55 protein-coding genes (1 of these 55 running past the window's edge) are annotated in these 55,489 nt (G+C 66.9%); 26 read left to right on the forward strand and 29 right to left on the reverse strand.

The features are described from left to right. Positions 1-17: 17 nt before the first annotated feature. The 7 genes from JHW45_RS04735 to JHW45_RS04765 all read right to left on the reverse strand — a co-directional run bounded on the left by JHW45_RS04735 (position 18) and on the right by JHW45_RS04765 (position 6,020). Positions 18-1,319, reverse strand: coding sequence for a pyruvate dehydrogenase complex dihydrolipoamide acetyltransferase (locus tag JHW45_RS04735; RefSeq protein ID WP_272859793.1), 1,302 nt, complete (start codon positions 1,317-1,319; stop codon positions 18-20). Between the two features lie 12 nt (positions 1,320-1,331). Beyond that, complete coding sequence (locus JHW45_RS04740; RefSeq protein WP_272859794.1) at positions 1,332-2,699, reverse strand: pyruvate dehydrogenase complex E1 component subunit beta; 1,368 nt, start codon at positions 2,697-2,699, stop codon at positions 1,332-1,334. 15 nt (positions 2,700-2,714) lie between these two features. Beyond that, entirely contained in the window at positions 2,715-3,743 is a 1,029-nt protein-coding gene (gene pdhA / locus JHW45_RS04745; protein ID WP_272859795.1) for a pyruvate dehydrogenase (acetyl-transferring) E1 component subunit alpha, read from the reverse strand. Between the two features lie 118 nt (positions 3,744-3,861). Further along, positions 3,862-4,155, reverse strand: a complete 294-nt coding sequence (locus JHW45_RS04750; RefSeq protein WP_272859796.1) for an FtsB family cell division protein — start codon at positions 4,153-4,155, stop codon at positions 3,862-3,864. Between the two features lie 77 nt (positions 4,156-4,232). Beyond that, positions 4,233-5,012 carry a 23S rRNA (adenine(2030)-N(6))-methyltransferase RlmJ gene (locus tag JHW45_RS04755; protein ID WP_272859797.1) on the reverse strand — a complete coding sequence of 260 codons (780 nt, stop codon included), beginning with the start codon at positions 5,010-5,012 and terminating at the stop codon, positions 4,233-4,235. A 48-nt stretch (positions 5,013-5,060) separates the two neighbouring features. Then, a complete protein-coding gene (locus tag JHW45_RS04760; RefSeq protein WP_272859798.1) occupies positions 5,061-5,279 on the reverse strand; it encodes a hypervirulence associated TUDOR domain-containing protein in 219 nt (72 codons plus the stop codon). Between the two features lie 513 nt (positions 5,280-5,792). Further along, positions 5,793-6,020 carry a DUF1127 domain-containing protein gene (locus JHW45_RS04765; protein ID WP_272859799.1) on the reverse strand — a complete coding sequence of 76 codons (228 nt, stop codon included), beginning with the start codon at positions 6,018-6,020 and terminating at the stop codon, positions 5,793-5,795. Between the two features lie 346 nt (positions 6,021-6,366). Between JHW45_RS04765 and JHW45_RS04770 the strand changes: the two genes are divergently transcribed. From JHW45_RS04770 to murD, 9 genes are all read left to right on the forward strand, one after another. Beyond that, positions 6,367-7,461, forward strand: coding sequence for an Mrp/NBP35 family ATP-binding protein (locus JHW45_RS04770; protein ID WP_272859800.1), 1,095 nt, complete (start codon positions 6,367-6,369; stop codon positions 7,459-7,461). 633 nt (positions 7,462-8,094) lie between these two features. Beyond that, on the forward strand, positions 8,095-8,616 hold the full coding sequence (locus JHW45_RS04775; RefSeq protein WP_272859801.1) for a division/cell wall cluster transcriptional repressor MraZ: 522 nt from the start codon (positions 8,095-8,097) through the stop codon (positions 8,614-8,616). A gap of 3 nt (positions 8,617-8,619) precedes the next feature. Then, positions 8,620-9,618 carry a 16S rRNA (cytosine(1402)-N(4))-methyltransferase RsmH gene (rsmH, locus tag JHW45_RS04780; protein ID WP_272859802.1) on the forward strand — a complete coding sequence of 333 codons (999 nt, stop codon included), beginning with the start codon at positions 8,620-8,622 and terminating at the stop codon, positions 9,616-9,618. Continuing rightward, complete coding sequence (ftsL, locus tag JHW45_RS04785) at positions 9,618-9,965, forward strand: cell division protein FtsL (RefSeq protein WP_272859803.1); 348 nt, start codon at positions 9,618-9,620, stop codon at positions 9,963-9,965. The genes rsmH and ftsL overlap by 1 nt, the downstream gene beginning before the upstream one ends. After that, entirely contained in the window at positions 9,962-11,794 is a 1,833-nt protein-coding gene (locus tag JHW45_RS04790; RefSeq protein ID WP_272859804.1) for a peptidoglycan D,D-transpeptidase FtsI family protein, read from the forward strand. Before ftsL ends, JHW45_RS04790 begins: the two co-directional genes overlap by 4 nt. Further along, on the forward strand, positions 11,791-13,290 hold the full coding sequence (locus JHW45_RS04795; RefSeq protein ID WP_419181831.1) for a UDP-N-acetylmuramoyl-L-alanyl-D-glutamate--2,6-diaminopimelate ligase: 1,500 nt from the start codon (positions 11,791-11,793) through the stop codon (positions 13,288-13,290). The genes JHW45_RS04790 and JHW45_RS04795 overlap by 4 nt, the downstream gene beginning before the upstream one ends. After that, positions 13,287-14,672: a UDP-N-acetylmuramoyl-tripeptide--D-alanyl-D-alanine ligase gene (locus JHW45_RS04800; RefSeq protein WP_272859806.1), complete on the forward strand. Its 1,386-nt coding sequence runs from the start codon at positions 13,287-13,289 to the stop codon at positions 14,670-14,672. The genes JHW45_RS04795 and JHW45_RS04800 overlap by 4 nt, the downstream gene beginning before the upstream one ends. Then, entirely contained in the window at positions 14,657-15,739 is a 1,083-nt protein-coding gene (gene mraY, locus JHW45_RS04805; RefSeq protein WP_272859807.1) for a phospho-N-acetylmuramoyl-pentapeptide-transferase, read from the forward strand. The genes JHW45_RS04800 and mraY overlap by 16 nt, the downstream gene beginning before the upstream one ends. Positions 15,740-15,813: 74 nt before the next feature. Further along, entirely contained in the window at positions 15,814-17,217 is a 1,404-nt protein-coding gene (murD, locus tag JHW45_RS04810; RefSeq protein ID WP_272859808.1) for a UDP-N-acetylmuramoyl-L-alanine--D-glutamate ligase, read from the forward strand. A gap of 41 nt (positions 17,218-17,258) precedes the next feature. Here the strand turns inward: murD and JHW45_RS04815 are convergent, their stop codons facing one another. Beyond that, the gene (locus tag JHW45_RS04815; RefSeq protein WP_272859809.1) at positions 17,259-17,951 is read right to left on the reverse strand and encodes a DUF1045 domain-containing protein; all 693 of its coding nucleotides are present in this window, start codon (positions 17,949-17,951) and stop codon (positions 17,259-17,261) included. A 41-nt stretch (positions 17,952-17,992) separates the two neighbouring features. On the opposite strand from JHW45_RS04815, the gene JHW45_RS04820 reads away from it, so the two are divergent. Beyond that, positions 17,993-19,120, forward strand: coding sequence for an alpha-D-ribose 1-methylphosphonate 5-triphosphate diphosphatase (locus tag JHW45_RS04820; protein WP_272859810.1), 1,128 nt, complete (start codon positions 17,993-17,995; stop codon positions 19,118-19,120). 92 nt (positions 19,121-19,212) lie between these two features. Here the strand turns inward: JHW45_RS04820 and JHW45_RS04825 are convergent, their stop codons facing one another. The 10 genes from JHW45_RS04825 to JHW45_RS04870 form a co-directional block, all read right to left on the reverse strand. After that, positions 19,213-19,500 (reverse strand): protealysin inhibitor emfourin, encoded by a 288-nt coding sequence (locus JHW45_RS04825; RefSeq protein ID WP_272859811.1) that lies wholly within the window; start codon positions 19,498-19,500, stop codon positions 19,213-19,215. A 129-nt stretch (positions 19,501-19,629) separates the two neighbouring features. Continuing rightward, the gene (locus JHW45_RS04830) at positions 19,630-20,745 is read right to left on the reverse strand and encodes a M4 family metallopeptidase (protein ID WP_272859812.1); all 1,116 of its coding nucleotides are present in this window, start codon (positions 20,743-20,745) and stop codon (positions 19,630-19,632) included. A gap of 121 nt (positions 20,746-20,866) precedes the next feature. Continuing rightward, positions 20,867-21,877, reverse strand: a complete 1,011-nt coding sequence (locus JHW45_RS04835; protein WP_272859813.1) for a sn-glycerol-3-phosphate import ATP-binding protein UgpC — start codon at positions 21,875-21,877, stop codon at positions 20,867-20,869. A gap of 1 nt (position 21,878) precedes the next feature. Continuing rightward, complete coding sequence (ugpE, locus tag JHW45_RS04840) at positions 21,879-22,727, reverse strand: sn-glycerol-3-phosphate ABC transporter permease UgpE (protein ID WP_272859814.1); 849 nt, start codon at positions 22,725-22,727, stop codon at positions 21,879-21,881. After that, positions 22,727-23,605: a sn-glycerol-3-phosphate ABC transporter permease UgpA gene (gene ugpA, locus JHW45_RS04845; RefSeq protein ID WP_272859815.1), complete on the reverse strand. Its 879-nt coding sequence runs from the start codon at positions 23,603-23,605 to the stop codon at positions 22,727-22,729. The genes ugpE and ugpA overlap by 1 nt, the downstream gene beginning before the upstream one ends. Before the next feature lie 61 nt (positions 23,606-23,666). Further along, complete coding sequence (gene ugpB, locus JHW45_RS04850) at positions 23,667-24,986, reverse strand: sn-glycerol-3-phosphate ABC transporter substrate-binding protein UgpB (RefSeq protein ID WP_272859816.1); 1,320 nt, start codon at positions 24,984-24,986, stop codon at positions 23,667-23,669. Between the two features lie 193 nt (positions 24,987-25,179). Further along, on the reverse strand, positions 25,180-26,160 hold the full coding sequence (locus JHW45_RS04855) for a DUF808 domain-containing protein (protein ID WP_272859817.1): 981 nt from the start codon (positions 26,158-26,160) through the stop codon (positions 25,180-25,182). Between the two features lie 199 nt (positions 26,161-26,359). Further along, positions 26,360-26,911, reverse strand: a complete 552-nt coding sequence (locus JHW45_RS04860; RefSeq protein WP_272860541.1) for a fasciclin domain-containing protein — start codon at positions 26,909-26,911, stop codon at positions 26,360-26,362. A 108-nt stretch (positions 26,912-27,019) separates the two neighbouring features. Continuing rightward, a complete protein-coding gene (locus JHW45_RS04865; protein WP_272859818.1) occupies positions 27,020-27,733 on the reverse strand; it encodes an anti-sigma factor in 714 nt (237 codons plus the stop codon). Next, a complete protein-coding gene (locus tag JHW45_RS04870) occupies positions 27,730-28,284 on the reverse strand; it encodes a sigma-70 family RNA polymerase sigma factor (RefSeq protein ID WP_272859819.1) in 555 nt (184 codons plus the stop codon). The genes JHW45_RS04865 and JHW45_RS04870 overlap by 4 nt, the downstream gene beginning before the upstream one ends. Positions 28,285-28,429: 145 nt before the next feature. Between JHW45_RS04870 and cobS the strand changes: the two genes are divergently transcribed. From cobS to cobT, 3 genes are all read left to right on the forward strand, one after another. Beyond that, complete coding sequence (gene cobS, locus JHW45_RS04875; protein WP_272859820.1) at positions 28,430-29,401, forward strand: cobaltochelatase subunit CobS; 972 nt, start codon at positions 28,430-28,432, stop codon at positions 29,399-29,401. Next, positions 29,379-30,041 (forward strand): hypothetical protein, encoded by a 663-nt coding sequence (locus tag JHW45_RS04880; protein ID WP_272859821.1) that lies wholly within the window; start codon positions 29,379-29,381, stop codon positions 30,039-30,041. The genes cobS and JHW45_RS04880 overlap by 23 nt, the downstream gene beginning before the upstream one ends. 97 nt (positions 30,042-30,138) lie before the next feature. After that, positions 30,139-32,007, forward strand: coding sequence for a cobaltochelatase subunit CobT (gene cobT / locus JHW45_RS04885; protein WP_272860542.1), 1,869 nt, complete (start codon positions 30,139-30,141; stop codon positions 32,005-32,007). Between the two features lie 29 nt (positions 32,008-32,036). On the opposite strand, the gene JHW45_RS04890 is transcribed toward cobT, so the two are convergent. After that, on the reverse strand, positions 32,037-33,818 hold the full coding sequence (locus JHW45_RS04890) for a chloride channel protein (protein ID WP_272859822.1): 1,782 nt from the start codon (positions 33,816-33,818) through the stop codon (positions 32,037-32,039). Between the two features lie 186 nt (positions 33,819-34,004). On the opposite strand from JHW45_RS04890, the gene JHW45_RS04895 reads away from it, so the two are divergent. Further along, positions 34,005-34,541 (forward strand): hypothetical protein, encoded by a 537-nt coding sequence (locus JHW45_RS04895; protein WP_272859823.1) that lies wholly within the window; start codon positions 34,005-34,007, stop codon positions 34,539-34,541. Here JHW45_RS04895 and JHW45_RS04900 read toward each other — a convergent pair. Both JHW45_RS04900 and JHW45_RS04905 read right to left on the reverse strand, forming a co-directional pair. Further along, positions 34,523-35,365 carry an NAD-dependent epimerase/dehydratase family protein gene (locus JHW45_RS04900; protein ID WP_272859824.1) on the reverse strand — a complete coding sequence of 281 codons (843 nt, stop codon included), beginning with the start codon at positions 35,363-35,365 and terminating at the stop codon, positions 34,523-34,525. The two genes, JHW45_RS04895 and JHW45_RS04900, sit on opposite strands and share 19 nt — an antisense overlap. Continuing rightward, complete coding sequence (locus tag JHW45_RS04905) at positions 35,365-36,258, reverse strand: glycosyltransferase (protein ID WP_272859825.1); 894 nt, start codon at positions 36,256-36,258, stop codon at positions 35,365-35,367. Before JHW45_RS04905 ends, JHW45_RS04900 begins: the two co-directional genes overlap by 1 nt. Positions 36,259-36,414: 156 nt before the next feature. Between JHW45_RS04905 and JHW45_RS04910 the strand changes: the two genes are divergently transcribed. The 5 genes from JHW45_RS04910 (at position 36,415) to aspS (ending at position 41,535) form a co-directional block, all read left to right on the forward strand. After that, on the forward strand, positions 36,415-37,794 hold the full coding sequence (locus tag JHW45_RS04910) for an FAD-binding oxidoreductase (protein WP_272859826.1): 1,380 nt from the start codon (positions 36,415-36,417) through the stop codon (positions 37,792-37,794). A gap of 52 nt (positions 37,795-37,846) precedes the next feature. After that, a complete protein-coding gene (locus JHW45_RS04915; RefSeq protein ID WP_272859827.1) occupies positions 37,847-38,131 on the forward strand; it encodes a hypothetical protein in 285 nt (94 codons plus the stop codon). Positions 38,132-38,269: 138 nt separating this feature from the next. Next, the gene (locus JHW45_RS04920; protein WP_419181832.1) at positions 38,270-39,067 is read left to right on the forward strand and encodes a glycoside hydrolase family 25 protein; all 798 of its coding nucleotides are present in this window, start codon (positions 38,270-38,272) and stop codon (positions 39,065-39,067) included. Next, positions 39,040-39,699 (forward strand): CPBP family glutamic-type intramembrane protease, encoded by a 660-nt coding sequence (locus tag JHW45_RS04925; RefSeq protein ID WP_272859828.1) that lies wholly within the window; start codon positions 39,040-39,042, stop codon positions 39,697-39,699. The genes JHW45_RS04920 and JHW45_RS04925 overlap by 28 nt, the downstream gene beginning before the upstream one ends. Positions 39,700-39,759: 60 nt before the next feature. Then, positions 39,760-41,535: an aspartate--tRNA ligase gene (gene aspS / locus JHW45_RS04930; protein WP_272859829.1), complete on the forward strand. Its 1,776-nt coding sequence runs from the start codon at positions 39,760-39,762 to the stop codon at positions 41,533-41,535. Between the two features lie 39 nt (positions 41,536-41,574). Here aspS and JHW45_RS04935 read toward each other — a convergent pair whose 3' ends face one another. Then, complete coding sequence (locus JHW45_RS04935; protein ID WP_419181833.1) at positions 41,575-42,309, reverse strand: response regulator; 735 nt, start codon at positions 42,307-42,309, stop codon at positions 41,575-41,577. Positions 42,310-42,439: 130 nt separating this feature from the next. Here JHW45_RS04935 and mce point away from each other — a divergent pair, with 130 nt between their 5' ends. Both mce and JHW45_RS04945 read left to right on the forward strand, forming a co-directional pair. After that, entirely contained in the window at positions 42,440-42,844 is a 405-nt protein-coding gene (gene mce / locus JHW45_RS04940; RefSeq protein WP_272859830.1) for a methylmalonyl-CoA epimerase, read from the forward strand. Then, positions 42,844-43,113 (forward strand): DUF1467 family protein, encoded by a 270-nt coding sequence (locus JHW45_RS04945; RefSeq protein WP_272859831.1) that lies wholly within the window; start codon positions 42,844-42,846, stop codon positions 43,111-43,113. The genes mce and JHW45_RS04945 overlap by 1 nt, the downstream gene beginning before the upstream one ends. Here the strand turns inward: JHW45_RS04945 and JHW45_RS04950 are convergent. Both JHW45_RS04950 and JHW45_RS04955 read right to left on the reverse strand, forming a co-directional pair. Beyond that, positions 43,070-43,786 carry an EI24 domain-containing protein gene (locus JHW45_RS04950; protein WP_272859832.1) on the reverse strand — a complete coding sequence of 239 codons (717 nt, stop codon included), beginning with the start codon at positions 43,784-43,786 and terminating at the stop codon, positions 43,070-43,072. The two genes, JHW45_RS04945 and JHW45_RS04950, sit on opposite strands and share 44 nt — an antisense overlap. Beyond that, the gene (locus JHW45_RS04955; protein ID WP_272859833.1) at positions 43,783-44,355 is read right to left on the reverse strand and encodes a nitroreductase family protein; all 573 of its coding nucleotides are present in this window, start codon (positions 44,353-44,355) and stop codon (positions 43,783-43,785) included. The genes JHW45_RS04950 and JHW45_RS04955 overlap by 4 nt, the downstream gene beginning before the upstream one ends. Positions 44,356-44,465: 110 nt before the next feature. Here JHW45_RS04955 and JHW45_RS04960 point away from each other — a divergent pair, with 110 nt between their 5' ends. Continuing rightward, positions 44,466-44,717, forward strand: coding sequence for a DUF167 domain-containing protein (locus JHW45_RS04960; RefSeq protein WP_272859834.1), 252 nt, complete (start codon positions 44,466-44,468; stop codon positions 44,715-44,717). Here the strand turns inward: JHW45_RS04960 and JHW45_RS04965 are convergent. Beyond that, positions 44,714-44,962, reverse strand: coding sequence for a hypothetical protein (locus JHW45_RS04965; protein WP_272859835.1), 249 nt, complete (start codon positions 44,960-44,962; stop codon positions 44,714-44,716). The two genes, JHW45_RS04960 and JHW45_RS04965, sit on opposite strands and share 4 nt — an antisense overlap. A 142-nt stretch (positions 44,963-45,104) precedes the next feature. Here JHW45_RS04965 and JHW45_RS04970 point away from each other — a divergent pair, with 142 nt between their 5' ends. The 3 genes from JHW45_RS04970 to JHW45_RS04980 all read left to right on the forward strand — a co-directional run bounded on the left by JHW45_RS04970 (position 45,105) and on the right by JHW45_RS04980 (position 47,699). After that, positions 45,105-45,872 (forward strand): M48 family metalloprotease, encoded by a 768-nt coding sequence (locus tag JHW45_RS04970; protein ID WP_272859836.1) that lies wholly within the window; start codon positions 45,105-45,107, stop codon positions 45,870-45,872. A 4-nt stretch (positions 45,873-45,876) separates the two neighbouring features. Then, entirely contained in the window at positions 45,877-47,169 is a 1,293-nt protein-coding gene (locus JHW45_RS04975) for a DUF2254 domain-containing protein (protein ID WP_272859837.1), read from the forward strand. A gap of 167 nt (positions 47,170-47,336) precedes the next feature. Beyond that, entirely contained in the window at positions 47,337-47,699 is a 363-nt protein-coding gene (locus JHW45_RS04980; RefSeq protein WP_272859838.1) for a hypothetical protein, read from the forward strand. A 9-nt stretch (positions 47,700-47,708) separates the two neighbouring features. Here the strand turns inward: JHW45_RS04980 and ilvN are convergent, their stop codons facing one another. The 3 genes from ilvN to JHW45_RS04995 all read right to left on the reverse strand — a co-directional run bounded on the left by ilvN (position 47,709) and on the right by JHW45_RS04995 (position 51,089). Continuing rightward, positions 47,709-48,269, reverse strand: a complete 561-nt coding sequence (gene ilvN / locus JHW45_RS04985) for an acetolactate synthase small subunit (protein WP_272859839.1) — start codon at positions 48,267-48,269, stop codon at positions 47,709-47,711. A 67-nt stretch (positions 48,270-48,336) separates the two neighbouring features. Further along, positions 48,337-50,091, reverse strand: coding sequence for an acetolactate synthase 3 large subunit (locus tag JHW45_RS04990; protein WP_272859840.1), 1,755 nt, complete (start codon positions 50,089-50,091; stop codon positions 48,337-48,339). 158 nt (positions 50,092-50,249) lie between these two features. Then, positions 50,250-51,089 carry an arginyltransferase gene (locus tag JHW45_RS04995; RefSeq protein WP_272859841.1) on the reverse strand — a complete coding sequence of 280 codons (840 nt, stop codon included), beginning with the start codon at positions 51,087-51,089 and terminating at the stop codon, positions 50,250-50,252. Between the two features lie 213 nt (positions 51,090-51,302). Here JHW45_RS04995 and JHW45_RS05000 point away from each other — a divergent pair, with 213 nt between their 5' ends. Beyond that, positions 51,303-54,107 (forward strand): bifunctional [glutamine synthetase] adenylyltransferase/[glutamine synthetase]-adenylyl-L-tyrosine phosphorylase, encoded by a 2,805-nt coding sequence (locus JHW45_RS05000; protein WP_272859842.1) that lies wholly within the window; start codon positions 51,303-51,305, stop codon positions 54,105-54,107. Positions 54,108-54,125: 18 nt separating this feature from the next. Here JHW45_RS05000 and JHW45_RS05005 read toward each other — a convergent pair whose 3' ends face one another. Continuing rightward, on the reverse strand, positions 54,126-55,489 hold the 3' portion of the coding sequence (locus JHW45_RS05005; RefSeq protein WP_272859843.1) for a glycosyltransferase. 760 nt of this gene lie beyond the right edge of the window; the window shows 1,364 of its 2,124 coding nt (coding positions 761-2,124); its start codon lies off the right edge, out of view — the gene reads right to left on this strand; it ends in the stop codon at positions 54,126-54,128.

Here is a 55,489-nt window from a genome sequence, read left to right on the forward strand (position 1 = left end):
GCGTCAGCCGGTCAGCGTCAGGCCAGCATGCCCATCGGGTTTTCGAGATGGGCGACGATGGCTTCCAGCAGCTGCGCGCCAAGCGCGCCGTCGATCACCCGGTGATCGACCGACAGCGTCATCGACATGACGTTGCGGATCACGACCTCGTCGCCCTCGACCACGGGGGTCTTGATGCCGGCGCCGACGGCCAGGATCGCGCCGTGCGGCGGGTTGATGACGGCGTCGAAATTCTCGATCCCGAACATGCCCAGATTGCTGATCGCGAAGCTGCCGCCCTGATATTCGTGGGGGGCCAGCTTTTTCGTCTTGGCGCGGTTGGCGAGATCCTTCATCTCGGCGGACAGTTTCGACAGCGTCTTGATCTCGGCGTCCTTCAGGACCGGCGTGAACAGCCCGCCTTCGACCGCCACGGCCACGGCCACGTCCGACGGTTTCAGCTTGATGATCCGGTCGCCGGCCCAGACCGCGTTGGCGTCCGGCACCTGTTGCAGCGCCAGCGCGCAGGCCTTGATGATGAAGTCGTTGACCGACAGCTTCACGCCGCGCGCCTCAAGTTGCTTGTTCAGCGTGGCGCGGAACGTCATCAGCTCGTCCAGCTTCGCGGACCGGCGCAGATAGAAATGCGGGATGGTCTGCTTGGCCTCGCCCAGGCGCGCGGCAATGGTGCGGCGCATGCCGTCCAGCGTGACCTCTTCGGTTTCGCGGTCGGCATAGATCTTGGCGATGGTTTCGGCGGACGCGCCTTTCGGGGCCTCGGCCGCGGCGGGCGCGGGCTTGGGCGCGTCGGCCTTTGCCGGGGCGGCGCCGGGCTTGGCGTTCTCGACATCCGCCTTGACGATCCGTCCGCGCGGGCCGGACCCTTCGATCGAGGCCAGATCCAGCCCCTTTTCGGCCGCGATGCGGCGGGCCAGCGGCGAGGCGAAGATCCGGTCGCCCTTGTCCGAGGACGGGGCGGGCGGGGCCTTGGCGGCCTGTGCCTGACCCTCGACCTCCTTCGGGGCTTCGGCGGGCACGTCCTTTTTCGGCGCGTCGGCCGCGGGCTTTGACGTCTCGGCGATATCGTCGGCGCTTTCGCCCTCTTCCAGCAGGACGGCGATGGGGGTGTTGACCTTGACCCCGGACGAGCCTTCCTCGATCAGGATCTTGCCCACCTTGCCTTCATCGACGGCCTCGAACTCCATCGTGGCCTTGTCGGTCTCGATCTCGGCCAGGATATCGCCGGATTTGACCTCGTCGCCCTCTTTCACCAGCCATTTGGCCAGCGTGCCTTCCTCCATCGTCGGAGACAGCGCGGGCATCAGGATTTCTGTCGGCATCTCGCTGCTCCGTTACTTGTAGGTGACTTTCTTCACCGCCTCGACGATCTCGGGGATGGTGATCAGCGCGTGTTTCTCAAGATTGGCGGCATAGGGCATGGGCACGTCCTTGCCGGTGCAGTTGATCACCGGGGCATCCAGCCAGTCGAACGCGTTTTCCATCACATAGGCCGACAGGTGGTTGCCGATGGCGCCGACCGGGAAACCTTCCTCGACGGTGACCATGCGGTTGGTCTTCTTCACCGATTCGATCATCGTGCCATAGTCGATCGGGCGCAGCGTGCGCAGGTCGATCACCTCGGCCTCGATCCCCTCTTCGGCCAGCTTGTCGGCGGCTTCCAGCGAATGGGCCATGCCGATGCCGAAGCTGACGATGGTCACATCCTTGCCCTGGCGCGCGATCCTGGCCTTGCCGAAGGGGATGGTGAAATCGTCCAGATCGGGCACCTCGAAGCTGCGGCCATAGAGGATTTCGTTCTCAAGGAAGATGATCGGGTTGGGATCGCGGATCGCGGTCTTCAGCAGCCCCTTGGCGTCGGCGGCCGAATAGGGCATCACGACCTTGAGGCCGGGAATGGCCGCGAACCATGCCGCGTAATCCTGGCTGTGCTGGGCTGCGACGCGGGCGGCGGCGCCGTTCGGGCCGCGGAACACCATCGGTGCGCCCATCTGGCCGCCCGACATGTACAGCGTCTTGGCGGCCGAGTTGACGATCTGGTCCATCGCCTGCATGGCGAAGTTGAAGGTCATGAACTCGACGATGGGGCGCAGGCCGCCGAACGCCGCGCCGACGCCGATGCCCGCGAAGCCGTGTTCCGAGATCGGGGTATCGACCACGCGCCGGGGGCCGAATTCGTCCAGCAGACCCTGGCTGATCTTGTAGGCGCCCTGGTATTCGCCGACTTCCTCGCCCATCAGGAACACGGTCTCGTCGCGGCGCATTTCCTCGGCCATGGCCTCGCGCAGCGCCTCGCGGACGGTCATGGTCTTCATCGCCGTGCCTTCGGGCCAGTCCGGGCTGCGGTCGGGTTCGGGGGTCTTGACCTCTTCGACGGCGGATTTCGCCGGCGCGTCGTCGGATCTGGCCTGGGCGGGTGCGGCGTCGGATTTCGACACCTCGATATCGTCGGCGCTTTCGCCCTCCTCGATCATCACGGCGATGGGGGTGTTGACCTTGACGCCCTCGGTCCCCTCGTCGATCAGGATCTTGCCGAGGATGCCTTCGTCCACCGCCTCGAATTCCATCGTGGCCTTGTCGGTTTCGATCTCGGCGATGATGTCGCCGGACTTGACCTCGTCGCCTTCCTTTTTCAGCCATTTCGCCAGCGTGCCTTCCTCCATGGTCGGCGACAGGGCGGGCATCAGGATCTCGGTTGCCATGTGCTGGTCCCTCCCTCAGGCGTTTTCTTCGGCGGTGCCTTGCGGCACTTCGTCGGCGTAGATGTCGGTCCACAACTCGTCCAGCGACGGTTCCGGGCTTTCCTTGGCGAATTCGGCCGATTCGTTCACGATGTCCTTGATTTCCTTGTCCACGGCCTTCAACTCGTCCTCGGTGGCGTGATCGCCCTGCAACAGCAGGTCGCGGACATGTTCGATGGCGTCGCGTTCGTCGCGCATCTTCTGCACCTCTTCGCGGGTCCGGTATTTCGCCGGGTCCGACATCGAGTGCCCGCGATAGCGATAGGTCATGATCTCGAGGATATAGGGGCCCTTGCCCGCGCGGCAGTGGGCGACGGCCTTTTCGCCGGCGGCCTTCACGGCCAGCACGTCCATGCCGTCGACCTGTTCGCCGGGGATGCCGAATGCCTCGCCGCGCCCGTAAAGCGTGGTCGACTTGGTCGACCGCTTCATCGAGGTGCCCATCGCATACTGGTTGTTCTCGATCACGAAGACGACCGGCAGATCCCACAACTCGGCCATGTTGTAGGTCTCATAGACCTGGCCCTGGTTGGCCGCGCCGTCGCCGAAATAGGTGAAGGTGACGTTGTCGTTGCCCATGTACTTGTCGGCAAAGGCCAGCCCCGCCCCAAGCGGCACCTGCGCCGCGACGATGCCGTGGCCGCCATAGAAATGCTTTTCGCGGCTGAACATGTGCATGCTGCCGCCCTTGCCCTTGGAATACCCGCCCTCGCGGCCGGTCAGTTCGGCCATGACGCCCTTGGGGTCCATGCCGCAGGCCAGCATGTGGCCGTGGTCGCGATAGCTGGTGATGCGCTTGTCGCCTTCCTTGGCGGCAGCCTCCAGCCCGACGACGACCGCCTCTTGCCCGATATAGAGGTGGCAGAAACCGCCGATCAGACCCATGCCGTAAAGCTGGCCGGCCTTTTCCTCGAATCGCCGGATCAGCAGCATGTCGCGATAATACTGAAGCAGCTCGTCCTTTGAAACGTTCGGCGCCTCCTTGGCGGCGGGTTTCCTGGCCATGCTGGGTGTCCTCCTCGATGCCCGGTCGGAATAGTTCAGCGTTAAACTATCCGTAGCGCATCAAATCAAGGGGTGCAATGCGCGAAACCGAAGGGCGCGGATCGCCCGTCTTGACGGCCTAGCGCAGGATGATTTCGTCCGACCGGACATAGCCCAGCACCTCGCGCGCGCGTTCGTCCAGCAGGTCGATATCCAGATATTCGTCCGACATCCGGCGGGTCAGGTTCTGCATCCGGTCGACATCGGCGCGCAGGCTGTCGCGTTCGACGATCAGGTCCTGAGTCTCGGCCTCGATCTGGATGCGGCGCAGGATGCCCGAAGGCCCCTGCACGGCGGCGAAGGCGAAATAGAGGCCCAGGGCCATGGCCAGCACGAAGAAGATCGTGGCGCTGATCGAAAGACGTTGTGACATGGATGTGGCTTTGCCTGGCTTGCGTTGGCGCGATCATGCCACAGCCGGACTGGCAGGGGAATCCCCCGGCGGCTTCTTCAGGCGCGGTCGCGGAACAGCCGTGTCAGCCGCGCGGCCTCGGCCGCAAGTCCGAAGGGCGGGTTCAGCACCCACATCCCCGACCCGATCATCGCGTGGCCGGGGCGGGCGGGCGCGAACCCGACCTCGCTGCGCAGGGCGTCGGGATGGGCCTGCATCAGCGCGCGCAGCATCGGTTCGTGGCGGTTGTCGGTCAGGATCGGATACCACAGCGCAACGATGCCCACGTTCCACTTGCGCGCCAGCAGCCCGATCTGGCGCGGAACGGTCTGATAGTCCGCCTTGACCTCATAGCTGGGGTCGATCAGCAGCAATCCGCGCCGCGGCGTCGGCGGGCACACGGCCTGCGCCATGGCGAACCCGTCGCTGCGGTGAAGGGTCGCAAACCCGGCCACCTGCGACAGCGCCTGATATTCGGCGGGGTGCAATTCGGCCAGATGGGCGGTGTCGCCCGGGCGCAGGAAATGCGCGGCGATCAGCGGCGATCCGGGATAGGCAAGCGGGCCATGGGCGCGGCGGACGCAGGCAAGCGCGCGGTGCAGCGGATGGTCGTCGGGCAGCCAGCCCTGGGCCGTGGCGCGCAGGATGCCGGCCTGCGCCTCGCCCGTCTTGCGCGCCTCGGCACCGTCCAGCCGATACAGGCCGCGCCCGGCATGGGTTTCCAGATAGCTGAGCGGCTTGTCCTTGCGCGTCAGGTAATCCAGCGCCGTCGCCAGCATCGCGTGCTTGTGCAGGTCGGCCAGGTTTCCGGCGTGATAGGCGTGCTGATAGCTGAGCATGGCCTGCCTTAGCCCGCGCCTGCGCGGCGGGGAAGGGGGCGAAGCGCGTCATTCGGCCTTGCGCAGTTCCGAATGGCTTTTCAGCACGCGGTCGCCGTCCTCCTGTTCGATCAGATAGGCGGGTTCGTCCGCGCTGGCCTTGCGCTTGATCGTCTGGCCCTTGATCTGGCGCTCGACATCGTCGGTAAAGCTTTCGGCGATCTTGCCGGTGCCGTGGCCGGTGCCCCATTTCCACTGCACCTTGGTGCCCTTGCGATATTTTTCCATGACTGGCCCCTTTCGTCGCATTCGAAGATGCAATGCAAGGCAGGCCATCTTGTTCCGCGGGAAAAGATCGCGGCGGCGCCCAGGGAGGAGGAAGGGGCGCCGCCGCTCAACGCTGGCCCAGGGAGGAGGGAGGGCCGCGTTTGGGGTGCGGTGTCAAGGCCAGGGAGGGGCCGACACCGCCTGCGATCGGGCCGGGAGGAGGAAGGCCCATCGCATCCGTCTGCCGCAATCGGGGCGGCTATGGGGTGCGACGCGGCCCCGAGGAGGAGGGGCCGGCGTCGCCGTGCGAAGGACCGGGAGGAATGGTCCGTCGCATCCGGTTGCCGCAATCGGGGCGGCGATGTTTTCGGCAGCGACCCCTTGGGAGGAGGAGCGGGGCCGCCGCCCGCACGACACGCCCGGGAGGAGGAGAGGGCGGTGTCGCGATCTTTGGGCGGCACCCTCCGGGAGGAGGAGAGAGGGTGCCGCCAGTCCCGACCCGGGGAGGAGGAGAGGGTCGGGAAAGCGAATGGTTCAGTCGGACGAGCCCCAGGCGGCCTCGCGCGCCAGATGCGGGATCATCGCGCGGCTGATGCCCAGATCGTCCAGATCGCGGGTGGTCAGCGCGCTGAGTTCGCGCACGGTCTGGCGATAGACGGCCTTGCGGGCGCGGTTTTCCTGCATGCGCTGCATCGCGGCCAGCAGCCGACCACGCAGGCCGGTGGCGGCGGCGCGGTTGTGGGCTTGAGCGATAACGGCCATGACTTCGGTTCCTTTCACGTTTCTTCGTCGATCTGCGCCCGGCCCGGGACGGCCCGGCGCTTTCGTTGTCATCAAGATGGCCCTCTTGCTGCGGATGCACAATAGGCCATCCGGCCAATGCTGCCATGCGGCAATTGCATGACTGAGCGTTTACGTTCTGGTTCCTTCTTCCTGTAATCACACGAAAAGTTAATTTCGCCGTGAGCGTTAGCGATCACGCCGCGACTGCAAAATGGACGGAAAATGAGGTGCTTACGGCCGCCCGCGCTGCGACATGCTGGCGGGTGGTTGTGGTCGCGCGACCCATGCATCATGCTGCGGCGACACATAAAGACAGGCTGCTGACATGACCGTGACCCGTGAAGTTGTCCGTGGGGCAATCGCCGACATCGTGCTGCCGGACGGCCGCAGCCTTGCCCAGGCCGATATCGTCCGCGCGATAACCGTCGATGGCGGCACCGTCCGATTCGTCCTTGAGGTCGCCGATGCCGAGGCCGCGCGCGCGCTGGCCCCGGTCGAGGCCGAGGCAAGACGCCGGGTCGAGGCGCTGCCCGAGGTAGAGAAGGTGCAGATCGTGATGACCGCGCCGGCGGGCAAGCCCGCGCAGCCGGTGGCCTCGTCCGGGCAGGGGCAGGCGCCGTCGCTGAAGCTGGGCCAGCATCCGACCGGGCAGGCCGGGCCGCAGCCGGTGCCGGGCGTGCGAAACCTCGTGGCCATCGGGTCGGGCAAGGGCGGGGTCGGCAAATCCACCGTCACCGCCAATCTGGCGGTGGCGCTGGCGCGGGCGGGGCGCAAGGTGGGGGTGCTGGACGCCGACATCTATGGCCCCTCGCAGCCGCGGATGCTGGGCGTGTCGGGCCGGCCCGCCAGCCCGGACGGCAAGCGGATCGAGCCGATGCACAATCACGGCATCACCATCATGTCGATCGGGCTGATGCTGAAAGAGGGCGAGGCGGTCGTGTGGCGCGGGCCGATGCTGATGGGCGCGATGCAGCAATTGTTGCAGCAGGTGAACTGGGGCGAGCTGGACGTGCTGCTGATCGACCTGCCGCCCGGCACCGGCGATGTGCAGCTTTCGCTGTGCCAGAAGGCGGCGGTGACGGGCGCGATCATCGTCTCGACCCCGCAGGACGTGGCGCTGCTGGATGCGCGCCGCGCCATCGACATGTTCAACAGGCTGAAGACCCCGGTTCTGGGCCTGATCGAGAACATGTCCAGCTATGTCTGCCCCAATTGCGGGCACGAGGCGCATCTGTTCGGCCATGGCGGCGTGGCCTCCGAGGCGCGGAATCTGAACCTGCCCTTCCTGGGCGAATTGCCGCTGCTGCTGGATGTGCGCCTGTCGGGCGATTCGGGCCGGCCCATCGCGCTGGAAGACGGCCCGGCGGGGCAGGCTTATGCGCGGCTGGCCGAACGGCTGATCGCGGATGGGGTCGCCTGACACTGCGCATCTGCGCAAGGCCGTCGCATCTTCATGGGAAAGCATGGGTTGAATGGGATTTTCCGCCACCGGGGCGGAAACCCGCTCCCGCATATGTGATTCGCCGTGATTCCGGCGCGGATCGGCGTGAATCGCGGGCGGTGTTCCTGCCCTGTCCGGCGTCGATGCAGGTTTTTGGGATTTTACGCCACTTTCTGTCTTGGCAGATCTGATCGCTAGATATTGCGATGTTGCGTCGGTTTCTTTCCATCTGTTGTGCGCATTGGTTCGTGACGGCACGAAACAGCCGGTCCTGAGCCTCGTTTCAGCGTGTCCATACCGCCGTTGTGGGGAAGAATTCCATTGCGTCCCATGAAATCCCATGTCACAACTTGATCACGAAGACGGGCAGCAAGGGGCACCAAGACCCCACGAGGCGAAGCAGGTTTCATACAGGCACCCGTTTTCCAAAAAAGCATCGCCCCCACGCGCGAGCAGCACCTCCCCCAGGTGGCGCGTGGCAGGGCGGGCAACTCCCCGAAAAGGGGCCCAGTCAATGGGAACGAGGGCGGCGGATCGGGCAGTGGCAGCGGCCCGATCCGCCCTTTCTCTTTCGGGCGGGCGGAAGAGACGGGACAGTGAGGACAGGCCGGCGTGGCGCGCAAGTTCAGGGGCACCGAGACCGTCAAGGTCGACAGCAAGGGCCGCATGTCGGTCCCCGCCCGGATGCGCAAGCAGTTCGAACAATGCGACCCGGCCTTTTCGACATCCAACACCGGACGCGCGCAGCTGGTCGTGGTCTATGGACCGGACTGGTGGAACTGGCTGGAGCTTTACACCATCGAGGCCATCGAGGAGATCGACGCGCAAATCGACCGGATGCAGCGCGGCAGCGTCGAGCGGCGCTGGCTGGAACAGCTGATGAACGCGCAGTCCGTCGATCTTGAGATCGACCGCGAAGGCCGGCTGATGCTGCCGCAGAAGCTGCGCGAAAAGCTGGGTTTCGACAGCGGGGTCGAGGTCGATTTCGCGGCCAGCGGCGATTACCTCAAGGTGTATCGCCCCGATTCGCCCCCCAAGGACATTCAGGAGGTCGAGGATTTCGCGGCCTCCAAGGGGCCGGGTTTCGATCCGCGCAGCCTGGCCGGTCCGCCCCAGGGCACGGACGAGGGCTGAGCCATGGCCGCGCCGCATGTCCCGGTCCTGCTGAAACCGCTTCTCAGGGCGGTCGAACCCGTCTCGGGCATCTGGCTGGACGGCACGTTCGGCGCCGGCGGCTATGCGCGCGGGCTGTTGCAGGCCGGCGCCGCGACCGTCATCGGCGTGGACCGCGACCCTGCGGTTCTGGCGATGGCGCGGGAATGGGCGGAGGAATACGGCGACCGGCTGCGTCTGGTCGAGGGCGTGTTTGCCGATCTGGACCGGCTGGCGGAAGAAGTTCTGGCCGATGAAGTTCAGGATGGCGGAAGGCTGGACGGTGTGGTGCTGGATCTGGGCGTCAGTTCGATGCAGCTGGATCAGGCCGAACGCGGCTTTTCCTTTCTGCGCGACGGTCCGCTGGACATGCGCATGGGGCAGGACGGCCCCTCGGCCGCCGATCTGCTGAACCGGGCCGACGAATCGACCATCGCCGACGTGCTGTTCCATTATGGCGAGGAACGCGCCTCGCGCCGGATCGCGCGCGCCATCGTCGCCGCGCGCCCGCTGTCGCGCACCGCCGAACTGGCCGAGATCGTGTCGTCCTGCCTGCCGCGCCCCAAGCCCGGCCAAAGCCATCCCGCCACACGCAGCTTTCAGGCGATCCGGATCTGGGTCAACGACGAGTTCCGGCAACTGGTCGAGGGGCTTTCGGCCGCGGAACGCGCGCTGAAGCCCGGCGGCAGGCTGGCCGTGGTCAGCTTTCATTCATTGGAGGATCGGATCGTGAAGCGCTTCATGCAGGCGCGGTCGAACAGTGCGGGCGGGGGCAGCCGCCATGCGCCGGTGGCGGATACCGCACCGGCGGCCTTCACCCTGCCGTTCCGCCGCGCCATCGGCCCCGACCCCGACGAGATGCAGGCCAATCCGCGCGCGCGTTCGGCGCTGCTGCGGGTGGCGGTGCGCACCCATGCGCCCGCAGCCCCGGTCGATGCAGGCGCGCTGGCCATGCCGCGCCTGCCCGAGAAAGGGGTCGGGTGATGCGGTCCGTGACCTATCTGGCGGTGACGCTGCTGGTGATGGGGCTGGCATTCTGGGCCTATCGCGAGAATTACCGCACCCAGGCCGCGATCAGCGAGATGGGCCAGGTCCAGCGCGAGATCGCCGTGCTGCGCGAGGATCTGGGCGTGCTGCGGGCCGAATGGGCCTATCTGAACCGGCCCGAACGGCTGCGCGAACTGGTCGATCTGAATTTCGAACGCCTGCAACTGGTGCCGGTCGATTCGGGTCAGTTCGTCGATCTGGGTCATGTCGATTACCCCAAACCCCCTGCCCCGCCGCCGACGCAGGACGGCCAAGACCCCACATCATCCGAGGAACAGCCATGATCCGCACCCCCTTGCGCCCGCTGGCCCGCATCCTTCGCGCCCGCGCCCGCGGCGAGAACCCCGACGAGATCGAGGCCGAGAATCGCCGCCTGCGGCACGAGGCGATCCAGGACAAGGCGCGCCGTCGCGCCGAGGGGCGGCTGGTGCTGATGTCGGCCTGTTTCGTGCTGGCCTTCGGCACGGTCGGCGTGCGGATGGGCGCCTTGGCGTCAAGCGATCCAAGCGAGCCGCGCAGCCAGGTGCTGTCGGCGCAGATCCTGTCGCAGCGCGCCGACATCACCGACCGGCGCGGCCGCGTGCTGGCCACGAACCTGCTGACCCATTCGCTGTATGCCCATCCCCACCAGATGGTCGATCCGGTGCGCGCGGCCACCGGGCTGGCCCGGATCTTTCCGGATCTGGATCAGGCACGGCTGACCAGGGATTTCACCGGCGGCCGCAAGTTCATGTGGATCAAGCGCAAGATCAGCCCCGAACAGATGCAGGCCGTCCACGACATCGGAGAGCCGGGCCTGCTGTTCGGCCCGCGCGAGATGCGCGTCTATCCCAACGGCCATGTCGCCAGCCATATCCTTGGCGGATCGGGCTTTGGCGCCGAGGGCGTCAGCAGCGCCGAGGTGCTGGGCGTCGCCGGCGTCGAGAAGGCGTTCGACAACTGGCTGCGCGACCCCTCGCATGACGGGGCGCCGCTGGCGCTGTCGATCGACCTGACCGTCCAGACGGCGATGGAGGAGGTGCTGTCGTCGGGCATGAAGATCATGAACGCCAAGGGCGCCGCCGGCATCCTGATGGAGGTGGCGACGGGCGAGGTGGTGGCGATGGCCAGCCTGCCCGATTTCGACCCCAACGACCGGCCCCGCCCGCTGCTGAAGGGCGATCCCTCCGACAGCCCGCTGTTCAATCGCGCGGTGCAGGGCCAGTACGAGCTGGGATCGACCTTCAAGATCTTTCCGGTCGCGCAGGCGCTGGACCTGAAGCTGATCAACCCCAATTCGGGCATCAATTCGTCCAGCCCGATGAAGATCGGCAAATACCTGATCCACGATTTCCACAATTACGGCAAACAGTTGAGTGCGACGGACGTGATCGTGAAATCCTCGAACGTGGGCACGGTGCGGATCGCGCAGATGCTGGGGGTCGAGCGGCAGCGGGACTTTCTGCAGAAACTGGGCCTGTTCCAGCCGACCCCGGTCGAGATGGTCGAGGCCCCGACCGGACAGCCGCTGGTGCCGTCGCGCTGGCCGGCGGTGACGGCGGCGACGGTGGCCTTCGGGCACGGGCTTGCCGCCAGCCCGCTGCATCTGGCCGCCGCCTATGCGACCATCGCCAATGGCGGCAGGCGGGTGACGCCCACGCTGATCCACGGCCGCAAGCGGCCGCAGGGCGAACAGGTCCTGTCGCCGCGCGCGGCCGAGATGGCGGTGGGGATGCTGCGGCAGGTGGTGACGCGCGGCACCGCCAAACAGGCCGAGGTCGAGGGATACGAGATCGCCGGCAAGACCGGCACCGCCGACAAGCCGCGCCCCTCGGGCGGGTATTACAAGAACAAGGTGGTCGCCACCTTCGCCTCGGTCTTTCCGGCCAGCGATCCGGCCTATGTGCTGATCGTGACGCTGGACGAACCCTCGGTCTCGACTGCGGGCGGCGGTGAAAGCCGCACCGCAGGCATGACCGCCGTGCCGGTCGCGGCCGAGATCGTGCGCCGGCTTGCGCCGCTGGTCGGGCTGAAGGCGCGGACGGACGAAAAGCTGCCGACGGTCGCCGCCCGCTTTCAGCCGCGTGTTGAACCTGCGCCCGCCGATGGGATAAAGCTCGTCTCGAACAAATGACGGGTGGCAGGGTGAGGCAAGGCACGAAGACGCTGTCGCAGCTGGGGTTGCGGGCACGCGACGGGCGCGACCCGCAGATCACCGGCATCTCGGTCGACAGCCGCACCGTCAAGCCGGGGCATGTGTTCGCCGCGCTGCCGGGCACGACCCTGCATGGCGGCGAGTTCATCCAGTATGCGCTGCGCATGGATGCCGCCGCCGTGCTGACCGACCGCGCCGGCGCCGAACTGGCCGCCGACCTGCTGTCGGAATGGGACGGCGCGCTGGTCGTGGCGCAGGACCCGCGGGCGGCGCTGGCCGGTGCCGCCGCGCTGTGGTTTCAGGCGCAGCCCGAGCATGTGGTCGCGGTCACGGGCACGTCGGGCAAGACCTCGGTCGTCAGCTTCACCCGCCAGATCTGGCAATCCCTGGGCCACAAGGCGATCAGCCTGGGCACGATGGGCGTGCAGGGCGATCACGAGGCGCGGCTGGCCCATACCACGCCCGAACCCGTGACCCTGCATCGCGTGCTGTCCGAGGCCGCGCAGGCGGGCGTCACCCATGCCGCGATGGAGGCGTCAAGCCACGGGCTGGACCAGCGGCGTCTGGACGGGGTCCGGGTCGAGGCCGGCGCGTTCACAAATTTCAGCCAGGATCACCTGGATTATCACACCGATTTCGACGACTATTTCGCCGCCAAGGCGCTGCTTTTCAACCACATTCTGGAAGACGGCGAGGCTGCGGTCATCAACGTCGACAGCGAGCGCGGCCGCCAGATGGCCGACATTGCGCGGGATCGCGGGCTGGCGCTGACGACCGTCGGACGCAGCGATCAGGCGATGCTGCGCATCCTTGGCCAGCGTTACGATGCGACCGGGCAGGATCTGCGCTTTTCGGTGGCGGGTCAGCCGCACATGGTCCGCCTGCCGCTGATCGGCGGGTTTCAGGCCGAAAACGTGCTGGCCGCGATGGGGCTGGTGCTGGCGGCGGGCGATCCGCCCGAAGGCGTGCTGCGCGCGCTGCCGGAATTGCAGACCGTGCGCGGCCGGATGCAGCTGGTCGCGCAGCGCGACAACGGCGCAGCGGTGTTCGTGGACTATGCCCACAAGCCCGGCGCGGTGATCGCCGCGCTGGAATCGCTGCGCCCGCATGTGCTGGGCCGCATCGTCTGCATCATCGGCGCGGGCGGCGACCGCGACCGGGGCAAGCGGCCGCTGATGGGTCAGGCGGCGCGCGATCATGCCGACGTGGTGATCGTGACCGACGACAACCCCCGCACCGAAGACCCGGCCGCCATCCGCGCCGCCGTGATGGACGGCGCCGGCCCCGAGGCGACCGAAATCGGCGACCGGGCCGAGGCGATCCTGCGCGGTGTCGATGCGCTGCAACCGGGCGATGCGCTGCTGATCTGCGGCAAGGGACACGAGACCGGCCAGATCGTCGGCCACGATGTCTATCCGTTCGACGATGCCGAACAGGCCTCGGTCGCCGTCGCGGCGCTGGACGGCCGCATATGACGCTGTGGCATGCGCAGGACGCCGCCGCCGCGACCGGCGGGCGGGCGCAGGGCGACTGGTCGGCGTCGGGCGTGTCCATCGACACCCGCACGATCCGGCCGGGCGATCTGTTCGTCGCGTTGAAGGACAGCCGCGACGGTCACGATTTCGTCGCGCAGGCGCTGGCCGGCGGCGCGGTCGCCGCGATGGTCAGCCGCATCCCCGAGGACGTGGCCGCCGATGCGCCGCTGCTGATCGTGTCCGACGTGCTGGCGGCGCTGACCGAACTGGGCCGGGCGGGGCGCGCGCGGACGGGCGGCCGCGTGATCGCCATCACCGGCTCGGTCGGCAAGACCTCGACGAAGGAAATGGCGCGCGTCGCATTGCAGGGGCAGGGGCGTATCCACGCCGCCGAGGCCAGTTACAACAATCACTGGGGGGTGCCGCTGACGCTGGCGCGGATGCCCGCGCAGACCGATTTCGCGATTGTCGAGATCGGGATGAACCATCCGGGCGAGATCGCGCCCCTGTCGCGCCTGGCCCGCCCGCATGTCGGCCTGATCACCACGGTCGCGGCCGCGCATCTCGAGGCGTTCGGCGCCATCGAAGGCATCGCCCGCGAAAAGGGCGCGCTGTTCGAGGGACTGGAATCGCCCGGCACGGCGGTCCTGCCCGAAGATCTGCCGGTCACGCCGATCCTGCGCGCCTGCGCCGACGCCGCAGACGCAATCGTGGTGGGGTTCGGACGCGACGGCATGGCCAGGCTGCTGCGGGCCGAACCGCAGAACGGCACCCTTGCCTGCCGCGCCCGGATCGCCGGCGCGACGGTCGATTTCACCTTGCAGACGACCGGTGTGCATTTCGCGCTGAACGCGGTCGGCGTGCTGGCCGCGCTGACGGCCGCCGGCGCCGATCCGCAACGATGTGCGGCGCGCCTGGCCGACTGGCTGCCGCCCGCGGGTCGCGGCGGAGTCGAGGATCTGCGCGGCATCCGGCTGATCGACGACGCGTTCAACGCCAATCCCGCCTCGCTGTCGGCGGGTCTGGCCACGCTGGCCGGGCTGGCGGGCGGACGCCGGATCGCGATCCTGGGCGACATGCTGGAGCTGGGCCCGGACGAGATCGACCTGCACCGCGCCGTGGCCGCCGATCCGGCGCTGGCCGCGGTCGATGTGATCCACACCGCAGGCCCCCGCATGCGCCATCTGCACAGGGCGCTGCCGCCCGAAAAACGCGGCGAATGGGCCGAGACCGCCGCCGAACTGGCCACGATCGCATCCACGCTGGTGGCGCCGGGCGACATCGTGCTGGTGAAGGGGTCGAAATCCTCGCAGATCTCGGCCGTGGTTCAGGCGTTGCGCAATTCCCTCAGGAAAGAGAACGACGAATGCTCTATTGGCTGAGCAGCTTTTCCGAAGGGGGCGACCTCTTCAACCTGTTCCGATACATCACCTTTCGCGCCGGCGCGGCGTTCTTCACGGCGCTGATCTTCGGCTTCATTTTCGGGCGGCCGCTGATCGACTTTCTGCGCCGCACCCAGAAAAAGGGTCAGCCGATCCGCGATGACGGGCCGGAAGGCCATCTGGTCAAGGCCGGGACGCCGACGATGGGCGGGCTTCTGATCCTGTCGGCGCTGTTCGTGTCCACGCTGCTGTGGGCGCGGCTGGACAACGGCTATGTCTGGGTCGTCCTGACGGTGACGGCGGGCTATGCGGCGATCGGCTTTGCCGACGACTATGCCAAGATCAGCAAGATGAACACCAAGGGGGTGCCGGGCCGGGTGCGCATGGGGCTGGGGCTGGCGCTGGCCTTCATCGCCTCGGCCTGGGCGATGTGGCTGCATCCCGCCGATCTGACCGGCCAGCTTGCGCTGCCGGTGTTCAAGAACGCGCTGATCGATCTGAGCCTGTTCTTCATCCCCTTCGCCATGCTGGTGATCGTCGGCGCCGCCAACGCGGTCAACCTGACGGACGGGCTGGACGGTCTGGCGATCATGCCGGTGATGATCGCCGCCGGCACGCTGGGGGTCATCGCCTACACCGTCGGGCGGGTCGATTTCACCACCTATCTGGGCGTCCACCACGTCCCCGGCACGGGCGAGATCCTGATCTTCGTCGCAGCCCTGATCGGCGGCGGTCTGGGGTTTCTGTGGTATAACGCGCCGCCGGCGGCGGTCTTCATGGGCGATACCGGCAGCCTTGCCCTGGGCGGCGCTTTGGGCGCCATCGCCGTCGTCACCAAGCACGAGATCGTGCTGGCCATCGTCGGCGGCCTGTTCGTGGTCGAGGCGCTGAGCGTCATCATCCAGGTCCTCTATTTCAAGCGCACCGGCAGGCGCGTCTTCCTGATGGCCCCGATCCACCACCATTTCGAAAAGCTGGGCTGGGGAGAGGCGCAGATCGTCATCCGCTTCTGGATCATCTCGCTGATCCTGGCGCTGATCGGGCTTGCGACCCTGAAGCTGCGCTGATCTTCTTCTTTGTGGAAATACCCTGCGGGGGTCCGGGGGCGCAAAGCCCCCGGCGTCGAAAGCCGGAGCCACGCATGATCCCTGTCGAAGGCGTCGAAGACCAGACCATCGCCGTTCTCGGCCTTGGCCGTTCGGGCCGGGCCACGGCCGCCGCGCTGGCGGCGGGCGGCGCGCATGTGATCGCGTGGGATGACGGCAACGACACGCGCGAGGCCGCCGCAGCCGACGGTCTGACCATCGTCGATCTGACGCGGGACGAGGCCTGGCATGGCGTCACCGCGCTGATCGCCAGCCCCGGCATCCCGCATCTTTATCCGCGCCCGCACCCGGTGATCGCGCACGCCTATGCGCTTGGCGTGCCGGTGGACAACGATATCGGGTTGTTCTTTCGCAGCTATGCCACGCCCGACTGGGACGGGTTCGACCGCGCGCCGCGCGTGATCGCCGTCACCGGATCGAACGGCAAATCCACCACCACCGCGCTGATCCACCACATCCTGCAGGAATGTGGTCGGCCCACGCAGATGGGCGGCAATATCGGCACTGGCGTCCTGTCGCTGGAACCCGCCGTCGATGGCGAGGTCGTGGTGCTGGAACTGTCCAGCTATCAGACCGATCTGGCGCGCGCGCTGACGCCCGATGTCGCCGTCTTCACCAATCTGTCGCCCGATCATCTGGACCGGCATGGCGGACCCGGCGGCTATTTCGCGGCCAAGCGGCGGCTGTTTGCCGAAGGCGGCCCCGATCGCGCCGTGATCGGCGTCGATGAGCCCGAGGGGCTGTTTCTGGCCGGCCAGATGCAGATGGGGCCGACCGACGACCGGGTGATCCGCATCTCGTCGGGGCAAAAGCTGGACGGGGCGGCGTGGTCGGTCTTTGCCCGCAAGGGGTTTCTGGCCGAATACCGCAAGGGGCGGCAGGCGGGGTCCGTCGATCTGCGCCAGATCGCCGGTCTGCCCGGCGCGCATAATCATCAGAACGCCTGCGCCGCCTATGCCGCCTGCCGCGCCGTCGGGCTGGCACCGCGCCAGATCGAGGCCGCGTTTCACAGCTTTGCCGGCCTGCCGCATCGCAGCCAGCTGGTGGCCCAGATCGGCGGCGTGCGATACGTCAACGATTCCAAGGCCACCAATGTCGATGCCGCGGCCAAGGCGTTGCAGGCTTTCGACGGCATCCGCTGGATCGCCGGCGGTCTGGGCAAGGACGGCGGGATCGGCGCGCTGCTGCCCCATCTCGACCGGGTCGCCAAGGCCTATCTGATCGGACATTCGGCACGCGACTTCGCGCTCGAGATCGGCCAGACCCCGCACGAGATCGTCGAGACGATGGACCGCGCCGTGGCCCTGGCCGCGTCCGAGGCGCAGCCGGGCGAGACCGTGCTGCTGGCGCCGGCGGCGGCCAGTTTCGACCAGTATCCGAACTTCGAAAAACGCGGCGAGCATTTCACCGCGCTGGTCCATGCTCTGAAGACAGAGTGATCCGGTCCGGCTTTTCAGCGGCGACGTTCAGCCGCGCGGGATCAACCGTTCAAAGGCGCGCGTTCGATCTGGTGGAACCGGCCCTCCGCGTCCTCGCCCACCAATGTCAGCGCGTCGATCAGCTGCGGGTCGGGCAGGAACGGCGCAAGATGCGGCCTCAGGCTGGCGATGAGCGCCTCGACCGCGACCGGCGACAGGCGCCCGCCAAGCGTCATGTGAAACCGGAACTGGTCCATGACCCAGGGATAGCCCCATTCGTCCAGCAGCTGCACCTGTCGCGGCGTCAGCCGGTCGGGGTTGCGGCGCGCGCGGTCCTGCGGCGTCAGGGGGGCGCGGAAATCGTCCACCCCGGCCACGACCCGCGCCGCCAGATCCTGCAAATCCTGGCAGGGCGCGGCCGGGATCAGCGCCGAAAACCCGTCCAGCGCCGCAAGAACCAGCCCGCCGGGCAGGGCGACGGGCGGCTGGCCGGCGGCCAGCGCCCGCAGGCTTGCCAGCAGGTCGGGTTCGCGGCAGCCTTGGGCCAGACGGAAGGGCGGCTTCAGCGTGGCGTGAAAGCCATAGCGGCGGGGGGTCCGGGTCAGCGCCTCGATCCGCGCGGGCCGGGCCTTGCCGCGTCCGGGGGGCGGAACCGGCTGGCCGGTGGCGATGTCCCAACCCAGCCATGTCGCCCCGAATTCGGCCAGCGGCCCGGTGGCGGTGTAGTAGATCGCGAAACGCCGCCAATCGCGCATGTCTGCTTGACCTTCCTGCCGTTTCGCCCCAGCCATGGCCCATGACCGAGACCGTCCTGACCAATGCGCGGCTGATCCTGCCCGAACGGGTGATGAATGGCCATATCGTCCTGCGCGACGGCAAGATCGCCGAGCTTGGCGACGGTCCGGCACATGGTCACGACATGCAGGGCGATTTCGTGGCACCCGGTCTGGTCGAGCTGCACACCGACAATCTGGAACGCCATATCCGGCCGCGCCCACAGGTGGACTGGCCGCATCCGCAGGCGATCCTGGCCCATGACGCGGAACTGGCCGGCACCGGGATCACCACGGTGTTCGATGCGCTGCGCGTCGGCTCGATCCGGTGGCGGCCGAATTACGGCGCCTATGCACGGGCGCTGAGCCGCGAGATCGACGCGGTGCGCGCGGCCGGTCTGCTGCGGATCAGCCATCATCTGCATCTGCGCGCCGAAATCTGCAGCGAAACCCTGGTCGAGGAACTGGCGCAGTTCGGCCCCGGCGACCGGGTGCGGCTGGTCAGCATCATGGATCACACGCCGGGACAGCGGCAGTTGCGCGATGTGACGCTGGCGCGGAAATTCATCGCCGCCCGGTCGGGGATGAGCGCGGACGAGGTCGTCGATTTCGACCGCCGCCTGCGCGCCCTGCGGGCCGACAAGGGCCCGGAAAACGAGAAGGCGGCCTTCGATTTCGCCCGCGCCGTCGGCGCGGTGGTCGCGAGCCACGATGACACCACCAAAGACCATGTCGCAAGTTCCGCGGCGCGCGGCATCCGCCTGGCGGAGTTTCCGACGACGCCCGAGGCGGCGCGGGCCTGCCGCGATCACGGCATCCGCATCGTCATGGGCGCGCCGAACCTGATCCGCGGCGGGTCCCATTCCGGCAATGTGGACGCCGCGACGCTGGCCCGCGACGATCTGCTGGATATCGTCAGTTCCGATTACGTGCCCGCCGCCCTGCTGAATGCGGGGCTGTTGCTGGCCCGGCTGTGGGACGATCTGCCGCGAGGGGTGGCGACCATCACCGCGACGCCCGCCGATGCGGTGGGGCTGGCCGATCGCGGAAGGCTGGCGCCGGGGCTGCGCGGCGATCTGATCCGGTTCCGGGTGCATGAGGACGCGGCAGTGCTGCGCGGCACATGGGTCGCAGGCGCGCGCGTCGCGTGACGGGCCGGTAAACGGGCGGCCGCATCCTGTGTGGGCGTTGACCCTGACCGCCGAACGCGGGGCGGGTTCCGACGCGGGCTGTGCCGCCGATCCTACATCTGGTCGATCAGATCCAGAATCTCGGGCGGCAACTGGTCTTCGCGGATGTCATAGACATGGGCGCCGTCCTGCCGGTCGCGCACCGTGATGCGATAGACAAGCATGTCCGCCGCCTTGCGGTTTCCCGACCGCGAGGCAAGCTGGCGCAGATCGCGCGGTTCGAACGCGCTGCAGATCTCTTCGCGCAGCGAGGGGCTCTGCTGGTCGACGTCGATACGTTTATGCGTGGCGGCGGCGGGAATCCCGCCGAAACCGCCGCTGGACGAGATTTCAATGATCATGGCAAAGCATCCGGCCGCCAGTGTTGTGCAACTCATTGCACCAAAGATAGGGCGAGACGGATGTTTCGGCAAGGTGGCCAGATAGGCAGGGTCGGCCGCGCGCCGGTGGGGGCTGCGTGGCCGGCGGTCTCAGGTCGGCAGGCCCACCAGTTTCCAGGCGCGGCGCAGCATCACCATCTCCGTGCTGCCCATGCCGTAAAGATTGATCGCCGCCCCTACCGTCTGATCCGACCATTCCGCAAAGCTGGCCATCGGATTGTTCAGGTCCTGCAAGGCGCGATACCAGATCTGGCCGGGTTTTTCCCATGAATTGCCGCCCAACAGCATGCAGAACAGATAGAAGGCGTGGTTGGGGATGCCCGAATTGATGTGCACGCCGCCATTGTCGTCGCTGGTGGACAGGAAATTGTCCATGTGGAACGGCTGCGGGTCCTGGCCCAGAAGATCGTCGTGATAGGCGGTGCCGGGCGCCTTCATGCTGCGCAACCCGCTGCCGTTGATGTCCGGCCCCAGCAATTCGCCGCCGATGATCCAGTCGGCCTCATGCGCGGTCTGGCCCAGATTGCGCTGCTGGGCGATGGCGGCGAACACGTCCGCGATGCTTTCGTTCAGCGCCCCCGCCTGATCCTGATAGACCAGCCCGCCGGAATACTGGATGACGCCGTGGGTCATCTCGTGCGCGATCACCGACAGATCGATGAAGGTCTTGAACAGCTTGCCGTCGCCATTGCCGAAGGCCATCTGGTCGCCGTTCCAGAACGCGTTGTTATAGTTGCGGCGGTGGTTCACCGTCGCGATCAGCGGCAGGCCGTTGCCGTCCAGCGAGTTGCGGTCGAACTGATCGGCGTAAAGGCCAAAGACCTCGCCCATCGCATCATACATCCGGTCGGCATCCGCGATGCCGCAGGGGCCGTCGCCCTCGGACCGGACAAGCGGGCCGGGCAGGGCGGCCCGGTGCTGGCCGTCATGGACCCGGCGGTCGGGTTCGCAGGCCGCCGCCGCGGCCAGCCGGGTGCGACCGCGCCCCGCCACCGCGCCGAACGGCGGTGCCGTATCGTCGGGGGCCGGGACCGGGTGGATGTGATCCTCACGCTCTTGCCGCAGCTTTTGCGACTGTTTCAGCAGGGATTTCGCCATCTCGGCCATACGTTCGTCGCCGCGCAGCGCGATCACCCGCAGCATGTGCGGCGGAACGATGCATTCGATGGGATGGTGTGCGCCGCGCGGGCAGACCGAAAAACACATGCCTCAAAATCCTCTTGCTCAGGGAATCGAGGTTAACACAAGCCGCGCCTGGAACAAAGAGGGAACATCAGCCCTGAGACTGGGGCCGCGTCGCGATCCCGCAACGCCGGCCGCCGCGGCGTCAGGCCAGTCGCCTGCCGGTCTTTGCGTCGAAACGGTGCAGCGCGGCCGGCGGGGCCGACAGGCGCAGCACGTCCTGAAGGTCGCTGTCCGACGGCAGGGCGACGGTCACATCCGTCGTGCCGCCGACCTGGCCGTGAACCAGACGCTGCGCGCCCAGCTCCTCGACCGCGCGCACGTGCAGCTCGATCGGGCCGTCGCGGTCCAGATCCAGATCCTCGGGGCGGATGCCGATCAGGGCGGCGTGTCCGCTGCCCGGCAGATGCGGCACGGCGCTGGTCGGGATCAGGTTCATCGCCGGGCTGCCGATGAAGCTTGCGACAAAGGTCGTGGCGGGTTTGCGATAGACCTCCAGCGGGGTGCCGATCTGTTCGACCTGACCGCCGTTCAGCACCACCAGCCGGTCGGCCAGCGTCATCGCCTCAAGCTGGTCGTGGGTCACGTAAAGCGATGTGGTGTGCAGCCGCTTTTGCAGTTCCTTGATCTCGAGGCGCATGGCCACGCGCAGCTTGGCATCCAGGTTGGACAGCGGTTCATCGAACAGGAACGCGGCGGGTTCGCGCACGATCGCCCGCCCCATCGCGACGCGCTGCCGCTGGCCGCCCGACAGGGCGCGGGGTTTGCGGTCGAGGAACTGGCCGATCTGAAGGATCTCGGCCGCCTCATCGACGCGGCGCTTGATCTCGGCCTTGGGCGTGCGGCGGTTCTTCAGACCGTAGGCCAGGTTCTGGCGCACCGACATATGCGGGTAAAGCGCATAGTTCTGGAACACCATCGCGATGTCGCGATCCGCCGGTTCGACCTTGTTCATGACCCGGTCGCCGATCCTGACCTCGCCATCGGTGATGCTTTCCAGCCCGGCCACCATCCGCAGCAGGGTGGACTTGCCGCAGCCCGAGGGGCCGACCAGGACGATGAACTCGCCATCGGCGATGTCGATATTCACGTCGCCCACGGCGCGGGTGCCGCCGGGATAGACCTTGCCAAGATTGTCCAGAGTGATGGATGCCAAGTTATTTCTCCGTCTCGACAAGACCTTTGACGAACAGTTTCTGCATGCCGATGACGACCGCGACCGGCGGCAGCATCGCCAGCACGGCGGTGGCCATCACCAGATGCCACTGGGGCAGGCCATCGACCGCGTCGGCCATCCGCTTGATGCCCGCGACGATGGTGTAATACTGCGCGTCGGTGGTGATCAGCAGCGGCCACAGATACTGGTTCCAGCCATAGATGAACAGGATGACGAACAGCGCCGCCATGTTGGTGCGCGACAGCGGCAGCAGGATGTCGCGGAAGAATTTCATCGGCCCCGCCCCGTCGATCCGCGCCGCCTCGACCAATTCGTCCGGCATGGTCAGGAACACCTGGCGGAACAGGAAGGTGGCGGTGGCGCTGGCGATCAGCGGGATCGACAGGCCGGCATAGCTGTTCAGCAGGCCAAGCCCGGCGACCACCTGGAAGGTCGGCACGATCCGCACCTCGACCGGCAGCATCAGCGTCACGAAGATGCACCAGAAGGCCAGACCCCGCAGCGGAAAGCGGAAATAGACGATGGCGAAGGCCGACAGGATCGAGATGGCGATCTTGCCGATGGCGATGGCCAGCGCCATGATCAGGCTGTTGAACATCATCGTGGCGACGGGCGGGGTGCCGCTGGTCGAGACGCCGGATTCCAGCATCCGCGAATAATTCTCGATCAGGTGCGGGCCGGGCCACATCGGGATGACGCCCGACATGAAATCCGTCGCAGTGTGGGTCGAGGCGACGAACGCCACCCACAGCGGCAGCCCGACGACGACGACGCCCAGAATCAGCACCAGATGGGCCAGCGCGTTCAGGCCGGGGCGGTTCTCGATCATCAGTATTCCACCTTCTTCTCGACCCAACGGAACTGGATCACGGTCAGCGAGATCACCAGCAGCATCAGGATCACCGACTGCGCCGCCGAACTGCCGATATTCTGGCCGACGAAGCCGTCGAAATAGACCTTGTAGACCATGATGTTGGTGGCCTGGGCCGGGCCGCCCTCGGTGGTGGCGTCGATCACGCCGAACGTCTCGAACATCGAATAGACGATGTTGACGACCAGCAGGAAGAAGGTGGTGGGCGACAGCAGCGGAAAGGTGATGTCGAAGAAGCGCCGCACCGGGCCTGCGCCGTCGATGGCCGCAGCCTCGCGCAGGCTGGCGGGGATGGCTTGCAGCCCGGCGACGAAGAACAGGAAGTTGTAGCTGATCTGCTTCCACGCGCTGGCGATCACGACCAGGATCATGGCGTCGGTCTTGGAACTGACATGGTTCCAGTCATAGCCGATGACATCCAGCACATAGGGCATGACCCCGACCGTCGGATTGAAGATGAACCACCACAGGATGCCCGCGACGGCGGGCGCGACGGCATAAGGCCAGACCAGCAGCGTCGTATAGACCCGCGCCGATTTCAGCATCCGGTCCACCGCCACGGCCAGCAGCAGGGCGGTGCCCATCGACACGGCGGTGACCGACACCGCGAAAATCGCCGTGACCTGCAACGAGTTCAGGTATTCGGGGCTGTCCAGAAGCGCGCGAAAATTGGTCAGCCCGACAAAGCTGGTCTTGATGCCGAACGCATCCTCGCGCAGAAAGCTTTGCCTGACGGCCTGGCCGGCGGGCCACAGAAAGAAGATGAAGGTGATGGCCAGTTGCGGCGCCAGCAGAAGCCAGGGCAGCAGTTGATTGCTGAAGATCGTGCGCTTCATCTTGTATCCGGTCGGGAATTGGGGCGGGGGCCACGACCGAACGCGGCCCCCATGTCCGAGCCTACTGGTTCTGGGCCTGGAATTCTTCGATCAGCTTGTTGCCGCGTTCCACGACGCTGTCCAGCGCGCCCTGCGCGTCCTTGGACCCGTTCAGCAGCTGTTCGAATTCCTCGTCGATGATGCCGCGGATCTGGACATAGTTGCCAAAGCGCAGACCCTTGGAATTCTCGGTCGGCGGATTCAGGGTGATTTCCTGAAGCCCGACCTCGGAACCGGGGTTCTCTTCGTAGTATCCCTGTTCCTTGCCCAGATCATAGGCCGCCTGCGTGATCGGCAGATAGCCCGAGAACTGGTGCCAGTCGGCCTGCACCTCGGGGCTGGAGAGATATTCGAAGAACTTCGCCACGCCGGCATATTCGGCGTCGGGCCGACCCGACAGCACCCACAGCGTCGCACCGCCGATGATGGTGTTCTGCGGCGCCCCTTCGACATCGTCGTAATAGGGCAGCATGCCGAAGCCCAGTTCGAAGTCCTGGGCGTTCGCGATCACGCCGGCCCGGCTGGCCGAGCTGTTCATGATCATCGCGCATTCCTGCGAGTAGAACATCGGCGGCGCGTTGTCGCCGCCCACCGGGCCGCCATATTTGAAGATGCCCTCATCGGCCCATCTCTTCAGGTTGTTCCAGTGCTTGACCTGCACCGGCCCGTTCACCGTCAGCCGCGCGTCCAGCCCGCCAAAGCCGTTCTGTTCGGTGCCGATGGGCTGGTTGTGCCAGGCGCTGAAATTTTCGGTCTGGATCCAGCTGACCCACCCCGTGGTGAAGCCGCAACTGGCGGCGCCGCTGTCGATGATCTTCTTCGAGTATTCTTCCATCTCGGCCCAGGTCTTGGGCGGCTGTTCGGGGTCCAGCCCGGCCTTTTCGAACACGTCCTTGTTGTAATACAGGATCGGGGTCGAGCTGTTGAACGGCATCGACAGCATGTTGCCATCGGTATCGGTGTAGTAACCCACGACCGCCGGCAGGAAGGCTTCCGGATCGAACGCCACGTCGTTATCCTGCATCAGCTGATAGACCGGAACGATGGCGCCCTCGGCGGCCATCATGGTGCCGGTGCCGACCTCGAAGACCTGCACGATGGCCGGCTGTTCCTTGGCCCGGAAGGCGGCGATGGCCGCGGTCATCGTCTCGGGATAGGTGCCCTTGTAGGAGGGCATGACATTGTATTCGTCCTGGCTTTCGTTGAAGCCCTTGACGATCTCTTCGAGCTTGGTGCCCAACTCGCCGCCCATCGCGTGCCACCACTGGATGTCGGTCTGGGCCTGCGCGGCCGTCAGCGACGCGATCAGCGCCACGGTGGATGCGGTAAACAATCTGGTCATGGTGTCCTCCTGTTGGGATGCGCTTGCGACCATCGGCCTAGCGGCGAACGGTAACGAAAGCGCAACGTTATTATGACCGAAATGTGACGGGCTTTGAGCGGCGGGTCAATACGCGAAAATTTGCGTTGTTGTTCCCGGATGTTCCTTCTGCGCGCCGGACGGTGAAAACGCGCATCGCCCAGGCGTCGGCCTGTCAGGGTGCATCCGACTTGCCGATGGCCTGTTTGACGGCGCCGATGGCCGGGTTGATCAGGAAGCCGACCACCGGGATCAGGGCCAGACCCAGCATCAGGCCCAGAACGCCGTCGAAGAACGCGGTGACGATCCACGCGACCGTCCGATGGAAACGCGCGGCGATGTCCGCGACCCCCACTGCGATATGGTGGATCCAGTCATAGATCGACGGCCAGCCCAGATCGGCCAGCCCGTGCACGACGATGTTGCCGCCCACCCACAGCATCGCGGCGGTGCCGACGATGGTCAGCGTGCGCATCAGGCCCGGCATCACCTTGACGATTCCGCGCCCCAGCCGGGCCACCGCCCCGTCATGTTCCGTCGCCAGATACACGCCGACATCGTCCGCCTTCACGATCAGCGCTACCGCGCCATAGACGGTGACGGTGATGCCGATGGCGACGATGAACAGGATCGCGCCCTTCATCCACAGCGAGTCGTTTACAGGGATCGTGGACAGGGCGATGGTCATGATCTCGGCCGACAGGATGAAGTCGGTCTTGATCGCGCCGGCGACGCGACGTTCCTCCAGCGCGGCGCCGGGACCGTGCGGATGGGTGTGCTTTTCGCTGTCGTGCTTGTCCGAGCCGACGAAGACATGGGCAACCTTCTCGGCCCCCTCGAAACACAGGTAGCTGCCGCCGATCATCAGCAGCGGCGTGATCAGCCACGGCGCAAACGCCGACAGCAGCAGCGCGACCGGCAACAGGATCACCAGCTTGTTGAAGATCGAGCCTCGGGCGATCTTCCAGACGATCGGCAATTCGCGGCTGGCATCGAAGCCGTGGACATATTTCGGCGTCACCGCCGCATCGTCGATCAGCGCCCCCGCAGCCTTCGCGCCGGCCCTTGCGGCCTGTCCCGCGACATCGTCAAGCGACGCGGCCGCAACCTTGGAAATCGCCGCCACGTCGTCCAGAAGCGCAATCAGTCCGCTCATCCAATCCCCGGTTCTCGTTCTTCGTTGTCCTGCCGACAGTGGACAGGCAACGCGGCGGGTGCAAGTCGGTTGCGCGATCTTTGCGCGGCCAGGGCCGCCGACATGCGAAAGACCCGTATGCAAAAGACCCGCGCGAAGGGGATTCGCGCGGGCCGGTCCGCCAGCCGCCACACGCGGGCGGCCTGCAGGACGTCCGATCCTACATCTGCGGCATCAGCACCGCGTCGATCACATGGATCACGCCGTTCGACTGATCGACATCGGGAATGGTGACGGTCGCGACCGTCCCGTTCTCGTCGGTCAGTTGCAGGGCGTTGTTGTCGGGATTGATCGTCGCGGTCAGCTTGCAGCCGCCCACCGTGTCGACGACATGGCTGCCGCCGTCATCCATGATCATCTGGCCGATGGCTGGCGACATCGCGTCGGCGGCAACCACGTGGCAGGTCAGGACCTGTGCCAGCTGATCCTTGTTCTCGGGCTTCATCAGATCGGCGACGGCGGCTTCGGGCAGCATCGCGAAGGCGGCATCGGTCGGCGCGAAGACGGTGAACGGACCGGGCCCGGACAGCGTATCGACCAGACCAGCCGCCGTGACGGCCGCGACCAGGGTCGTGTGATCGGCCGAGTTCGCGGCGTTTTCGACGATGTTGCGGTCGGGAAGCATCTCGGCCCCGCCGACCATGGTGTTGGCGGCGGATGCGCCGGTCGCCAGGGTGGCGGTCATGGCGGCGGCGGTCAAAGCGGTCATCATGCGGTTCATGGATAGTCCTCCGTGTTGGCAGGGCAGGATTGCCTGCCCGATAGACACAGACACGCAGGGTTGGCGGATGAGTTGCGCGCGATCACCGAATCGCGGCGATCACGACCGCGTGAGATCGGCGATGGCCACCACCGGGCCGGTCGCGACGCCCTGCGGCGATCCGCCCGCCGGCTCGTCGGTCAGCGCGATCCTGATCCCTTCGGACGGGTCCAGCTCCGGCGGCAGCGTCATCCGTGCGTTGCCCTGATGCGGCACCAGCCCCAGAGAGATGGGGGCACTGCCATCCGGCCTGATCCACCAGATTTCGTAATCCCGACCTTCGGGCGGCGCGCCCTGTTCCAGCGCGATCTCCATCTCGTCGCCCTCAAGCCGGGCGGCGACGCGCAGGTCAGACTCCTCTGCGACAAGCTGCGCCTGATAATCGGGTCCGGCGGTCGGCGGCTCCGGCGTCTCGGCCGGCATCCACAGCAGCAGCGCAACCGCCGCGACCGCCGCCAGCCCGGCCAGCGCCGGGATCGGGCGTTGCCACCACCGCCGCCCGTCGGCGGGCGCGTCGCTGAGCGGGGCCAGGCCGTGACCCAGCTTTTCGCGGATGCCCTGCCGCGCCCGGGCGGGCGCCATCACCGGGGTCAGCCCCTCGGCCAGCCCGGCCAGCCGTTCCTGCCAGTCGCGCACGGCCTGCGCGAAATCCGGGTCCTCGGCCAGCCGCGCCACGGCGTCCTGCGCCTCGTCGCCCTCGAGCAGGCCAAGCGCCAGTTCCGCGGCCAGCGCGTCGTCCTGTTCTTCCGGGGTCAGGGGGGTGTCGTCGGTCATTGGCTTACACAGTCCTTCAGGCGCAGAAGGCTGCGGCGCAGCCAGCTGCGGACGGTGTTGATCGGCTTGCCCTCGCGCTGCGCCAGATCGGCATAGGTCACGCCTTCCAGATAGACGGCGCGCACCGCGCCCGCCTGCTGGTCGGCAAGCTGGGACAGGCATTCGTCCAGAAGCCGGCGTTCCTGCGCGCGGATCGTCGCCGATTCGGGACCGGGGGCCGAGGACGGGATCTGCGACGCGGCCTCGGACGGGGCGGTGGCGGGTCGCGAACTGCGCGCCCGCAGCCGGTCGATGGCCCGGTTGCGCGCGATGGTGATCAGCCAGGTCATCGGCGACAGCCCGTTCGAGGCATAGCGGGCGGCATTCTGCCACACCTTGATATAGACCTCTTGCAGCGTCTCCTCGGCGTCGGGGCGGCTTTTCAGGACCGACAGGCACACGGCATGCAGCTTGGCCGAGGTGGCGTCATACAACGCATCGAAGGCTTCGCGGTCGCCCATTCCGGTGCGCGCGATCATTTCTTCCAGTTGCAGTCTGCGGGCGTCCTGCACGCGCGATCCCCGTCATGTGTGTCCGACGTCTTGTCTGTTCGACGCCCGACTGTATGGGCGGCGGCAGAGGCCGTCAACGCGCCCCGTCTTGCACCCGGCAGACGAATGCGCGATCAAGGCGCCGAGGCGAGGAAAGGGCCAAGTGATGCTGGACATGAACGCGAAACCCACCGAGGACATCGACCTGCGCGAGGTGTTCGGGCTGGACAGCGACATGAAGATCAAGGGCTTTGCCGAACGCAGCGAGCGCGTGCCGGAAATCGACAGCACCTACAAGTTCGATCCCGACACCACGCTGGCGATTCTGGCGGGCTTTGCCTATAACCGCCGGGTGATGATCCAGGGCTATCACGGCACCGGGAAATCCACCCATATCGAACAGGTGGCGGCGCGGCTGAACTGGCCCTGCGTGCGCGTGAACCTCGACAGCCATGTCAGCCGGATCGACCTGATCGGCAAGGACGCCATCAAGCTGGTCGACGGCAAGCAGGTCACGGTGTTCCACGAAGGCATCCTGCCCTGGGCGCTGCGCAACCCCACCGCCATCGTCTTCGACGAATACGACGCCGGGCGCGCGGACGTGATGTTCGTGATCCAGCGGGTTCTGGAAACCGACGGCAAGCTGACCCTGCTGGACCAGAACGAGGTGATCACCCCGAACCCGTATTTCCGGCTGTTCGCGACCTCGAACACGGTCGGTCTGGGCGACACGACGGGCCTCTATCACGGGACGCAGCAGATCAACCAGGGCCAGATGGACCGCTGGTCGCTGGTCGCGACGCTGAACTATCTGTCGCACGACGCCGAGGCGGCCATCGTCCTGTCCAAGAACCCCCATTACAACAACGAAAAGGGGCGCAAGATCATTGGCCGGATGGTGACGCTGGCCGATCTGACGCGCACGGCGTTCATGCAGGGCGATCTGTCCACCGTCATGTCGCCGCGCACGGTCATCACCTGGGCGCAGAACGCGCGCATCTTCGACAATATCGGCTATGCGTTCCGCCTGACCTTCCTGAACAAATGCGACGAGCTGGAACGTCAGACCGTGGCCGAGTTCTATCAGCGCCTGTTCGACGAGGAACTGCCCGAAAGTGCCGCGTCGAAGGCGGGGTGAGGCGGCGGCGTGGTCGGCGGCGCTGTCGCTGATCGCCGCCGTGGCCCATTCTGGGCCTGATCCGACCGACGCCGAAGCGGCCGTGCTGCCGCGCATCCTGGATGCCGTCCCGGTCGAGATTGCGGCGGGTCATCTTGGGCAGGAACGCGCAATCCTGCTGCTGAACGACGATCCGGATGCGATGACCGCCGATCTGGTCATTCTGGCCGGCGACCCCGACGACCGCGCCGGTCAGGCAATCGCCATCTCGCGCGGGCTGGTCTGGGCGGGGCGGATGGCCGGGCAGGTGCCGTGGCTGGACGTGGCCGCGAACGGCAGCCTTCTGGTCGGATCGCAGCAGACGGGCATCGGCCGCAGCCCGTGGGAACAGACCCTGATCCTTGCCGAACGCGACGGTGCCGTCCGGGTGGCCGGATTCCGGCTTGTGCAATGGGACCGGATCACCGCCAGTTCCGCCTCGTGCGACTGGAACCTGCTGACCGGGGAATGGCAGCTTGAGGCTCAGATCCAATCCGAAAACGGCGATCCGCGGACGGTCACGAAACAGGGCCGGCGACCGGAACGGATCGCGGTGCAGGATTGGCCGGCGCAGGGCGAAGACCCTGCGCAGATGTGCAGAATCGACCTGACCGCGCCTTGAAAGCGCGGCGCAGGCAGGCGCGGGCGTCCGCCGCCGCCGCCCCGCGCGGGCGCGCAGACCTCTTGCCTGATGTCGCGCGGGGTGGTCTATGGACAGTATGAACAAGTCCGACAATCCCGCCGATCCCTTCAAGAAGGCCCTGACCGAGGCCACCCGCGCGCTGGCCGACGAACATGAGCTGAACGTGACCTTCAGCGCCGACCCCTCGGGCGTGGCCGGCGATACGATGCGGCTGCCGCAGATCAGCCGGCGCATGGGCCGCGACGAGATCATGACCGCGCGCGGCACGGCGGATGCGCTGGCGATGCGGATGCGCCATCATGACGCGGGGACGCACGCCAGATTCGCGCCCTCGGGTCCGATGGCGCGCGAACTTTACGAGGCGTTCGAGACGGCGCGCTGCGAGGCGTTGGGCGCCCGCGACATGCCCGGTGCGCTGACCAATATCGACGCCAAGATCGGCGCGGATGCCGACAAGAAGGGCTATGCGCAGATCACCCAGCCCTCGGACGCGCCGCTGTCGGTGGCGGCGGGCTATCTGCTGCGGCAGGCGGCGACGGGGCGGGCGCTGCCTGCGGGCGCGCAGCATGTCGCCGATCTGTGGCGCCCCTTTGTGGAACAGCAGGCCGGCGATGCGCTGGAGAATGTCAACGAGGTTCTGGGCGATCAGGCGGCCTTCGCGCGCATGGCGCGCCAGTTGATCAGCGATCTGGGTTACGGCGACCAGTTGGGCAACGATCCCGACGAACCCGAAGAGGACGAGGCTGACGAGAACGCCGAACAGGACGAAGAGGCGGGCGACGACCAGTCCCGCGATCAGGACGAGGACGAAACCGCCGACAGCTCGCCCGAACGCAGCCAGGAACAGCAGCAGGACGAACGTCAGGCCCAGGTCAGCATGGACGACCAGTCCGACGAGGAACTGGCCGACGAGGCCCAGATGCCCGAGGCCGAGACCCCGCCCGACACGCCGCCCCCGGTCAGCGAGGCGTCGCCCGACTACAAGGTGTTCAGCCAGGCCTGGGACGAGGAGATCCGCGCCGACGATCTGGCCGACCCGGCCGAGCTGGAACGGCTGCGCGCCTATCTGGACAAGCAGCTGGAACCGTTGCGCGGCGCGGTCAGCCGGCTGGCCAACAAGTTGCAGCGCCGCCTGCAGGCGCAGCAGAACCGAAGCTGGGAATTCGACAAGGAAGAAGGCGTGCTGGATGCCGGCCGGCTGGCCCGCGTGGTGGCGAACCCGACGACGCCGCTGTCCTTCAAGGTCGAAAAGGACATGGAGTTCCGCGATACGGTCGTCACGCTGCTGATCGACAATTCCGGGTCGATGCGCGGCCGGCCGATCAGCATCGCCGCGATCTGCGCCGACGTGCTGGCGCGGACGCTGGAACGGTGCAGCGTCAAGGTCGAGATCCTGGGCTTTACCACCCGCGCCTGGAAGGGCGGACAGGCGCGCGAGGCGTGGTTGCAGGCGGGACGGCCCGCCCAGCCCGGCCGCCTGAACGATCTGCGCCACATCATCTACAAGCCCGCCGACGCGCCGTGGCGGCGGGTGCGGCCCAATCTGGGGCTGATGATGAAGGAAGGGCTGCTGAAAGAGAATATCGACGGCGAGGCGCTGGAATGGGCGCATCGGCGGCTGGTGCGCCGGACCGAGGCGCGCAAGATCCTGATGGTCATTTCGGACGGTGCGCCGGTTGACGATTCCACGCTGTCGGTCAATCCGGCGAACTATCTGGAAAAACATCTGCGCGACGTGATCGCGATGGTCGAACGCAAGCGGGCGGTCGAATTGCTGGCCATCGGCATCGGCCACGACGTGACGCGATATTACGAACGCGCGGTAACGATCACCGATGCCGAACAGCTGGCCGGCGCGATCACCGAACAGCTGGCCGCGCTGTTCGACAGCGATCCGCGCAAGCGGGCGCGGGTACTGGGCATGGCGGCGATGCGGCGGGCGTGACCCCCCGTGCGTGACCGCGCAAGGCGGCGTCAGCTGCGATAATCGCGCAGGACGGCGGCGGCGATCGAATCGCGGGTCAGGACTCCGATCACCTTCTCGGGTCCGGGCATGGTGCCGTCGGGAATGATCAGCAGCGCGGCATGATCGCGGTCGGCCATATTGGTCATCGCGGCCTGCAGGAAGCTGCTTTCCTTGGCATAGCCCACCGGCCCGATCAGCGGGCCGTGACGACGGGCCGGGTCCTCGGGGTGGACGCGGACGACGCCGACGACGTTGCGACCTTCGGTGACGACGGCATATTCCTTGGTCTCGCCCAGAAGCGTGTCGACCAGACCGTGTTCGCCCAACTGCGCGCGTTCCAGCACGCCGACGGCGGGCGACATCAGGTCCTTCAGCTGCCGGATGGCGAACATGTGGGCCCGCGTCTCGCGCGGGATGCGCTGGCCGCGACGGTTCAGCCGCAGCGTATAGATGTCGTCGGGCGACAGCCGCCGGCGCACGCCCAGGGCCACCACCACCGCGATGATCGCCGCCACGGTGATGGTATAGTCGCCGGTCATCTCGAACAGCATGATGATCGCGGTCAGCGCCCCGCCGGTCGAGGCGCCGACGATGCAGGCCATCCCGATCAGCGCGAAGGTGACCGAATGGAACCCCAGATGCGGAAACATCAGATCCAGCGTCGCGCCGAACGCCCCGCCCAGGGCCGCGCCCAGAAACAGCGAGGGCGAAAAGATCCCGCCCGACGCGCCCGCGCCGATGCTGACCGAGGTGGCCAGGAATTTCAGCACGAACAGCAGCAGCAGAAAGGCGGGCGCGGTCAGCTGCGCGGTCAGGATCGCCTCGATCGTGGCATAGCCGACGCCGGCGGTGTGATACATGCCGGTGGTCAGCAGCAGCACATACATCAGGATGCCAAGCGACAGCATCCCGGCGGCGTTCTTCAGATAGGGATTGGCCGGCCAGTCCTCGAACAGATCCTCGATCCGGTAAAGGCCGCGCACAAAGCCTGCGGCGGCGACGCCGGTGACAAGGCCAAACAGGATATACAGCGGCAGCATGTCCACCGACAGCGGCACGAACACATCGGGCCGTTCATGCGCCGCGACCATGAAGGCCGGGGCCATGCCGAAGGCCAGACGTCCGACATAGGTGGCCGTCCCGGTGGCGATGACGACCGGGATCAGGGTCCGGGCGCTGATTTCGGGCAGCATCAGTTCGACGGCGAAGAGCACTGCCCCCAGGGGTGTGTTGAAGGTCGCGGCGATGCCCGCCCCCGCGCCCGCCGACACCAGCGTGATGATCTGCCAGCTGCGCAGGTTGAAACGACTGCCCAGAACCGACCCGATGCCCGATCCGATCTGGATGATCGGCCCCTCGCGCCCGACCGAGGCGCCCGATCCGATCGACAGCGCCGAGGCCAGCGACTTGACGATCACCACCCGCGGCCGGATGCGGCCGCCGCGGTAATAGATCGCCTCCATCACCGCCGCCATGCCGGTGCCCCGCGCCTCGGGGGCGTAGTTGCGCACCAGCCACAAGACGACGACGCCGCCGATCACCGGCGCCAGAATGACCAACGGCCCGAACGGGCCGGGCGGGGTCGCGACATGGGCGTTATAGTCCAGCGAAACCTGTCCCAGAAACAGCAGGTTGTGGACCACCGCGATCAGATAGCGCAGCGCGATCGCGCCCAGACCGGTGACGATGCCGATGCAGATGGCCAGCCCCGAAAGCTGGATCACCGTAAAAAGCCGCTTGTCGGGGCGGGGGGCCGTGTCGGACTGATCTGGCGACTGGCTGTCTGTCATCGGCTCTTGCGCGGCAGGGAAGGCGGGCAGGCGACTGCCCCGGGGGTGCCGGGCAATCTCTGGCCGGCTGATCGTCTTTCGTGCTAAGCGTTTGTCCATCCGGATGCAAACCGCAAGCCGGATCGGGCGGGATTTCGGAAACCGGGGGGGATCACGGGGGGCATGGCCGCGCTCAGGATCAGGCGGATGCGCAGACCCGGCCGGGCGGAATGGATCGCCGCCGGGGTCGTGCTGATCGCCATTGCGGGCTATTTCCTGCTGCTGCGGCATCTGGACGAACGCGCCCGCATCTATTTCCAGCATCTGCGCGACAGCGATCCGGCGACCTATCTGACCAATCTGCGGCAGGCGCGCGGGTTCGACACCTATCTAGCCGAATATGCCGCGCTGGAGGGCTTCGACGACTACAGCCCGCAGGTGCCCGGCTTCATCCTGGGGCGCTGGACGATGCGCGACGCGCCGCTGCGCCTGATTCCGGGCAAGGGGCCGGATGCGTGCAGCGATCCGGCGGTGTTCGAATACGGGCTGTATCTCAGCCCGGAAACGGCGGAAACCTCGACCCCGGTCCAGTATCGGCTGGACGGGACGACGGTGCTGATGCGCGATTACAACGACCGGGTCTATCCGATCCGGCTGATCGCCTATGGCGCGCAGCTGGACCATCTGGAATTCGTGCCGCCCGGCCGCGAGGCGCCGGTCTACGCCTATCTGTGCGGCCGCTGAGGGTCGGCGGGGACATCCGCCAGCATCGCGGGAATCTCGGCGCGCAATCTTTGCCAGCCGCCCGGCGTCCAGCCCATCGCGGCCAGCGCATCGCAGCGCAGAACCCGGATGGCCGAGATGTCGGCGCGCGGCGGCAGCGGGTGCGGACAGCCGGTCGCGTCCCGCACCGCCGCCAGCAGGTCGTGCCGGTCCACGATCATGTCCGAGGCGTTCACCGTCCCCGGCGGATCGTCGCGGTTCAGCAGCATCAGCATCGCGCGGGTCAGGTCGTCGCCATGCAGTTCCGTGCCGGCGCGCGGCGCGACCTGCCGCCCGGCCAGATAGTCGCCGAACAGACCCAGCCATTTGTGGCGCGGACCCGGACCATAGATGCCGGTCGCGCGGATCGAGGTGGTCCGGAGATCCAGCGAGTGCAGATGATCCTCGGCCCGCGCCTTCACCTGCCCGTAAAGCGTGGTCGGCCGGGCGGGCAGATCGTCGGTCAGGGAAACTCCCTCGGGCTGTCCGTCATGCACCGCGCGCGAGGACAGGAACAGCACCCGCCGGACGCCCCAGCGTGCCGCCGCATCGAACAGCCGGATCGAGCCATCCAGATTTGCGGTGACAAAGCCGTCCGGATTATCGCCCTCGCCGCCGCGATAACGACCGGGCGCATGGGCGAAGGCGCAATGGATCAGCGCATCGTGCCCGCCAAGATCGGGCGCATCGCCAAGGGAATACCCGCCGCTGCGGTCCAGCACCGTGACATCGTGTCCCGCGCGGCGCGCTGCGCTGAGCACGAACCCGCCGACGATCCCACTTGCCCCGGTCAGCGCGATGCGCATCAGGCTGCGGGACGCACCTGGGCGGCAAGATCGGGCATCGGATGACCGGCGGCGATCGCGCGCCACAGATCGATCAGCGGACGCAGCATCGCCACCTTGTCATGGTCCTGCCAGGGCTTTTCATACTGGAAATGCAGGATGCGGATGTCTTCCCAGCTCCATAGCTCGGGCATGTTGAACCAGACATATTGCAACATGTTGTGATGGATCGACAGACCCTGCCAGTCGGGGAAATAGTGCTGAAGAAAGGTCTGGTCGGTGCGCCGCCAGAACACGCCGGGCCGGTCCAGCCGCGCCAGCATGTCGCGATAGGTCCGCAGGTCGGGCCGGGCCGTGAACACGCCCGAATTCATCCGGTGAAATCCGTCCAGCCCGTCATAGACATTGGGCGCGGCGCAGAATTCGGGCATCTCGAACAGCTTGTCCACCGGCCGCAGCACGACCGCGTCGGCGTCGATGAACACGCATCGCCGGTAATCCAGCTGCCACAGCCGCAGCTTGACGAAATTGTCCAGCGGCGTGTGGAAATCGGGCTTGCCGCCGCGGGTGAAGGCTGCGCGCCGGTGCAGCGCATCGCGGGCATGGGTGCGGTCGAACTGTTCCGAGGTGGGAAGCAGGTCGGCCTGGATCAGGCGCGCGCCGCCCGCGCGCAACCGTGCCAGATGGGCGGGCTGCAGTCCGCGGTGCAGCACCACCAGATCGGCGCCGGTGCCGGTCAGGCGCAGCGACCGCAACAGCGCCTCGGCGCCCGGCAGGTAATCGGGGTTGCTGACCAGGGTGACATAGGCGCGATCCGTGCGGGCCGCCGTCTCGGGCCTCAGACCCTCGGGCAGGGGGGCGGGCCGGTTCTGCGCCTCGTCACGGCGCGGCCGAGAGATCGGGGTGGTGTCCATCTCATATGCGTCCTGCGTTCTGTTCCGCGGATCAGGGCCTGGGGCATGTCGCCTGCTGCGGTATGGCGCTTTCGTGTCCGTTCATGCCAGAACGTCGAAGGGTTTGCCAAGGTTCAATCCGACGCTAAGCTGCTGACGACAGGAAGAGGATCGCCGATGACACTGCCCCCCGACGCAGCCGCGCAGCTGCAAGACCTGCTTGGGTCCCGCCTGTCCGTATCCACCGCCGACCGCGATCACCACGCGCAGTCCGAAAGCTTTCACCGCGCGCCGCCGCCCGACGCGGTGGCATGGCCTGAATCCGCCGATGAGGTCGCGGCCATCGTGCGCATCTGCGCCGATGCCGGCCTGCCGGTGATCCCGTGGGGGGCCGGAACCTCGCTTGAGGGGCACGCGCTGGCCACGCAAGGCGGCGTGACGGTCGATCTGGGGCGCATGAACCGGGTGGTCGAAATCCGGGCCGAGGACATGCAGGTCACCGTCCAGCCCGGCATCACGCGCGAGGCGCTGAACACCGAACTGCGCGCGACGGGGCTGTTCTTTCCGGTCGATCCGGGCGCGAATGCCAGCCTGGGCGGCATGGCCGCGACGCGGTGCAGCGGCACGACGGCGGTGCGTTACGGCACGATGCGCGACAACGTGCTGGGCTTGCAGGTGGTGCTGGCGGACGGACGCATCATCCGCACCGGCACCCGCGCGGCGAAATCCAGCGCCGGATACGATCTGACCGGGCTGTTCGTCGGGTCGGAAGGCACGTTGGGCATCGTCACCGAACTGACCCTGCGCCTGCACGGCCAGCCCGAGGAGGTCGCGGCCGCCGTCTGCGCCTTCGACAGCCTGGAACACGCCGTCGAATGCGTCAGCGCCACGATCCAGTCCGGCATCCCGATGGCGCGCATCGAATTCGTCGATGCCGTCACCGCCCGCGCCTTCAACCTTCATTCCGGCAGCGACATGCGCGAATCGCCGCATCTGATGGTGGAATTCCACGGCTCGCCCGGCGCGGTGCGCGAGGATGCGGAACGGTTTGGCGAGATTGCGGCCGAATTCGGCGCGCAGGGATTCGATTGGGCGACCACGGCCGAGGATCGCAACCGGCTGTGGCGGATGCGTCACGGCGCCTATCACGCCTGCATCGCGTTGCGCCCCGGCGCGACGGGCGTCGTCACCGATGTCTGCGTGCCGATGTCGCATCTGCCGGCGGCTGTCGCGGCGGCGGCGGCCGATATCCGCGAATCGGGGTTGATCGGCCCCATCGTCGGCCATGTGGGCGACGGCAATTTCCACGCCCAGATTCTGGTCGAGCCCGGCAACCAAACCGAGATCGCCACCGCCAAGGCCATTGCCCTGCGCATGGCCGAACGGGCGCTGAAGGTCGGCGGAACCATCACCGGCGAACATGGCATCGGCATCGGCAAACGCGCGCTGATGGCCGACGAACACGGCCAGGCGTGGCAGGTGATGGGGGCGATCAAGACCGCGCTGGACCCGCAGAACATCATGAATCCGGGCAAGCTGGTCCCGGACCGGAACTGATGTCCCGCCTGCACGGTTGACTCTGTGGACCTGCATCGAAAAGGAGATTCGGATGTCTTACAACGAAAACGATCCCGGACGGTCGGCCAGCAAGCATCGCCCGGCCCTGATCGGGATCGCGGTCGCGATCATCGCGGCGATCGTGGCCTATCTGGTGTTTCTGCCCGGAACAGACGAGCAGAACGAAGGCATTGCGACCACCGCACCGCCCGCCGATACGGCGGTCAGCGAGGCGAGCGGAACGGATGCAGGCTCGACCCCCGACATCGCGCCCGAAGGGTCTGCGCCCGTCACCCCCGACGGCGAGGCCACCGCGCCCGAGGCCGAGACGAACTGATCTTGATTGCGTCGCTTCGATGCGGGTTGACACGAAGTTGACCATCACGGCCCCATGACTTCCGGTCACGGCTTTGCGATAAGCGAACGGAAAACCGCGGACAACGCGGTCGACACCGGGCAGTGACAAGGGGCAGGGATGGGTCATATCACGAAGTTTGTTCTGGGCTTGATGCTGGTCCTGGCGGTGGCGTGCTCGCGCACGCCGCCCGGCGGGCGCGGCGGGGCCAGTGCGGTCTATGTCGGCGGCACGGTGCCGCAACTGGGCGATCACAAGCCGCATGAATGGCGCAACGGCCACCCCTACAACCATGCCGTCCACGGGATCGACATCTCGCGCTGGCAGGGGGATATCGACTGGGGCCGCGTGCGCGGATCGGGCGTCAGCTTCGCCTTCATCAAGGCGACCGAAGGCGGCGACCACAGCGATCCCGCCTTTGCCCGTTACTGGCGCGAGGCGGCTGCGGCGCGACTGCCGCGCGGGGCTTATCACTATTACTATTTCTGCCGCTCGGGCGCCGATCAGGCGCGCTGGTTCATCCGCAACGTGCCGCGCGAACGCGGATCGCTGCCGCCGGTGCTGGACATCGAATGGACCAATTCGCGCACCTGTCCGCAGCGCCCCGCCCCGGCCGAAGTCAAGCGCGAGGCGTCGATCTTTCTGGACATCGTGGGCCGGCATTACGGGCAGCGCCCGATCGTCTATACGACCGTCGATTTCTATCGCGACAACCGTCTGGGCGATCTGCGGGCCGAATTCTGGCTGCGTTCGGTCGCCGATCATCCGCGCATGACCTATCCCGGCCAGAACTGGGCCTTCTGGCAATATACCGGCACCGGCGCGGTTCCGGGCATTCAGGGCAATGTCGATCTGAATGCCTTTGCGGGATCGTCCTCGGACTGGGCGCGATGGCTCTCCACCCGCCTGACGCGCTGAGCGCGCATCCCTGGCGACTGGCCGAATTCGGGGCGCTGTATGTCGCGACGCCCCTGGCCATCGCGTTCCTTCTGCCGCCGGGGCGGATCTTTCCGGCGCTGTTCCTGTTCAGCCTTGCCGGTCTGCTGCTGCTGTGGCGCACCGGCGGGTTCGACTGGCGCAGCCTGATCCGCGGCAACCGCATCCCCTGGTGGGAGGTGGCCGGCATCGCGCTGGCCACGCTGGTCAGCGGGGTGGCGATCATGTGGCTGGCCCGCCCCGAGGCGCTGTTTGCGATGGTTCGCGCCCGGCCCGAATTCCTGCTGGTGATCTGGTGTCTTTATCCGCTGCTGTCGGCGCTGCCGCAGGAACTGATCTTCCGGCCGCTGTTCTTTCACCGCTATGGCGCGATCCTGCCGCACGGACAGGCGGCCATCGCCGTCAACGCCGCGATCTTTTCCTTCGCGCATCTGATGTACTGGTCGTGGGTCGTCGCGCTGATGACCTTCTGCGGCGGCTGGATCTTTGCGCGCGCCTATCTGCGCCACGGATTCCCCGCCGCGTGGCTGCTGCACGCGGTGGCGGGCAACGTGCTGTTCGCGGTCGGGATGGGCCATTATTTCTACAGCGGCAATGTCGTGCGGCCGTTCTGACCGGTTGACTTCCCGCCCATCCCACGGTTGATGCGGGGGCTGAACAAGTGGGGACCGATCATGCACGCCTATCGCAGCCATACCTGCGGCGATCTGACTGCCGCCAATGCCGGGGACACCGTCCGCCTGTCGGGCTGGGTTCACCGCGTCAGGGATCATGGGGGCGTGCTGTTCGTCGATCTGCGGGATCATTACGGCATGACGCAGGTTCTGGCCGACAGCGACAGCCCGGCCTTTGCCGCGATGGAACGGCTGCGCGCCGAAACCGTGATCCGCATCGACGGGCGGGTGAAGCTGCGCGATGCATCGCTGGTCAATCCCAGGCTGCCCACCGGCGAGATCGAGGTCTATGCGACCGCGCTGGACGTGCTTGGCCCGGCCGAGGATCTGCCGCTGCCGGTCTTCGGCGAACAGGACTATCCCGAGGAAACGCGCCTTGCCTATCGCTTTCTCGATCTGCGGCGCGAGACGCTGCACAACAACATCATGCTGCGCAGCCATGTGATCCGGTCGCTGCGCAATCGCATGTGGGACCAGGGCTTCACCGAGTTCCAGACCCCGATCATCACCGCCTCGTCGCCCGAGGGCGCGCGCGACTTTCTGGTGCCCTCGCGCCTGCATCCGGGCAAGTTCTATGCCCTGCCGCAGGCGCCGCAACAGTTCAAGCAGCTGATCATGGTCGCGGGGTTCGACAAGTATTTCCAGATCGCGCCCTGTTTCCGGGACGAGGATCCGCGCGCCGACCGCAGCCCGACGGATTTCTATCAGCTGGATCTGGAAATGTCGTTTGTGGATCAGGAGGATGTGTTCTCCGTCATCCAGCCCGTGATCCAAGGCCTGTTCGAGGAGTTCGGCGGCGGCCGTCCGGTGCAATCCGACTGGCCGCGCATCTCCTATGCCGAATCGATGCTGAAATACGGGTCCGACAAGCCCGATCTGCGCAACCCGATCGAGATGCAGGTGGTATCCGACCATTTTCGTGGTTCGGGCTTTGCGATCTTCGCGAGGCTGCTGGAACAGGACGGCACCGAAATCCGCGCCATTCCCGCGCCGGGCGGCGGGTCGCGCAAATTCGCCGACCGCATGAATGCGTTCGCGCAGGCGCAGGGGCTGCCGGGGATGGGGTATATCTTCTGGCGCAAGGGCGACAGTGGCGATACCGAAGCCGCAGGCCCCATTGCCAAGAATATCGGTCCCGAACGGACCGAGGCGATCCGCCTGCAACTGGGTCTGGGCGAGGGCGACGCGGCCTTCTTCCTGGGCGGCAAGCCGGAGACCTTCGAGGCCGTGGCCGGCCGCGCCCGCAACGAGATCGGGCGCGAACTGGGTCTGACCGACGAGAACCAGTTCCGGTTCGCGTGGATCGTCGATTTCCCCATGTATGAGAAGGACGACGAGGGCCGGATCGATTTCAGCCATAACCCGTTCTCGATGCCGCAGGGCGGGATGGAGGCGCTGGAGGGCGATCCGCTGAAGGTGCTGGGCTATCAATACGATCTGGCCTGCAACGGCTATGAGCTGGTCAGCGGCGCGATCCGCAACCACAAGCCCGAGATCATGTTCAAGGCGTTCGAACTGGCCGGCTATTCCGAAGCCGAGGTCGAAAAGCGGTTCGGCGGCATGGTCAAGGCGTTCCGCTATGGCGCGCCGCCGCATGGCGGCTGCGCGGCGGGCATCGACCGGATCGTGATGCTGCTGGCCGACGAACAGAATATCCGCGAGGTCATCATGTTCCCGATGAACCAGCGGGCCGAGGATCTGATGATGGGCGCCCCGTCCGAGCCGACCAACGAACAGCTGCGCGAACTGCGCCTGCGGGTCCTGCCGAAAGAGTGACGCGGCGGCCGGGGCTGTGCCGGTCGGGCGGCAGGCCCCTTACATCTCGGCCGTGCGGGACAGGCGGTCCTGCACCATGCCGCTGATCCGGGCCAGATCGGTGGCCAGCGCGTTGCCCGCCTGATGATCCTGCGCCAGCGCCGTCGCCGCCGCCTCCAGCGCGTTGTCATGGGCGGATCGCGCGACCCCGGCCAGGAACCGCGCGACATAGTCGATGGCGGCGGTGTCATGCGCGTTCGACAGGATGTCGGCCACATGCGCCAGATCGTCGCGCAGCCCCGAGGCGTCGGGCTGGATGACGGCGTCGGGCAGGACGCGCAGCCCGGGTCCGCGCGCATCCGCCGGCAGCGACGCCAGGATCGTCTGCTGAAACCCGGCCAGGCTTTCGACCGGCTTCGACAGGAAATCGTCGGCCCCCGCCTGCATCGCCGCGTCGCGCGCGTCCGGATCGCCCGACATGCCAAGGATCACCGGCACGCGCGGCTGGCTTGCGGCCATCTGCCGGATCAGCCCGGCCCCGTCGCCGTCGGGCAGACCGAGATCGACGATCACCACCGCCGGACGATAGGTTTGCAGATGCCGCGCGGCCGAGCGCAGGCAATCCGCCCGCCTGATCCGAGCGCCCGAGCGCAGGCACAGCAGGCGAACCGCCTCGCTGGCAAAGCGCGAATCCTCGACCACCAGCACCGTCAGTCCCGCCAGCGGCCGTCCCGGCACCGACATGCGCCACAATGGCAGCGCGGCAGTCGGGCCTGTGTCGATATCGGTCAGCATCTTCGTTCCCCGTTTACATGCGGTTGCCGATCCAGATAAGCGCCGATTCCCTAAGAAGCCGTTAAACCCGCCTTGTTTTCCTTTCGCTTCGGCGCCGAAGGTCCTATGAAGCGCACAAACGGAGGCTGAGATGATCGGACGTCTGAACCACGTCGCCATTGCCGTGCCGGATCTGGACGCGGCGGCGGCGCAATACGAACACACGCTTGGCGCGACGGTGGGCGCGCCGCAGGACGAACCCGACCACGGCGTCACCGTCGTCTTCATCGACCTGCCGAACACCAAGATCGAACTGCTGTATCCCCTGGGCGATGACAGCCCGATCCGGGGATTTCTGGACAAGAACCCGTCCGGCGGCATCCATCACATGTGTTTCGAGGTCGAGGACATCATCGCCGCCCGCGACCGGCTGAAATCCGAAGGCGCGCGGGTGCTGGGCTCGGGCGAGCCGAAGATCGGCGCGCATGGCAAGCCGGTCCTGTTCCTGCATCCCAAGGATTTCAACGGCTGCCTGATCGAGCTGGAGCAGGTCTGATGAATCTGACCGGCGGGATCGTGCTGTTCGTGGTGCTGTGGTTCCTGACCCTGTTCGTCGTCCTGCCGATCGGGCAGCGCAGTCAGCAGGATGCGGGCCATATCGTGCCGGGCACGCCTGCGGGTGCGCCCGAAGGCACGCCGTGGCGGCGCAAGCTGACGCTGACCACGCTGATCGCCGCCGCGATCTGGGCGGTGATCGCGTGGATCATCCTTGGCGGGCTGGTCAGCCGCGCCGATATCGAGAATCTGGACCGGATGTTCCGCTGATCATGTGAAACAGATGCGTGAACGCCGCCGCCGACAGCAGCGGCACCGCGATGTTCACCACCGGCACGGTCAGCGCGACCGCCACAAGTGCGCCTGCCGCCGTGACCCGACCCGTGTTGCGCCGTCGCAGGTCGCGCGCCTCGTCCTCGGCCAGGTGGCGTCTGGCGGCCATCTGAAAGAACTCGCGCCCCAGAAGCCAGCCATTGGCGCCGTAGAACAGGACCGGCGCGAACGGCCCCAGAAACGGCGTCAGGATCAGCGACAGGATCGCCACCCCGACCACCGCCGCCATCACCGCCAGCGATTCCAGCAACCCGTCAGTGAAGTCCAGCGATTGTCCGGGGCGGGCGGGATAGTGGATCCGCTCGACCGCGTCCGCCACGTTTTCGGCGAAAAGCCCGGCGAATCCGGCCGCGACAGGGGCCATCAGGAAGAACCCCATCAGCGGAAACAGCGCCAGCGACCCCCAGGACAGCGTGTTGCCGACATCGATCGCGCCGATCCAGGGCAGCGTCAGCGAACCGGGGGTGAACAGCCGGATCAGCCAGAACGCGCCCGCCTGCAAGGCCACGAACAGCGCCACCGTCAGCCCAATCCCGGCCAGAACCAGCGACAGGATGCGCGGCCGCAGCAGATCGCCCCAGCCAAGCGTCAGCGCCCGCAGAACGATCATGGCAGCCAGTCGGTCTTGGCCTCGATATCGGGGCGCGGCCGTTCGGGCGGCGCCGTCCGGCGCGTGCCGATATGGACCAGCCCGGCGACGCGCTCGCCGTCCTTCAGGCCCAGATGGGCGCGCCCGAACCTTTCATCCAGCGCCGCGAACCCCGTCAGCCAGGCCGCCCCCCAGCCCGAGGCCAGCGCCGCGTTGACCAGCCCCAGACAGACTGCGCCCGCCGACAGGATCTGTTCCCAGTGCGGGATCTTGTCGCTGTCCACCGGCGACGAGACGACGGCGACGATCACCGGCGATGCGAAGGCCGAGGCGGCCTTTTCGGCGGCGGCGGTATCCTGACCGCTGGCCAGAACCTCTTGCCGCAGGATCGGCGCCAGCCTGTCCAGCGTCTCGCGGCCCAGCACGACGAAACGCCACGGCTCAAGCTTGCCGTGATCGGGGACGCGCGCGGCAAGCGTCAGCAGCCGGATCAGTTCTTCCCGGTCCGGCGCCGGACCGGTCAGCAGCTTGGGCGGGTGAGATCGGCGGCTGGCCAGAAAATCCAGCGCGCCCTGATTGCGATGTTCCATCCGTGTCTCCTTTACCGCCTCAAATAGACACGGCCGCGCAATTTTCCCAGAGACGGGCGCGGCGCGCAAGCCGGCTTGCCCCCGCGCGGCCCTTGCGCAAGGCTGCGCGGATGACCGATCTGACCCATCTTGCCCGGGGCGGCGCGCGCATTGCCCTGCGCGTGACGCCGCGCGCCCGCCGGAACGCGATTCAGCTTGACGCGGACGGAACGATTCGCGTCCACGTGACCGCCCCGCCCGAGGATGGCAAGGCGAACGCCGCGGTCGCTGCGCTGCTGGCAAAGGCGATGGGGGTCGCCCGGACGCGGCTGGTGCTGGTCCGGGGCGCCACCTCGCGCGATAAGGTCTTTCGGCTGGACTAGCCGTCCCTGGTCTCGATCCGGTAATTGCCCTCGGGCAGGTTCAGGGCCAGACGCAGCTCGGTCAGCTGCTGCATGGTCAGGGTGATCCGCGCGACCTCGCTGCCGTCCGGGCTCATCTGTTCGATCACCACGCGGTCGTCGAAGGTCAGGATCACCACATCCTCGTTCAGGGGGCGGGTCCGCGGCTCGGCCTCGTCGATCAGCGTGATCACCGTCGCGTCGAAATCGTGTTCGATGGTGAACATCCAACTCTCCTTGCATCTGCATGACAATCGCGCGAAGCGGGCGATACGGCAACCCGACCTGTTTGCGCGGCCCCCACCGGCAGGATAAGCTGCCCGCAAAGCCGCGCCGCAACGCGGTATCAAGACGAATGACGAGGCGCGGATGAGCAGGGACAACGGCACAAGGCGGGTTCGGGCGATCATTCTGGCAGGGTTGCTGGGCCTTTCGGCCTGCGGGCCGATGCCGGTCGAACAGGCGGGCGGCCGTCCGCAGGCGCCGGCCCCGGTGCCGCCGCCCACGCTGCAAAGCGATGGCAGCCCCGAAAGCACCGCACGCACCTTCATCGCCGTCATGCGCCGGATGGAACCGGCGGTCGAACGCGAATGCATCCAGCGCCGGACGCAGCCGATCAACTGCGATTTCCAGTTCGTGATCGACGACCGCCCGGGGCTGGAGCCGAATGCCTTCCAGACCGTCGATGATCGCGGCCGGCCGATCATCGGCTTTACCCTGTCGCTGATCGCCGCCACCCGCAACGGCGACGAGATCGCCTTCGTCGTCGGCCACGAGGCCAGCCACCACATCCTGAACCATCTTGAACGCAAATCGGGCGCGGCGGCGGCCGGGGCGGTGATCCTGGGCAGCATCGCGTCGGTCTATGGCGTCAACCAGTCCGCGGTCGAGACCGCGCAGCGCATCGGCGCCTCGGTGGGGTCGCGATACTATTCGCGCGACTGGGAACTTCAGGCCGATTATCTGGGTGCCATCATGGCGCTGAATGCGGGGTTCGATCCGGTGAACGGGGCGCGGTTCTTCCAGCGGATTCCCGATCCGGGCGATCATATCCTGGGCACCCACCCCTCGCGCGCGGCGCGGCTGGCGCAGGTGACGCGCGCGGTCGCGGATGTGCGCGCGGGTCTGGTGCGCTAGCCGCATGGGGGTCGGCGCGGGCGAGATCAGTCAGCTGCGGTTCAAGATAAGGGAACTGGCGCAGCAGACCTGGGTCCGCGTCAGCGCCTTTGCCGTGCTTGGCATTCTGACGGCCATGATCGCGTTCCTGGTCAAGGATTTCATTCCCGACGATCTGCCCGCGCAGATCGGCGCGGACGCGATCGAATCGATCCTTCAGATCCTCGCGTCCTCGATGCTGGCGGTGACCACGTTTTCGCTGTCGATCCTGACCGGGGCCTATGCATCTGCCGGCACGACCGCGACGCCGCGCGCGGTGCGCCTGCTGGTGGCCGATCCGGTCAGCCAGACGGTGCTGGCGACGTTTATCGGCGCGTTCCTGTTCAGCCTGGTCAGCATCATCCTGCTGAAGACCGAGATTTACGGCAATTCCGGGCGGCTTGTGCTGTTCGGTGTCACGCTGCTGGTCGTGCTGGTCGTGGTCGTGTCGCTGCTGCGCTGGATCGACAAGCTGGGGCGTCTGGGCCGGGTGGGCGACACGATCGGCCGCGTGACCGCCGCCGCGATCGAGGCGCTGGAAGAACGGCTGAAGGCGCCATGGCTGGGCGCCAATCCCCTGCGCGGCGCCCCCCCGCCCGAGGCCGAGGCGCTGTGCCCGAAAGAGGTGGGGTTTCTTCAGCATTGCGATATGGCGCGATTGTCGGAACTGGCCGACGAGGCGCAGATCCTGATCTATCTGCGCGCGACGCCGGGCGATTTTCTCAGCCCGGCGACACCGGTTCTGTCCGCCCATCCGATGCCGCAGGATGCCGAAAAGGCGGACAAGCTGCGCGACCGCCTGCTGGCTTGCATGACGATTCGCGACACCCGCGATTTTCAGCAGGACCCCCGTTTCGGTCTTCAGGTCCTGTCCGAGATCGCGCAGCGCGCGCTGTCGCCCGGCATCAACGATCCCGGCACCGCGATCCTGGCATCCGGTCACATGCTGAAGGTGATGCAGACCTGGCAGGGCGACATGCCGCCGGTGATCGAGTATCCGCGGCTGTTCGTGCCGTCCCTGACCGTCGACGAGATGCTGGAGGAAAGCTTTCTGCCCGTCGCGCGCGACGGGGCGGCGAATTTTCAGGTGCAGCGAAGCCTGCAGCAGATCCTGCTGGCCTTGGGCGAAATTTCGCCACAACTTTACGGCAAGTCGATGGCGGACCTGTCCAAGAAGATGCTGATCTACAGCCAGGACGCTGTTGCACTGGAGTCGCACCGGTCCGAACTGGCCTCGATTTCCGCCCGAATTATGTCGGTATCGCAAAAGGTTGCGTGAATTGAATGGCCGTTCACTGAACCGACTGGTAAAAAATTCCCCGCTGTGGAGAGAAAAAACTGGAATGTCGGCGGATTTCTGCTTTATTCGCCTTTAGCGCGCACATAAGCGCAGGGCTGCGGTTGACATCGTCAGGGATGTCCGGACGGGAAATCAAAGGGGTGCCCATGATCGGGGTAGTTGTTTGGAGCAATGCGGCACGCGAAAAGGCCGTGATCTGGTGCGAGGATCAGGCATCGCTTGCCTATCTGCAGGGGCGTCAGGATCTGGTCGATTCGTCGTATTGGCCGGTCCCCGGCGACCTGCTGGAGCTTGACTGCCAGCCGATCGGCGATCTGCGCCATGCCCGGCAGGTGTCGGTGCTGTCCGAACAGGGATGCCCGCAACTGCCGGAATTGCTGCGCAGCGCGGCAGCGCCGCCGGCGCAGGAAAACCATCTGCGGCTTGTCTCGACCCGGCAGGAAACTGCGGGCCACGACCGGCGGGACGACCGGCGTCTTCATCCCGCCCGTTCGGCCGCCGGACGCTAGGGTTCGGCGTCAGACCCCGCGCGACAGCGCCGCAACCCCCGTCCGCGCCAGTTCCGACAATCCCAGTGGCCGCATCAGATCGGCAAAGGCGTCCAGCTTGGACGGGGTGCCGACCAGTTCGAAGACAAAGCTTTCCAGCGTCGAATCGACCACGTTGGCGCGGAAAATCTCGGCGATCCGCAGCGCCTCGACCCGCTTGTCGCCTTGCCCGTGCACCTTGAACAGCCCCAGTTCGCGTTCGACGGTCGGACCTTCGACGGTCAGGTCGTGAACCTCGTGCACCGGCACGATCCGGCCCAGCTGCGCCTTGATCTGCTCGATCACCTCGGGCGTTCCCCGGGTGACGACGGTGATGCGCGACTGGTGACCGGTGTGATCGACCTCGGCTACGGTCAAGCTGTCGATGTTATAGCCGCGTCCCGAAAACAGGCCGATCACCCGGGCCAGCACGCCCGGTTCGTTCTCGACCAGCACGGCAAGCGTGTGACTTTCCTCGATCTCGTCATTCGGATCGCGCAAATCATAGGCCGAATGGCTCGACATGCCCTTCTGGATGTTCAACGCGTTCATCGCCCGCCCTTTTCTTCTTTGCGGAAATACCCGGATGGTGACGGGGCCGCGGCCCCGCGCCATCGCCTCAGACCAGAACCGCGCCCTGCGATTCGATCACGCTTTGCGTCTCGGCCTCGCCCAGCAACATTTCGTTATGCGGCCGGCCGGACGGGATCATCGGAAAGCAGTTCTCGTGCTTTTCGACCAGCACATCCAGGATGAACGGGCCATCATAGTCGATCATCTGCCGGATCGCGTCGTCCAGGTCCTTGGGGTCGCGGACCTGCGCGCCCTTGCATCCGAACGCCTCGGCCAGCTTGACGAAATCGGGCAGGCTGTCCGACCACGACTGGCTATAGCGTTCGCCGTGCAGCAATTGCTGCCACTGGCGCACCATGCCCAGCCTTTCGTTGTTCAGGATGAACTGCTTGACCGGCAGGCGGAACTGCACCGCCGTGCCCATTTCCTGCATGTTCATCAGCCAGCTTGCATCGCCCGCCACGTTGATCACCAGCGCGTCGGGATGGGCCATCTGCACGCCGATCGACGCCGGCAGACCATAGCCCATGGTTCCCAGCCCGCCCGACGTCATCCAGCGATTCGGCTCGTCGAAGCCCAGATACTGCGCCGCCCACATCTGATGCTGACCGACCTCGGTCGTGACATAGCGGTCGTGATCCGCCGTCAGCGCCTCAAGCCGTTGCAGCGCGTGCTGCGGCTTGATGATCTTGTCGCTGTTGCGGAAGAACAGGCAGTTCTTGGATTTCCAGCCCTCGATCCGTTCCCACCATTGGCCAAGCGCGGCCGTGTTGACCTTGCGCCCGCGCGATTTCCAGATCTTCAGCAAATCTTCCAGGACGTGGCCGACATCGCCGATGATCGGCAGATCGACCCGGATGACCTTGTTGATCGAGGACGGGTCGATATCGACATGGACCTTGACCGATCCGGGGCTGAAATCCGCGACCCGGCCGGTGATCCGGTCATCGAAGCGCGCGCCCAGATTGATCATCAGATCGCAGTCGTGCATCGCCAGATTGGCCTCGTACAGGCCGTGCATCCCCAGCATCCCGATCCAGTTGCGCCCCGATGCGGGATAGGCGCCCAGCCCCATCAGCGTCGAGGTGACGGGAATACCGGTGGCGTCGGCCAGTTCGCGCAGAAGCTGGCTGGCGCCGGGGCCGGAATTGATGACGCCGCCGCCGGTATACAGGATCGGCCGTTCCGCCTGTTCGATCAGCTCGACCAGCCGGGTGATCGCGGCAGTATCGCCCTTGCGCACCGGCTGATAGCGGGCCGGTTCGACCTGTTTGGGGCCGACATATTCCGCCGTCGCGAACTGCACATCCTTGGGAATGTCGATCAGCACCGGGCCGGGCCGCCCGGATGTGGCGACGTGAAACCCCTTGTGGATCGTCTCGGCCAGCTTGCCCGGGTCCTTCACCAGCCAGTTATGCTTGGTGCAGGGGCGGGTGATGCCGACCGTGTCCGCCTCCTGAAAGCCGTCGGTGCCGATCAGGAAGGTCGGAACCTGTCCCGACAGCACGACCAGCGGGATCGAATCCAGCAGCGCGTCGGTCAGCCCGGTGACCGCGTTCGTGGCACCGGGTCCGGACGTCACCAGAACGACGCCCGGCTTGCCGGTCGAGCGCGCATAGCCTTCGGCCATGTGGACCGCGCCCTGTTCGTGGCGGACCAGCACATGGGTGATGTCGTTCTGCTGAAAGATCTCGTCGTAGATGGGTAGCACCGCCCCGCCCGGATAGCCGAATACGGTATCGACGCCCTGATCGCGCAGCGCTTCGACCACCATTCTCGCACCCGTCATCGTTCGGGACATCTTCTTCACTCCATCAGATATGAACCGGACCCGGCAAGCGAACCTGCCGGGAGTCGGCGCAAACTATGGATGTGGCCCGACAGGGTCAATGGGGTTTGGCGGATAAAGTGACGTATCGGCGCCGATTTTTGTAATATTCTTTCGCGACCCGTCAGATGTCAGCGGTCGAACTGCGGCAGCGCGATCCGGGCGACCTGTTCCACGATCGGATCGACCGACAGCGGATGGGCCTCGCTGCAATGATCCTCGGGGTTGCCGATGTCCTGCCAGACCCCGCCCTTGTAGATTTCCAGCGCCGAGAAGCGGGCCTTGTAATCCATCTTGCGGCTGCCGGGCACCCAATAACCAAGATAGACATAGGGCAGGTTCGCGGCGCGCGCGATCTCGATATGGTCGAGGATCAGATAGGTGCCCAGACTGGCGGCGCGCAGGCCGGGGTCATAGAAGCTGTAGACAAGGCTCAGCCCGTCATCCAGCACGTCGGTCAGGCACACCGCGGCCAGATGATCGTCGCCGGCCAGCAGCCGGGCAGGATCGCGCCCGTCGCAGCGATATTCGATCACGCGGGTCTTGACCGGCGTTTCCTCGATCATGGCGGCGAATTCGAAGATGTCCATGTCGGCCATGCCGCCATCGGCGTGGCGCCGGTCCAGATAGCTGCGGAACAGATCGAACTGCTCTTCGGTGGCCCAGGCGCTGGTGGCGATCCGGCGCAACCCCTCGTTCCGGCGCAGCAGCCGGCGCTGCGTGCGCGAGGCGGTGAAATCCGCGACCCGGATGCGCGCCGACATGCAGGCGACGCAGCTTTCGCAGCTGGGCCGATACAGCACGTTCTGCGATCTGCGGAAACCCTGCCGCGACAGCGCGTTGTTCAGTTCGGCCGCGTTGTCGCCATGCAGCGCGGTGAACAGCTTCCGTTCGGCCCGGCCGTGCAGATACGGGCAGGGCTGCGGGGCCGTCACATAGAATTGCGGCGCATGCGGGACCGTATGGCGCATCAGGCGCGGTCCGTGCGGAATATGGACAGAACGGAACTGATCATGCCTGGGACGCGGATCTGTCTTTGCGTGAAGGGTTGGACTGGGCAAAAGCCTAGCAACGAATTTCCGATGCGCCAAGCGGGGAAAGGGTTAACCTCACCGGGTCTTGCGATCCCGGCCGGCAATCGGCTTCGCGTTGACGTAACGTCGGCTTCGGCTAGTCTGGCCGGCATGGATTTCGCTGCCGCCATCGACCGCCTGCCGCTGCCCGTGGACCGCGACCGCGCCGGCCGCATCGCCAGGCGGTTTTCAGATCTGCCCCAACCGCTGACCGACCTGCTTTCGGGCACCGCCGGCAGCAGCCCCTATCTGGCGGGCCTGATCGAGAGCGAGGCCGACTGGCTGCGGTCGGGCGCACTGGATCACGACGATGTCGTGGCGCGCGAGACGGCGGGGTTCGAGGATCTGGATGCCGCCTTGCTGGGTGTCGCGCTGCGCCGCGCCAAGCGCCGGGTCGCGTTGCAGGTCGCGCTGGCCGATCTGGGCGGGGTCTGGACGCTGGAACGGGTAACGGGCGCGCTGTCGGATCTGGCCGACCGGGCCGTCGATCTGGCGCTGCGCGTCCATGTCGCGCACGAGGCGCGGCGCGGCAAGCTGCCCCCGACCGACGCGCCGGCCGGCGGCGTCATCGCGCTGGCGATGGGCAAGGGCGGGGCGCGCGAATTGAACTACAGCTCGGATATCGACCTGATCGTGCTGTTCGACGAGACCGCCTATGACGCCGATGACCGGCAAGAGGCGCGCGCCTGCCTGATCCGCGCCACGCGACGGATGGCCGCGACGCTGTCGGACGTGACCGAACACGGCTATGTGTTTCGCACCGATCTGCGGCTGCGCCCCAACGCCTCGGTCACGCCGGTCTGCATCTCGACCGCCGCGGCGCTGGCCTATTACGAGGCCGAGGGGCGGACATGGGAACGCGCGGCCTTCATCAAGGCGCGGCCGGCGGCGGGCGACATCGCGGCGGGGCAACGCTTTCTGGACGAGCTGCGCCCCTTTGTCTGGCGCAAGCATCTGGATTTCGCCGCGATCCAGGACGCCCACGACATGCGGCTGCGCATCCGCGACCACAAGGGGCTGGGCGGGCGGCTGGAGGTTGCCGGCCACGACCTCAAGCTGGGCCGCGGCGGCATCCGCGAGATCGAGTTCTTCACCCAGACCCGCCAGCTGATCGCCGGCGGACGAGAGCCGGAACTGCGATGCCGCGACACGGTGGGCGGGCTGGCGGCGCTGGCGGCGCGGGACTGGATCGCAGCCGAGATCGCGGCGGAACTGACCGACCATTATCGCCAGCACCGCGAGATCGAGCACCGCATCCAGATGGTCAACGACGCGCAGACCCATCATCTGCCGCGCGATCGCGACGGGCTGGCGACGATCGCGGCGCTGATGGGGCGCGACGATGTGGACGAGTGGTCGGCAGGGCTGAAGACGCGGCTGGAACGGGTGCACGAGCTGACCGAATCGTTCTTTGCGCCCGGCGAGGTGGCCGAACGCCCGCAGCTGTCCGACGAATCGCGCGCGATCATCGACCGCTGGCAGGGATACCCGGCCCTGCGTTCGGCGCGCGCGCAGCAGATCTTTCGCCGGGTCGAGCCGGAATTGCTGGACAGGATGGCGCGCACCGGCCACCCGCAAGAGGCGCTGAGCCGGTTCGACAGCTTCCTGTCGGGCCTGCCGGCGGGGGTGCAGCTGTTCTCGCTGTTCGACGCCAATCCGCAGCTGATCGAACTGATCGTCGATATCTGCGGAACCGCCCCGGGGCTGGCCAGCTATCTGGCGCGTCATTCGGCCGTGCTGGACGCGGTTCTGGGCGGCAGCTTCTTTGCGCCGTGGCCGGGTGTCGCGGGGCTGCAACAGGAATTGCAGGCCGCGCTGCAAGCCGCGCTGGACGCGCCGGACGGCGGCTATGAACGCGCGCTGGATGCCGCGCGGCGATGGGCGCATGAATGGCATTTCCGCATCGGCGTGCACCATCTGCGCGGCCTGATCGACGCCGACGAGGCGGGGCTGCAATATGCAGATCTGGCCGATGCCTGTGTCGCGGCGCTGTTTCCGGTCGTGGTGGCCGATTTAGCGCGCCGTCACGGCGCGCCGCCGGGCAACGGCGCGGTGGTGATGGGGATGGGCTCGCTTGGCGCGCGGATGCTGAACGCAGCCTCGGATCTCGACCTGATCGTGATCTATGACGCCGACGGCGTGGACAGTTCCGACGGTCCCCGGCCGCTGGCGACAAGGCCCTATTACGCCCGGCTGACACAGGCCGCGATCACGGCGCTGTCGGCGCCGACCGCACGGGGGCGGCTTTACGAGGTCGATATGCGGCTGCGTCCGTCGGGCCGCCAGGGGCCGGTCGCCACCTCAATCCAGAGCTTCGAGAATTACCAGATGACCGATGCCTGGACATGGGAGCATCTGGCGCTGACGCGGGCGCGGACGGTCGGGCGGGCCGGCGCGGGCTCCGAGGCGCTGGCCGGACGGATCGAAGCCCTGCGTCTTCAGGTGCTGCGCCAGCGCGGAGACGAGGACCTGGTGATGCCCGATCTTGCGCAGATGCGGGCGCGCATCTTTGCGGCCAAGGCCCCGGACCGGCAATGGGAGGCCAAGATCGGTCCCGGCCGGCTTCAGGACATCGAGCTGCTGGCCCAGTCCCTCGCCCTACGCGCGGGCGACGGGGCGCGCGGAACGCTGGCGCAGCTGCGCGCGGGCGTCCGCGCCGGCCTGATCGACAAGGACCGGTCGGACCGGCTGTCATCGATCTGGCGGTTTCTGTGGCGGCTGCACGCCTCGGGGCGGCTGCTGACCGACCGGCCGCTGGACATGGACGATATCGGCTTCGGCGGTCAGGAGTTCCTGCTGCGGGAAACCGGCTGCGACGATCTGGAGGCGCTGCGCCACACGCTTGAGACGCAGACCGAGGAGGCGGCGGGGATCGTGGACGCGCAGCTTTCCCGCACGGACGCGCAGGCCGGCTGATGCCCCGCCCGCGCGCGGTTATCCGGTGGCCTGCTGCAATCCCGGATCGCCCTCGCGCTCGGCGACCGCGCGTGCGGCGACAAGGGTGACCGGGGCGGGCCGTGCGGCCTGCGCCGCCGCCTCAGCCATGGAACGTCCGCCGATCTGGCCCAGCACCGGCAACCTGGTGGTGCCCTCCGCCGCCGCCGGGGCCGCGATGTCCGTTTCGGTCGCGTCATAGATGCCATGCGCGGTCTTGTCCCAATAGAACGGCTTGACCACGACCTCATAGATCGCCTTCCAGCCGGCCAGGCAGCCAAGCGGGAAATACAGATGCAGCGTCGGCACCCACGCCATCAGATGTCGGTGCTTGGCGCCCCGCACGGCCCACATGCCCACACCGATGCTTATCAGTTCCGATACGATGAAGATGGCGAACAGCGCGGTGGCCGCATGGCCGCCCCAGATGCCCGACAGCGGTTCGCGCAGCGGATGCGGCAGGCCGAGGCTGAGCAGCCAGAAGCTCCACAGAATCGGGGCCAGCAGATATTGCGACAGCGTGCCGAAGAACTGGATCTGGAAACCCCAGAACCGCCACGCGCCCAGATCGCGCCACAGCCGGACCGGATCGCGCATATGCACGCCCCATGTCATCGCATAACCCTTGAGCCAGCGCGACCGCTGCTTGACCCAGGGCAGGGCGCGGCAATTCGCCTCTTCGTCGGTGGTGGTCTCCAGGATCTGCGTGCGCCAGCCGCGCCGGGCCAGCCTGACACCCAGATCGGCGTCTTCGGTCACGTTCCAGGCGTCCCACGCGCCGACCGCCTCCAGCGCGTCGCGGCGAAAGAACAGCGTGGTCCCGCCCAGAGGCACGACCAGCCCCATCCGCGCCACGCCGGGCAGCAGAACCCGGAACCAGGCCGCATATTCGACAGTGAAACACCGCGCCAGCCAGTTGGTGCGCGGGTTGTAGTAATCCAGCGCGCCTTGCAGGCAGGCCACGTCGTCGGCGGCGAAGTGAAAGCCGCGCGCGACCTTGTGCAGCTGATCGGGATCGGGACGGTCCTCGGCGTCCCAGACGCCGACGATCTCGCCCCGCGCGAAATTCAGCGCATAGTTCAGCGCCCGCGGCTTGGTCTGGATGCGCCCCTCGGGCACCTCGATCACGCGCAGCCACGCGGGCAGGCACGCGCCCTCAAGCGCGGATCGTGTCACCGAATCGTCGGCCTCGATCACCAGCAGGATGTCGGTCAGCTCGCGCGGATAATCCAGCCGCGCCAGCCGCGCGACCAGCTTGCCGGCCACGTCGCTTTCCTTGAACAGCGGCACCATCACCGAAATCACCGGCAGCGCCGCATCCATCTGCCGCGCGACCAGCCGCCCCGCCTGCGCGTCCTGACCGA

The sequence above is a fragment of the Paracoccus stylophorae genome (assembly GCF_028553765.1).
Classification (GTDB): Bacteria; Pseudomonadota; Alphaproteobacteria; order Rhodobacterales; family Rhodobacteraceae; genus Paracoccus; species Paracoccus stylophorae.

Coding starts and splice junctions, on each gene's coding strand:
- JHW45_RS04735 (WP_272859793.1), bottom strand. CDS start 1,319: ATGCCGACAGAAATCCTGATGCCCGCGCTGTCTCCGACGATGGAGGAA.
- JHW45_RS04740 (WP_272859794.1), bottom strand. CDS start 2,699: ATGGCAACCGAGATCCTGATGCCCGCCCTGTCGCCGACCATGGAGGAA.
- pdhA (WP_272859795.1), bottom strand. CDS start 3,743: ATGGCCAGGAAACCCGCCGCCAAGGAGGCGCCGAACGTTTCAAAGGAC.
- JHW45_RS04750 (WP_272859796.1), bottom strand. CDS start 4,155: ATGTCACAACGTCTTTCGATCAGCGCCACGATCTTCTTCGTGCTGGCC.
- JHW45_RS04755 (WP_272859797.1), bottom strand. CDS start 5,012: ATGCTCAGCTATCAGCACGCCTATCACGCCGGAAACCTGGCCGACCTG.
- JHW45_RS04760 (WP_272859798.1), bottom strand. CDS start 5,279: ATGGAAAAATATCGCAAGGGCACCAAGGTGCAGTGGAAATGGGGCACC.
- JHW45_RS04765 (WP_272859799.1), bottom strand. CDS start 6,020: ATGGCCGTTATCGCTCAAGCCCACAACCGCGCCGCCGCCACCGGCCTG.
- JHW45_RS04770 (WP_272859800.1), top strand. CDS start 6,367: ATGACCGTGACCCGTGAAGTTGTCCGTGGGGCAATCGCCGACATCGTG.
- rsmH (WP_272859802.1), top strand. CDS start 8,620: ATGGCCGCGCCGCATGTCCCGGTCCTGCTGAAACCGCTTCTCAGGGCG.
- ftsL (WP_272859803.1), top strand. CDS start 9,618: ATGCGGTCCGTGACCTATCTGGCGGTGACGCTGCTGGTGATGGGGCTG.
- JHW45_RS04790 (WP_272859804.1), top strand. CDS start 9,962: ATGATCCGCACCCCCTTGCGCCCGCTGGCCCGCATCCTTCGCGCCCGC.
- JHW45_RS04795 (WP_419181831.1), top strand. CDS start 11,791: ATGACGGGTGGCAGGGTGAGGCAAGGCACGAAGACGCTGTCGCAGCTG.
- JHW45_RS04800 (WP_272859806.1), top strand. CDS start 13,287: ATGACGCTGTGGCATGCGCAGGACGCCGCCGCCGCGACCGGCGGGCGG.
- mraY (WP_272859807.1), top strand. CDS start 14,657: ATGCTCTATTGGCTGAGCAGCTTTTCCGAAGGGGGCGACCTCTTCAAC.
- murD (WP_272859808.1), top strand. CDS start 15,814: ATGATCCCTGTCGAAGGCGTCGAAGACCAGACCATCGCCGTTCTCGGC.
- JHW45_RS04815 (WP_272859809.1), bottom strand. CDS start 17,951: ATGCGCGATTGGCGGCGTTTCGCGATCTACTACACCGCCACCGGGCCG.
- JHW45_RS04820 (WP_272859810.1), top strand. CDS start 17,993: ATGACCGAGACCGTCCTGACCAATGCGCGGCTGATCCTGCCCGAACGG.
- JHW45_RS04825 (WP_272859811.1), bottom strand. CDS start 19,500: ATGATCATTGAAATCTCGTCCAGCGGCGGTTTCGGCGGGATTCCCGCC.
- JHW45_RS04830 (WP_272859812.1), bottom strand. CDS start 20,745: ATGTGTTTTTCGGTCTGCCCGCGCGGCGCACACCATCCCATCGAATGC.
- ugpE (WP_272859814.1), bottom strand. CDS start 22,727: ATGATCGAGAACCGCCCCGGCCTGAACGCGCTGGCCCATCTGGTGCTG.
- ugpA (WP_272859815.1), bottom strand. CDS start 23,605: ATGAAGCGCACGATCTTCAGCAATCAACTGCTGCCCTGGCTTCTGCTG.
- ugpB (WP_272859816.1), bottom strand. CDS start 24,986: ATGACCAGATTGTTTACCGCATCCACCGTGGCGCTGATCGCGTCGCTG.
- JHW45_RS04855 (WP_272859817.1), bottom strand. CDS start 26,160: ATGAGCGGACTGATTGCGCTTCTGGACGACGTGGCGGCGATTTCCAAG.
- JHW45_RS04860 (WP_272860541.1), bottom strand. CDS start 26,911: ATGATGACCGCTTTGACCGCCGCCGCCATGACCGCCACCCTGGCGACC.
- JHW45_RS04865 (WP_272859818.1), bottom strand. CDS start 27,733: ATGACCGACGACACCCCCCTGACCCCGGAAGAACAGGACGACGCGCTG.
- cobS (WP_272859820.1), top strand. CDS start 28,430: ATGCTGGACATGAACGCGAAACCCACCGAGGACATCGACCTGCGCGAG.
- cobT (WP_272860542.1), top strand. CDS start 30,139: ATGAACAAGTCCGACAATCCCGCCGATCCCTTCAAGAAGGCCCTGACC.
- JHW45_RS04890 (WP_272859822.1), bottom strand. CDS start 33,818: ATGACAGACAGCCAGTCGCCAGATCAGTCCGACACGGCCCCCCGCCCC.
- JHW45_RS04895 (WP_272859823.1), top strand. CDS start 34,005: ATGCGCAGACCCGGCCGGGCGGAATGGATCGCCGCCGGGGTCGTGCTG.
- JHW45_RS04900 (WP_272859824.1), bottom strand. CDS start 35,365: ATGCGCATCGCGCTGACCGGGGCAAGTGGGATCGTCGGCGGGTTCGTG.
- JHW45_RS04905 (WP_272859825.1), bottom strand. CDS start 36,258: ATGGACACCACCCCGATCTCTCGGCCGCGCCGTGACGAGGCGCAGAAC.
- JHW45_RS04910 (WP_272859826.1), top strand. CDS start 36,415: ATGACACTGCCCCCCGACGCAGCCGCGCAGCTGCAAGACCTGCTTGGG.
- JHW45_RS04915 (WP_272859827.1), top strand. CDS start 37,847: ATGTCTTACAACGAAAACGATCCCGGACGGTCGGCCAGCAAGCATCGC.
- JHW45_RS04920 (WP_419181832.1), top strand. CDS start 38,270: ATGGGTCATATCACGAAGTTTGTTCTGGGCTTGATGCTGGTCCTGGCG.
- JHW45_RS04925 (WP_272859828.1), top strand. CDS start 39,040: ATGGCTCTCCACCCGCCTGACGCGCTGAGCGCGCATCCCTGGCGACTG.
- aspS (WP_272859829.1), top strand. CDS start 39,760: ATGCACGCCTATCGCAGCCATACCTGCGGCGATCTGACTGCCGCCAAT.
- JHW45_RS04935 (WP_419181833.1), bottom strand. CDS start 42,309: ATGCTGACCGATATCGACACAGGCCCGACTGCCGCGCTGCCATTGTGG.
- mce (WP_272859830.1), top strand. CDS start 42,440: ATGATCGGACGTCTGAACCACGTCGCCATTGCCGTGCCGGATCTGGAC.
- JHW45_RS04945 (WP_272859831.1), top strand. CDS start 42,844: ATGAATCTGACCGGCGGGATCGTGCTGTTCGTGGTGCTGTGGTTCCTG.
- JHW45_RS04950 (WP_272859832.1), bottom strand. CDS start 43,786: ATGATCGTTCTGCGGGCGCTGACGCTTGGCTGGGGCGATCTGCTGCGG.
- JHW45_RS04955 (WP_272859833.1), bottom strand. CDS start 44,355: ATGGAACATCGCAATCAGGGCGCGCTGGATTTTCTGGCCAGCCGCCGA.
- JHW45_RS04960 (WP_272859834.1), top strand. CDS start 44,466: ATGACCGATCTGACCCATCTTGCCCGGGGCGGCGCGCGCATTGCCCTG.
- JHW45_RS04965 (WP_272859835.1), bottom strand. CDS start 44,962: ATGTTCACCATCGAACACGATTTCGACGCGACGGTGATCACGCTGATC.
- JHW45_RS04970 (WP_272859836.1), top strand. CDS start 45,105: ATGAGCAGGGACAACGGCACAAGGCGGGTTCGGGCGATCATTCTGGCA.
- JHW45_RS04975 (WP_272859837.1), top strand. CDS start 45,877: ATGGGGGTCGGCGCGGGCGAGATCAGTCAGCTGCGGTTCAAGATAAGG.
- JHW45_RS04980 (WP_272859838.1), top strand. CDS start 47,337: ATGATCGGGGTAGTTGTTTGGAGCAATGCGGCACGCGAAAAGGCCGTG.
- ilvN (WP_272859839.1), bottom strand. CDS start 48,269: ATGAACGCGTTGAACATCCAGAAGGGCATGTCGAGCCATTCGGCCTAT.
- JHW45_RS04990 (WP_272859840.1), bottom strand. CDS start 50,091: ATGTCCCGAACGATGACGGGTGCGAGAATGGTGGTCGAAGCGCTGCGC.
- JHW45_RS04995 (WP_272859841.1), bottom strand. CDS start 51,089: ATGCGCCATACGGTCCCGCATGCGCCGCAATTCTATGTGACGGCCCCG.
- JHW45_RS05000 (WP_272859842.1), top strand. CDS start 51,303: ATGGATTTCGCTGCCGCCATCGACCGCCTGCCGCTGCCCGTGGACCGC.